At 64.5% G+C, this 56,760-nt stretch carries 53 protein-coding genes (2 of these 53 cut by a window edge); 25 read left to right on the top strand and 28 right to left on the bottom strand.

The window, feature by feature from the left end:
* Both QA645_RS29710 and QA645_RS29705 read left to right on the top strand, forming a co-directional pair.
* Positions 1-191: the final stretch of a glycosyltransferase family 87 protein gene (locus QA645_RS29710; RefSeq protein WP_283044933.1), read on the top strand. 1,138 nt of this gene lie to the left of the window's left edge; the window shows 191 of its 1,329 coding nt (coding positions 1,139-1,329); its start codon lies beyond the left edge, outside the window; its stop codon occupies positions 189-191.
* Between the two features lie 25 nt (positions 192-216).
* Positions 217-1,611, top strand: a complete 1,395-nt coding sequence (locus tag QA645_RS29705) for a M20/M25/M40 family metallo-hydrolase (protein WP_283044932.1) — start codon at positions 217-219, stop codon at positions 1,609-1,611.
* A 221-nt stretch (positions 1,612-1,832) separates the two neighbouring features.
* Here QA645_RS29705 and QA645_RS29700 read toward each other — a convergent pair whose 3' ends face one another.
* Positions 1,833-2,612: a class II aldolase/adducin family protein gene (locus QA645_RS29700; protein ID WP_028153549.1), complete on the bottom strand. Its 780-nt coding sequence runs from the start codon at positions 2,610-2,612 to the stop codon at positions 1,833-1,835.
* Between the two features lie 157 nt (positions 2,613-2,769).
* The gene (locus QA645_RS29695) at positions 2,770-4,419 is read right to left on the bottom strand and encodes a glycosyltransferase family 39 protein (RefSeq protein WP_283044931.1); all 1,650 of its coding nucleotides are present in this window, start codon (positions 4,417-4,419) and stop codon (positions 2,770-2,772) included.
* Between the two features lie 312 nt (positions 4,420-4,731).
* Between QA645_RS29695 and QA645_RS29690 the strand changes: the two genes are divergently transcribed.
* Entirely contained in the window at positions 4,732-5,631 is a 900-nt protein-coding gene (locus QA645_RS29690; protein ID WP_283044930.1) for a DUF308 domain-containing protein, read from the top strand.
* A 162-nt stretch (positions 5,632-5,793) separates the two neighbouring features.
* Positions 5,794-6,210, top strand: coding sequence for a MucR family transcriptional regulator (locus QA645_RS29685; RefSeq protein WP_254130158.1), 417 nt, complete (start codon positions 5,794-5,796; stop codon positions 6,208-6,210).
* Between the two features lie 127 nt (positions 6,211-6,337).
* Here QA645_RS29685 and QA645_RS29680 read toward each other — a convergent pair whose 3' ends face one another.
* Both QA645_RS29680 and QA645_RS29675 read right to left on the bottom strand, forming a co-directional pair.
* The gene (locus tag QA645_RS29680) at positions 6,338-6,766 is read right to left on the bottom strand and encodes a SufE family protein (RefSeq protein ID WP_254130159.1); all 429 of its coding nucleotides are present in this window, start codon (positions 6,764-6,766) and stop codon (positions 6,338-6,340) included.
* Between the two features lie 70 nt (positions 6,767-6,836).
* The gene (locus tag QA645_RS29675; protein ID WP_254130160.1) at positions 6,837-7,265 is read right to left on the bottom strand and encodes a DUF5330 domain-containing protein; all 429 of its coding nucleotides are present in this window, start codon (positions 7,263-7,265) and stop codon (positions 6,837-6,839) included.
* Positions 7,266-7,675: 410 nt separating this feature from the next.
* Between QA645_RS29675 and QA645_RS29670 the strand changes: the two genes are divergently transcribed.
* The 3 genes from QA645_RS29670 to QA645_RS29660 all read left to right on the top strand — a co-directional run bounded on the left by QA645_RS29670 (position 7,676) and on the right by QA645_RS29660 (position 10,646).
* Positions 7,676-9,532: a PAS domain-containing sensor histidine kinase gene (locus QA645_RS29670; protein WP_283044929.1), complete on the top strand. Its 1,857-nt coding sequence runs from the start codon at positions 7,676-7,678 to the stop codon at positions 9,530-9,532.
* Positions 9,525-10,238 (top strand): peptidoglycan-binding protein, encoded by a 714-nt coding sequence (locus QA645_RS29665; RefSeq protein WP_283044928.1) that lies wholly within the window; start codon positions 9,525-9,527, stop codon positions 10,236-10,238. Before QA645_RS29670 ends, QA645_RS29665 begins: the two co-directional genes overlap by 8 nt.
* Positions 10,239-10,301: 63 nt before the next feature.
* Entirely contained in the window at positions 10,302-10,646 is a 345-nt protein-coding gene (locus QA645_RS29660) for a DUF1491 family protein (RefSeq protein WP_283053409.1), read from the top strand.
* A gap of 70 nt (positions 10,647-10,716) precedes the next feature.
* On the opposite strand, the gene QA645_RS29655 is transcribed toward QA645_RS29660, so the two are convergent.
* On the bottom strand, positions 10,717-11,694 hold the full coding sequence (locus tag QA645_RS29655) for a DUF2336 domain-containing protein (RefSeq protein ID WP_283044927.1): 978 nt from the start codon (positions 11,692-11,694) through the stop codon (positions 10,717-10,719).
* 251 nt (positions 11,695-11,945) lie between these two features.
* Between QA645_RS29655 and QA645_RS29650 the strand changes: the two genes are divergently transcribed.
* Together QA645_RS29650 and QA645_RS29645 are read left to right on the top strand one after the other, a co-directional pair.
* Positions 11,946-12,134: a hypothetical protein gene (locus QA645_RS29650; RefSeq protein ID WP_254130164.1), complete on the top strand. Its 189-nt coding sequence runs from the start codon at positions 11,946-11,948 to the stop codon at positions 12,132-12,134.
* A gap of 15 nt (positions 12,135-12,149) precedes the next feature.
* Complete coding sequence (locus QA645_RS29645; protein WP_254130165.1) at positions 12,150-12,911, top strand: hypothetical protein; 762 nt, start codon at positions 12,150-12,152, stop codon at positions 12,909-12,911.
* A gap of 16 nt (positions 12,912-12,927) precedes the next feature.
* Here QA645_RS29645 and QA645_RS29640 read toward each other — a convergent pair whose 3' ends face one another.
* A complete protein-coding gene (locus tag QA645_RS29640) occupies positions 12,928-14,235 on the bottom strand; it encodes an MFS transporter (RefSeq protein ID WP_283044926.1) in 1,308 nt (435 codons plus the stop codon).
* Positions 14,236-14,365: 130 nt separating this feature from the next.
* On the opposite strand from QA645_RS29640, the gene QA645_RS29635 reads away from it, so the two are divergent.
* Positions 14,366-15,364, top strand: coding sequence for a LysR family transcriptional regulator (locus tag QA645_RS29635; protein WP_254192762.1), 999 nt, complete (start codon positions 14,366-14,368; stop codon positions 15,362-15,364).
* On the opposite strand, the gene QA645_RS29630 is transcribed toward QA645_RS29635, so the two are convergent.
* Genes QA645_RS29630 through QA645_RS29615 form a run of 4 tightly spaced genes read right to left on the bottom strand, consistent with a single transcriptional unit; the run spans position 15,318 to position 19,981 of the window.
* Positions 15,318-16,367: an amidohydrolase family protein gene (locus QA645_RS29630; RefSeq protein ID WP_283044925.1), complete on the bottom strand. Its 1,050-nt coding sequence runs from the start codon at positions 16,365-16,367 to the stop codon at positions 15,318-15,320. The two genes, QA645_RS29635 and QA645_RS29630, sit on opposite strands and share 47 nt — an antisense overlap.
* Complete coding sequence (locus tag QA645_RS29625) at positions 16,364-17,197, bottom strand: citryl-CoA lyase (RefSeq protein ID WP_283044924.1); 834 nt, start codon at positions 17,195-17,197, stop codon at positions 16,364-16,366. The genes QA645_RS29630 and QA645_RS29625 overlap by 4 nt, the downstream gene beginning before the upstream one ends.
* A 13-nt stretch (positions 17,198-17,210) precedes the next feature.
* On the bottom strand, positions 17,211-18,488 hold the full coding sequence (locus tag QA645_RS29620; protein ID WP_283044923.1) for a CaiB/BaiF CoA-transferase family protein: 1,278 nt from the start codon (positions 18,486-18,488) through the stop codon (positions 17,211-17,213).
* A 35-nt stretch (positions 18,489-18,523) separates the two neighbouring features.
* Entirely contained in the window at positions 18,524-19,981 is a 1,458-nt protein-coding gene (locus QA645_RS29615) for a DASS family sodium-coupled anion symporter (RefSeq protein ID WP_283044922.1), read from the bottom strand.
* 436 nt (positions 19,982-20,417) lie between these two features.
* Between QA645_RS29615 and QA645_RS29610 the strand changes: the two genes are divergently transcribed.
* From QA645_RS29610 to QA645_RS29595, 4 genes are read left to right on the top strand one after another with little or no spacing between them, the layout of a single operon-like run.
* Entirely contained in the window at positions 20,418-23,837 is a 3,420-nt protein-coding gene (locus QA645_RS29610) for a CHAT domain-containing protein (protein WP_283044921.1), read from the top strand.
* Between the two features lie 20 nt (positions 23,838-23,857).
* Entirely contained in the window at positions 23,858-24,316 is a 459-nt protein-coding gene (locus tag QA645_RS29605) for a hypothetical protein (RefSeq protein ID WP_254130173.1), read from the top strand.
* Positions 24,316-24,510 carry a hypothetical protein gene (locus QA645_RS29600; RefSeq protein WP_283053407.1) on the top strand — a complete coding sequence of 65 codons (195 nt, stop codon included), beginning with the start codon at positions 24,316-24,318 and terminating at the stop codon, positions 24,508-24,510. Before QA645_RS29605 ends, QA645_RS29600 begins: the two co-directional genes overlap by 1 nt.
* Position 24,511: 1 nt before the next feature.
* Positions 24,512-25,276: a hypothetical protein gene (locus tag QA645_RS29595; protein WP_254192768.1), complete on the top strand. Its 765-nt coding sequence runs from the start codon at positions 24,512-24,514 to the stop codon at positions 25,274-25,276.
* A gap of 4 nt (positions 25,277-25,280) precedes the next feature.
* On the opposite strand, the gene QA645_RS29590 is transcribed toward QA645_RS29595, so the two are convergent.
* Positions 25,281-26,156, bottom strand: a complete 876-nt coding sequence (locus tag QA645_RS29590) for a LysR family transcriptional regulator (RefSeq protein ID WP_283044920.1) — start codon at positions 26,154-26,156, stop codon at positions 25,281-25,283.
* A gap of 94 nt (positions 26,157-26,250) precedes the next feature.
* Here QA645_RS29590 and QA645_RS29585 point away from each other — a divergent pair, with 94 nt between their 5' ends.
* Positions 26,251-27,078: an MBL fold metallo-hydrolase gene (locus QA645_RS29585; RefSeq protein WP_283044919.1), complete on the top strand. Its 828-nt coding sequence runs from the start codon at positions 26,251-26,253 to the stop codon at positions 27,076-27,078.
* A gap of 7 nt (positions 27,079-27,085) precedes the next feature.
* Here QA645_RS29585 and QA645_RS29580 read toward each other — a convergent pair whose 3' ends face one another.
* The 3 genes from QA645_RS29580 to QA645_RS29570 are packed head-to-tail and all read right to left on the bottom strand — an operon-like array spanning position 27,086 to position 28,689.
* Entirely contained in the window at positions 27,086-27,511 is a 426-nt protein-coding gene (locus QA645_RS29580; RefSeq protein ID WP_283044918.1) for a GFA family protein, read from the bottom strand.
* 60 nt (positions 27,512-27,571) lie between these two features.
* On the bottom strand, positions 27,572-28,264 hold the full coding sequence (locus tag QA645_RS29575; RefSeq protein WP_283044917.1) for an L-2-amino-thiazoline-4-carboxylic acid hydrolase: 693 nt from the start codon (positions 28,262-28,264) through the stop codon (positions 27,572-27,574).
* Positions 28,265-28,296: 32 nt separating this feature from the next.
* Entirely contained in the window at positions 28,297-28,689 is a 393-nt protein-coding gene (locus QA645_RS29570; protein ID WP_283044916.1) for a RidA family protein, read from the bottom strand.
* A 128-nt stretch (positions 28,690-28,817) separates the two neighbouring features.
* Here QA645_RS29570 and QA645_RS29565 point away from each other — a divergent pair, with 128 nt between their 5' ends.
* Positions 28,818-29,444 (top strand): LysR family transcriptional regulator, encoded by a 627-nt coding sequence (locus QA645_RS29565; RefSeq protein ID WP_283053405.1) that lies wholly within the window; start codon positions 28,818-28,820, stop codon positions 29,442-29,444.
* A gap of 31 nt (positions 29,445-29,475) precedes the next feature.
* Here QA645_RS29565 and QA645_RS29560 read toward each other — a convergent pair whose 3' ends face one another.
* From QA645_RS29560 to QA645_RS29540, 5 genes are all read right to left on the bottom strand, one after another.
* Positions 29,476-30,246: an SDR family oxidoreductase gene (locus QA645_RS29560; protein WP_283044915.1), complete on the bottom strand. Its 771-nt coding sequence runs from the start codon at positions 30,244-30,246 to the stop codon at positions 29,476-29,478.
* A 69-nt stretch (positions 30,247-30,315) separates the two neighbouring features.
* A complete protein-coding gene (locus tag QA645_RS29555; RefSeq protein WP_283044914.1) occupies positions 30,316-31,134 on the bottom strand; it encodes an alpha/beta hydrolase in 819 nt (272 codons plus the stop codon).
* A 36-nt stretch (positions 31,135-31,170) separates the two neighbouring features.
* Complete coding sequence (locus QA645_RS29550; RefSeq protein WP_283044913.1) at positions 31,171-31,869, bottom strand: alpha/beta hydrolase; 699 nt, start codon at positions 31,867-31,869, stop codon at positions 31,171-31,173.
* A 29-nt stretch (positions 31,870-31,898) separates the two neighbouring features.
* Positions 31,899-32,495: a TMEM175 family protein gene (locus QA645_RS29545; RefSeq protein WP_283044912.1), complete on the bottom strand. Its 597-nt coding sequence runs from the start codon at positions 32,493-32,495 to the stop codon at positions 31,899-31,901.
* Positions 32,496-32,539: 44 nt separating this feature from the next.
* On the bottom strand, positions 32,540-33,427 hold the full coding sequence (locus QA645_RS29540; RefSeq protein ID WP_283044911.1) for a haloalkane dehalogenase: 888 nt from the start codon (positions 33,425-33,427) through the stop codon (positions 32,540-32,542).
* 174 nt (positions 33,428-33,601) lie between these two features.
* Between QA645_RS29540 and QA645_RS29535 the strand changes: the two genes are divergently transcribed.
* The 5 genes from QA645_RS29535 (at position 33,602) to QA645_RS29515 (ending at position 41,196) form a co-directional block, all read left to right on the top strand.
* Entirely contained in the window at positions 33,602-35,581 is a 1,980-nt protein-coding gene (locus tag QA645_RS29535) for a tetratricopeptide repeat protein (RefSeq protein WP_283044910.1), read from the top strand.
* 130 nt (positions 35,582-35,711) lie between these two features.
* Complete coding sequence (locus QA645_RS29530) at positions 35,712-36,077, top strand: hypothetical protein (protein ID WP_283044909.1); 366 nt, start codon at positions 35,712-35,714, stop codon at positions 36,075-36,077.
* Positions 36,078-36,180: 103 nt separating this feature from the next.
* On the top strand, positions 36,181-36,573 hold the full coding sequence (locus tag QA645_RS29525; protein ID WP_254192772.1) for a FixH family protein: 393 nt from the start codon (positions 36,181-36,183) through the stop codon (positions 36,571-36,573).
* A gap of 82 nt (positions 36,574-36,655) precedes the next feature.
* Positions 36,656-38,029, top strand: coding sequence for an efflux RND transporter periplasmic adaptor subunit (locus tag QA645_RS29520; protein ID WP_283044908.1), 1,374 nt, complete (start codon positions 36,656-36,658; stop codon positions 38,027-38,029).
* The gene (locus QA645_RS29515) at positions 38,026-41,196 is read left to right on the top strand and encodes an efflux RND transporter permease subunit (protein ID WP_283044907.1); all 3,171 of its coding nucleotides are present in this window, start codon (positions 38,026-38,028) and stop codon (positions 41,194-41,196) included. Before QA645_RS29520 ends, QA645_RS29515 begins: the two co-directional genes overlap by 4 nt.
* A gap of 89 nt (positions 41,197-41,285) precedes the next feature.
* Here QA645_RS29515 and QA645_RS29510 read toward each other — a convergent pair whose 3' ends face one another.
* The gene (locus tag QA645_RS29510) at positions 41,286-42,176 is read right to left on the bottom strand and encodes a transglutaminase family protein (RefSeq protein WP_283044906.1); all 891 of its coding nucleotides are present in this window, start codon (positions 42,174-42,176) and stop codon (positions 41,286-41,288) included.
* 178 nt (positions 42,177-42,354) lie between these two features.
* Here QA645_RS29510 and QA645_RS29505 point away from each other — a divergent pair, with 178 nt between their 5' ends.
* Positions 42,355-43,239, top strand: coding sequence for a transglutaminase family protein (locus QA645_RS29505; RefSeq protein ID WP_283053403.1), 885 nt, complete (start codon positions 42,355-42,357; stop codon positions 43,237-43,239).
* 158 nt (positions 43,240-43,397) lie between these two features.
* Positions 43,398-43,823: a hypothetical protein gene (locus QA645_RS29500; RefSeq protein ID WP_283044905.1), complete on the top strand. Its 426-nt coding sequence runs from the start codon at positions 43,398-43,400 to the stop codon at positions 43,821-43,823.
* An 84-nt stretch (positions 43,824-43,907) separates the two neighbouring features.
* On the opposite strand, the gene QA645_RS29495 is transcribed toward QA645_RS29500, so the two are convergent.
* The 6 genes from QA645_RS29495 to QA645_RS29470 form a co-directional block, all read right to left on the bottom strand.
* A complete protein-coding gene (locus QA645_RS29495) occupies positions 43,908-44,915 on the bottom strand; it encodes a c-type cytochrome (protein ID WP_283044904.1) in 1,008 nt (335 codons plus the stop codon).
* Between the two features lie 144 nt (positions 44,916-45,059).
* Positions 45,060-45,230 (bottom strand): hypothetical protein, encoded by a 171-nt coding sequence (locus QA645_RS29490; RefSeq protein ID WP_254192777.1) that lies wholly within the window; start codon positions 45,228-45,230, stop codon positions 45,060-45,062.
* Between the two features lie 185 nt (positions 45,231-45,415).
* On the bottom strand, positions 45,416-46,342 hold the full coding sequence (locus tag QA645_RS29485; protein WP_254192778.1) for a hypothetical protein: 927 nt from the start codon (positions 46,340-46,342) through the stop codon (positions 45,416-45,418).
* A gap of 378 nt (positions 46,343-46,720) precedes the next feature.
* Positions 46,721-47,305 (bottom strand): DUF1254 domain-containing protein, encoded by a 585-nt coding sequence (locus QA645_RS29480; protein ID WP_283044903.1) that lies wholly within the window; start codon positions 47,303-47,305, stop codon positions 46,721-46,723.
* A complete protein-coding gene (locus tag QA645_RS29475) occupies positions 47,302-47,880 on the bottom strand; it encodes a DUF1214 domain-containing protein (RefSeq protein WP_254130199.1) in 579 nt (192 codons plus the stop codon). The genes QA645_RS29480 and QA645_RS29475 overlap by 4 nt, the downstream gene beginning before the upstream one ends.
* 9 nt (positions 47,881-47,889) lie before the next feature.
* The gene (locus tag QA645_RS29470; protein WP_283044902.1) at positions 47,890-50,181 is read right to left on the bottom strand and encodes a PBP1A family penicillin-binding protein; all 2,292 of its coding nucleotides are present in this window, start codon (positions 50,179-50,181) and stop codon (positions 47,890-47,892) included.
* A gap of 292 nt (positions 50,182-50,473) precedes the next feature.
* Between QA645_RS29470 and QA645_RS29465 the strand changes: the two genes are divergently transcribed.
* Positions 50,474-50,989 (top strand): YcgN family cysteine cluster protein, encoded by a 516-nt coding sequence (locus tag QA645_RS29465; protein ID WP_283053401.1) that lies wholly within the window; start codon positions 50,474-50,476, stop codon positions 50,987-50,989.
* Positions 50,990-51,150: 161 nt separating this feature from the next.
* Entirely contained in the window at positions 51,151-52,740 is a 1,590-nt protein-coding gene (locus tag QA645_RS29460; protein WP_254130202.1) for an MDR family MFS transporter, read from the top strand.
* A gap of 6 nt (positions 52,741-52,746) precedes the next feature.
* Here QA645_RS29460 and QA645_RS29455 read toward each other — a convergent pair whose 3' ends face one another.
* Together QA645_RS29455 and QA645_RS29450 are read right to left on the bottom strand one after the other, a co-directional pair.
* Positions 52,747-54,378: an alpha/beta-hydrolase family protein gene (locus QA645_RS29455; protein WP_283053399.1), complete on the bottom strand. Its 1,632-nt coding sequence runs from the start codon at positions 54,376-54,378 to the stop codon at positions 52,747-52,749.
* 78 nt (positions 54,379-54,456) lie between these two features.
* Positions 54,457-56,760: the 3' portion of a GAF domain-containing protein gene (locus QA645_RS29450; protein ID WP_283044901.1), read on the bottom strand. It continues 1,266 nt past the right edge of the window; only the last 2,304 of its 3,570 coding nucleotides appear in the window; its start codon lies off the right edge, out of view; it ends in the stop codon at positions 54,457-54,459.

Here is a 56,760-nt window from a genome sequence, read left to right as displayed (position 1 = left end):
GGCTCGCGCTTCTGGCTACCGGCATCCTCATGCTGCTGTCGCTGCCGCTGTTCCCCAACACCATCCAGGCCTGGGGCAACAACCTCGTCGCCACGGCGGTCCTCGCCGTGACGCTCGCCTGGCACATCCGGCATCCGCCGGTTGCGGCTAGCTCCGAGGCCGCGGCAGGGTTAAAACCACAACCATCCTGAGGTTAGAAAAGTGGGACATCCGGCCATGGCCAATGCGCAGCTTCAATCCGTGCTCGACCACATCGACAAGGACTTCGATAACAGCCTCGAGCGGCTGTTCTCGCTGTTGCGGATCAAGTCGATTTCCGCGGATCCGGCCTATGCGGGGGATTGCAAGGCGGCAGCCGAGCATCTGGCCAAGGACATCGCGAGCCTCGGCGTCGCGGCCGAGGTGAGGCCGACTGCCGGCCATCCCGCCGTCGTCGGCAAGGCCAAAGCGGGCGGACGGCCGCATGTGATCTTCTATGGCCATTACGACGTGCAGCCGGTCGATCCGCTCGAGCTGTGGCACCGTCCGCCGTTCGAGCCCGCCGTCGTCGATCATGCCGACGGCCGCAAGATCATCGTCGCGCGCGGCGCCGAGGACGACAAGGGTCAGGTGATGACCTTCGTCGAAGCCTGCCGCGCCTGGAAGAAGGTCACGGGCTCGCTGCCGATCGACATCACCTTCCTGATCGAAGGCGAGGAGGAGGTCGGCTCCAAGAACTTCGTGCCGTTCGTCGAAGCCAACAAGGACGAGTTCAAAGCCGATTACGTGCTGGTCTGCGACACCGGCATGTGGGATCCGGAGACGCCGGCGATCACGACGGCGCTGCGTGGCCTGCTCTATGAAGAGGTGAAGATCACCGCCGCCAGCCGCGATCTGCATTCCGGCGTGTACGGCGGCACGGCGATGAACCCGATCCGGGTGCTGACCAAAATCCTCGGCGGACTGTTCGACGACGACAACCACATCACCATTCCGGGCTTCTATGACGGCGTGAAGGACACGCCGCCGGAGATCCTGGAGCAGTGGAAGAAGCTCAACTTCACGCCGGACTCGTTTCTCAAGCCGGTCGGTCTGTCGATCCCAGCCGGCGAGAAGGGCCGGTTGATGGTGGAACAGGCCTCCACGCGTCCGACCTGCGACGTCAACGGCATCTGGGGCGGCTATATCGGCGAGGGCTCCAAGACGGTGATCCCGTCGCATGCCTCGGCAAAAGTCTCGTTCCGGCTGGTCCAGGGCCAGGACCCCCAGAAGATCCGCAAGGCCTTCCGCGACTACGTGACCGCTCGGATTCCCGGCGACTGCAAGGTCGAGTTCGGCGACCATTCCGCCGCACCCGCCGTGGCGCTCGACTGGAACATGAAGCCGCTTGCGGCGGCCAGGAAGGCGCTGACCGAGGAATGGGGCAAGGAAACCGTGCTGATGGGCTCCGGCGCCTCGATCCCGATCGTCGCCGATTTCAAGCGCGCGCTCGGGCTGGATTCGCTGCTCGTCGGCTTTGGCCTGGACGACGACAACATCCATTCGCCGAACGAGAAGTACGATCTGCGCAGCTTCCAGAAGGGCATCCGCTCCTGGGCGCGGATCCTCGCGGCTCTGGCCGAGGTGAAGTAGGCACAGTGCCATAGGGTGGGCAAAGGCGCGAAGCGCCGTGCCCACCACCTCTCAGTGATGACCAAAGAAGAAGACGTGGGCACGCTTCGCTTTGCCCACCCTACGGCTCTGTTTCCGTAACGAGACCATGCAAATAAAAACGCCGCCCGGAATTGGGCGGCGTTTCATTCCAAAACGTGTAGAGGGTGTTGGCGGTTACCCTACACGAAATCCGCAGAATCTCAAGACCGGTAGCCCGGCAGCTCACGGTCGAGCTTGCGCAGCAGCGGCGGCCACACCAGGTTCGTCGCGCGCAGCTCGGCGCGGTCGCGGTTGGCGAGCAGCTCGGTGTTCTTCTCGATCGCGATCTCCTCGACCGGATAGACCGGCGTGCCCAGCGCGCGCGTGCGCACCTGCATCGAGCAGGCGCGCTCGAGGTGATACATGCGCTCGAAGGCGGAAGCGACCGAGCGGCCGACGGTCAGGGTGCCGTGGTTGCGCAGGAGCATGTGGTTGTGGTCGCCGAGGTCCTTCTGCAGCCGCGGCCGCTCGTCGTGATCGAGCGCGATGCCTTCATAGTCGTGATAGGCGAGGTCATGGGTGACGAGCTGCGCGGTCTGGTTCAGCGGCAGCAGGCCTTCGGCGCTGCTCGACACCGCGGTGCCGTCCAGCGTGTGGAGATGCAGCACGCAGATCGCGTCCTCGCGCACCTCGTGGATCGCCGAATGGATGGTGAAGCCGGCCGGGTTGATGCTGTATTCGCTCTCGCTGAGCTGGTTGCCGTGCAGATCGACCTTGACCAGGCTCGAGGCCGTGATCTCGTCGAACATCAGCCCGTAGGGATTGATCAGGAAGTGGTGGTCGGGGCCGGGCACGCGCGCGGAGATGTGGGTGTCGACCAGATCGTCCCAGCCGTACAGCGAGACGAGACGATAGCAGGCGGCGAGATTGACCCGTTGCTGCCACTCGGCCTCCGTCATGTTCGACGGTACTTCCTTCAGGCGCGCTTCCGCTGGTGACATGGCAAATCTCTCCGAACCTCGTTGTTGCGGGGAGAGAGCCTAGTCGCGGGTGAGGCCCGCAGCAAGGCGGTCAAATCGCGGCAGCCAAGCGTAGCCCGCATGCTTGTCCGCCGTAGATCGAAGAGCGAAGGCGGAGAGCAAGGCTTGGAGAAGAATATTACGGCGCCGGGATCGACAGCAGGCTGGAAATGCTGCGGCCGCGGATGTCGTAGACGCGGGCGAACACCACGTCGTCGCGCTTGATCTCGACCAGCACCGGGGCGGTCAGGCCCTTGCAGTAGAATTCGCCGAGCGTCATGGCGAAATCAGCCGCGTTGGAGTCCCAGCCGATGGTGAAGTCGGGGCCGAGCGCGACCTGCGCCGGGCGCTGCGGACCGCACACCGCGACCTTCCATTTGCGATTGCGCGGCGGCACTTCCTGGCGCTCGATCAGCTGCTCGCGCAGCTCGTCGGAGGCCTGCTTCAGCGCGAGGCCCCAATAGTCCAGCATGAAGCGGTCGTCGGCGGCGCGCACCGTGCCGGCGATGTGGTTGAAGTGGGTGTATTGATAGGGATGCAGCCGGATCATCTCGGCGAGCGGCAGCGCGAGGCCGAAGCAGAACACGGCGAGCACGGCCGGCTGCCAGGCGCGGTGGTTGGCGCGCAGGCGCTCCATGGTCCAGGCGAAGGCGACGCCTCCGAGCACCGCCATCGGCGGGATCACGAACACGAAATGGCGGATGCCGTTGTAGAGCGCCGGACGCTTCACCATCGCGATCGCGAGCGGCAGGGTGGCCGCCAGGGTCAGCATCAGCATGATGGTCTTGCGGCGCGCCGGAACCTCGCGACGTGTCAGCATCGCGAAGGTGCTGAACACGGCGCCGGCCATGAACACCAGCATCACTTCGGGCAGCTGCAGCGCGAACAGCGTCGGCAGGTACGACCAGGGCATGTCGGGAACCGACACGATCGCGCCGTCGAACATCTCCTTCCAGGGCTTCTCGAAGAAATGCGAGAAATAGGTCAGCGCCTCGAAGGGATTGGCGGGCTCCATGATCGACCACGGCCAGATCAGGCCCATCACGAGATAGCCGAACGCCAGCCCAGGCAGCAGCACGTAGACGACATGGGCGAAACGCCTGATAGCCTCGCGCGCGCCCTCGGTGCGCAGCTCTTCCAGCAACAGCGGCATGAAGCCGGCCATCGCGTAGACCAGTGCGAGGCCGCCGAGGATGCGGCAGCCGATCGACAGGCCGGCACCCAGGCCGACGATCAGGATCGTGCGTGGCGAAGGGTTTGGATATTCCTCGGCGAGCCGAACCAGGCCGAGCATCAGGATGATCATGGCCACCGCGAAGGGCGCATCCTTCGGGTTCATGAACATGTGGCCGTAGAAGATCGGGCAGAGCGCCAGCAGCAAGAGTGCGGCAAGGCCCGCTAGCGGTCCGGCGACGCGGCGGCCGAGCCGCCAGGTGACCGCAAGACCGATCACGCCGACGATCGCGCCGACCAGGCGTCGCGTCTCGAACAGCTCGAGCGGGAGAATCTTGTGCAGCAGGGCCGCGACCATGTCGAAGCCGCCGCCATACATATAGAGGTTGGCGAAGGAGAGTGCGGACGTGTCCCGGAAGCCGGAACCGTACATGCGCAGCAGCAGGTCGGCATACTCGGCATGGGTGTAATCGTCCCAGCCGAGCCCGTAGTCGCGGAAGGTCAGGCCTGCGATGACGGCGACGGCAGCCAGCACCAGCATGGCGAGATCGTCGCAAGTCCGTTCAACCGAGCGCCCGAGGGGCGTGTCGATCGCCGAAGTCGTGATGGATGTCATGGCTATTGGTGACCCGGAATCCCCTCTTGGCCCTGCTGGTGCGCGCGGGCCTGCTCCCCGGAATCCCTATAGCGCAGTTCCATTACCAAGTAATTGGGCATTATGGCTAAATTCCTGATGCGACGCAGCAATTTCCAGAAACTCGGAGCACATCACAGCTAGCGGACCGTTGCTGAAGGGAATGTGAATAAGTCCCTGATATCCTTCCCTTTAGGAACGGTGCGGGCAATTGGTCGTTGGCGAGGAACGCAGTATGACGGTATCGTGGCGTAACGGGTGTCGTGCGTGGGTGCACGGCCGGGGGTGTGTTCGATGAGCTTGGCTTTGTTGATTGCAGGGATTTTCGCCGTGGTGGCGGGCCTCCTTGCGATCGCTTTTGGCTATTCGATCAGGGATTTCAGCCTCGGCAGCACGCTCATAACGAGCGGCGTGATCGGCGTCTGCTCCGGAATGTTACTGGTCGGCCTCTACATCGTGCTGCTGGAGCTGCAAGGCATTGCCCGCCGGCTGGCCGGAACGGCTGCGGCGTCGGAGGTTCGCGTGAGGCCGGTGCTGCCGCCGGGCCTCGCTGCGCCCACTGCACCGGTTGCGTCTGCGCTGGAACTGCCGCCGGCGCGCGTCGAACCGCAGCCATCGCCCGCTGCGCCGCCTTGGCAGGCCGAAGCGCCAGTGCGCGAGCGACCGCGGGTCGAGGCACCGGCCGAGCCGGAAGCGCCGCCACCGCCCCCGCCCGCCGCTCCGGAGGCACCACGTCGCCGCAACCTGATGTTCGCCTCGAGCTCGCGCAAGGAGCGTGAGCGTGCCGAGGCCAAGGCCGCGGACGGTCTGCCGCCGCAACCACATGCCGAGCCCGCGGAGCCGGCCGCATCAGAAGCTCCGCCCGCGAGCTTCGACGATGCCTGGCCGAAGGCTGACCGTGCACGGCCGCCGGAGCCACCCGCGGCGCGTCGCCCGCCGCCGCCGCGGCCGGCGTCGACCTTCGAGCCCGCTGCACCTCAGCCTGCTGCGCCTCAGCCCGCCGCACCTCCGCCTGCACCCGAGCCGCCGCCGGTCGAACAGTCGCCGGTGACGGTGCTCAAATCCGGCATCGTCGACGGCATGGCCTATTCGCTTTATTCCGACGGCTCGATCGAGGCGCAAATGCCGGAGGGCATGATGCGCTTTGCCTCGATCGACGAACTGCGCGCCCATCTCGACCAGCGCGGCGGCTGAAGCCCCGCTGGATCCAAGTAGAGTCTCGCAGTTTTTGTCGCGAGATCAGTAATCGGTTCATATTTTCCAGTCGTCCTATTTCGGCCAAACGTATTGTTGACAGAGAATACTTCACCGCCGCCAATGCAGTCGCGACGGAGTCATTGGAGAGAGGTCGAGCCCATGTCCGATGCCGGGGCCAAAAATTTCATCGAGCTGACGGCGAACATCGTTTCGGCCTATGTCAGCAACAACCCGACGCCGGCCGCCGAGATTCCGAACCTGATCAGCCAGGTGCACGGCGCGTTGACGCGGGTGTCGTCGGGCCGCGTCGAAGCGCCGCTCGAACCGGCAAAGCCCGCGGTCTCGCTGAAGAAGTCGATCGCGCCCGACTATCTGGTGTGCCTGGAAGACGGCAAGCGCTTCAAGTCGCTGAAGCGCCATCTGCGCACGCAGTACAGCATGACGCCCGAGCAATATCGCGAGAAATGGGGCCTGCCGGCCGACTATCCCATGGTCGCGCCCAACTACGCGGTGGCGCGTTCGCAACTGGCGAAGAAGATGGGCCTGGGACAGCAGCAGCGGAAGAAGGGGAAGTAGCGTAGCGCGCTCGTTCCCGTAGGGTGGGCAAAGGCGCAAAGCGCCGTGCCCACGAATTCTCATCAATCACACTCAGAACGTGGGCACGCTTCGCTTCGCCCACCCTACGGCAGCTCATCATGCGGAGCTACGACGCTTCCGCGAGCGCCTCTTTCGCGTCGGTCTTGATCCGCTCGACCATCGAACGCAGGCCGTTGGAGCGCTGCGGCGTCAGATGGTCGCGGAAGCCGAACTCGTTGAACACGGAAATCGCATCGGTATCGAGGATCTCCTGCGGCGTGCGGCCGGAATAGAGCGAGAGCACGATCGCGACCAGCCCGCGCACGATATGCGCGTCGCTGTCGCCGCGATACTTCAGGATCGGCGCGCCATTGCCGCGATCGACCAGCTTCTGGAGCCAGACCTGGCTGACGCAGCCATTGACCTTGTTCTCGGCCGAGTGCTCCGCCTCGGGCATCGGTTCCAGGGTGCGGCCGAGCTCGATGACGTACCGGTAACGGTCGTCCCAGTCGTCCAGAAGCTCGAAATTGTCCCTGATCTCGTCAATCGTCGTCATTGATGGCCCGTGGTTCCCGCGTTTTCCCTATATAGGCACGCGAGACGCCGAAATCGATAGGATTTGGGGCCTAATTCGCGGCTTCCGGACCGCGCCATTCCAGCGCGAGATCGTCCTGGGTCAGCGTGTCGCGCGGCGCTTCGGTCGCGGCTGCGTCGCCTTCACCGGCGACCGTGATCGAGCCGGTGTGGTCGGGCGCCTTCTTGTCGGTCTTTTCGTTCTTCTCGATCTGCTCTTTTTTGTCGTTGATGATCTGGTAGATCTTCTTCGCGCCGTCCTGGGCTCGCTGGCCGATGATGGTGGCGGCCTGTCCGCCGACCTCGCAGGCTGCCGGCTGGCGTTTGCAGAACTGGCTCATGTCGGAGACGGCCGCGGTCGCAGCCTGCACCGCGTCGGCAGCGCCGATCTGCGGCAGCTTGTCCGATTCGTGCGTCTTGTCCCGCGGCAGGAGCACCAGCACCAGCCCGAGCCAGAATGTGATGCGGAGCAGAAAGCGCATCTAATCGACCTGTATGTTAGATCCCGCCGCGGCGATCCCCGCGAGGTGTCGGACCTAGCAACTCTCGATAAATCGCAAGTGATTGCCTTCCGCTTAATTCGCGGAAAATTTACGCAAAAATCTTCCCGATTGGAGGTCTCGTAAATTTTCGATTGATGGCTGCGCCATTGCTGTTCCGGCCGCCCGCGCGTCCACCAATTCGAAACCATGAAAGGGACGGCGAAACCCTGTGTTCACCATCCGCGATGATGACATCGCCAAATCGCCTAAAAATCTCCGCGATGACGCGGTGTCGGGCCGCAGGCCGGATCGCCTTAGCACTCGTTTAAGGTCGCTCTGACACGTTGGCTCAACGACAAGGAGGCGTTCCGGCACGTCTTCAACGACGATTGAGCCGAAGCGCGAGACCCGTGACAGTTTTGAGTATCATCCGCGATTGTCTCGATGCGCTGCTGCATCCCTCCGCGCGTTACGATGCGCTGACGCGAGCGCGCCATCGGGCTTTCATGGCGCCGCGGCTTCTCGGAAGCCTGGCCGCCTTTGCCGCATTTCCTGTCTATCTGGTCCTGCGTGGCGCGCCGAGCGCGATCGAGGTCGCTGCCTTTGCCTGGCTGATCGCGCCGATCATGCTGTCCTGGTTCCTGTCGCGCACCGGCCGCTATGAAGGCGCCCATGTGCTGTCGTCGCTGGCGCTCGCCGGCCTGATCATGGCGATCGCCGCCACCACCGGCGGTATCGAATCATTTGCGGCGATCTGGCTGGTCGTGGTTCCCCTCGAAGCCGCGCTGTCGGCCTCGCGCCGCGTCGCAGCCTTTGCCTCGCTGCTCGCGTTGTCCTGCGCGGGCCTGTTGATCCTGGTCACCCAGCTCGGCTGGCTGCCGGCCGGTGACCTCAGCGCGCCCGAGCGCAGCGCTATGATGGCGTTCGGCGTCGCTTCCGCAACACTCTATGCCGCGGGCCTTGCCTTCGGCGCCGAGTCGCTCGCGCGTACCAGCGTCACGTTGCTGTCGCGCGAGGAGGAGCGCTATCGCCTGCTGGCGCGCAACATGAGCGACGTGATCTCGCGGCATCAGCGCAACGGCGCGGTGCAATTCATCTCGCCGGCCGCCGAAGCCATGCTCGGCATGCCGGTCGCGCAGCTGCTCGGCCATGGCCTGTTCGATCGCGTCCATGTCGCCGACCGCCCGGCCTATCTCACTGCGCTGTCCGATGCCGCGCGCGGCGACGTGCGCAGCGTCGAGTTCCGGCTGCGCCGGGAGCCCGATGGTTCCGAGCGCGGTCAGGTCGATTTCATCTGGGTCGAGATGCGCTGCCGGCCGCTCGATCAGCATCCGGGCCGCGATCTCGCGCGCGAGGCCGAAGTCGTCGGCGTCATGCGCGACGTGACCGATCGCAAGCTGTCCGAGCAGGCGCTCGATCAGGCGCGCAGCGCGGCGGAAGCCGCCGACGCCGCCAAGACGCGCTTCCTCGCCACCATGAGCCACGAGCTGCGCACGCCGCTCAACGCCATCATCGGCTTCTCCGAGATGATCGCGCAGGAGCAGACCCTGATGCTGGGCGCGCCCCAGCGCAAGGAATATGCCGAGCTGATCAACGCCTCCGGCCAGCACCTGCTGTCGGTCGTCAACGGCATCCTCGACATGTCGAAGATGGAGTCGGGCAATTTCGAGATTGCGTCGGAGCCGTTCGCGCCGCGCGCCTCGCTGATGCATTGCTGCAATCTGCTCGCGCTCAAGGCGCGCGAGAACGGCATCGATCTCATCACCGACGCGCCGCAGGATCTGCCCGTCATGACCGGCGATCCCAGAGCCTTCAAGCAGATCGTGCTCAACCTCGTCGCCAACGCCGTCAAGTTCACCGAGCGCGGCGGCCAGGTCACCGTGGCAGCCGCTGCATCCGCCTCGCAGCTCACGCTGCGCATCAGCGATACCGGCGTCGGGATTGCGCCTGAAGATCTCAAGCGCATCGGCGCGCCGTTCTTCCAATGCGGCAAGACCTATGAGCGCCGTCACGAGGGCACCGGCCTCGGCCTTTCCATCGTGAAGAGCCTCGTGGCGTTGCATCTCGGCGAATTGACGGTACAAAGCAAGCTCGGCGAGGGCACCGCAGTCACCGTCAAGCTGCCGCTGGTCTACACGCCGCCGCAAGCCAAGCCGGCGGAGAGCAAGATCGCGACGCTGACGCCGGCGCTGCGCCAAGAGACTCAAGACCGACAGATTCAAGACCGACCTCAGGACCAACCTGCTCTGGTGAAGAAAAGTGCCTAGAAAGCCTGCAAAGGACGAAGCCGCTCCGCGCCGCCGTGGTGCCAAGGCCGCGGTCGTGGATGTCGAGACCGAGCGCAACCTCGTGCTACGCGTGCTCTTGCACAGCCCTAAGGACACGCTGGCCGGCCTCGTTGCCGTCGCCGCGATCAGCGCCATCGTTGCCAATGCGCTGTTCCTCCAGACCGGCCGGCATCCGGCGCCGATGTTCGGCACTGTGATCAATCTTCCCGCGCCGTCGTCGGTGCCGCTCTCCAATCCCATGCCGCGTCCGCGTCCGGTCGGGGCCGATACGTCGCCGCTCGAGCCGAAAGCAACCGAGTTTCGCGTCGAGCCGAAGCCGGCCGAGAAGGCCCCGGAGAAGCTCGCCGAGACGACGGCCTCGACGCCGCCGCGCGCGGGCGATCCCATGACCAATCTGGTCATCAAGGCCACGACGCCCACGCCGGCACCGTCCGCGGTGGCCGTCGCACGTCCGCCGGCGCCGATCCCGACGCAGCAGAGCCCGGCGGCGCGTCGCCTCGCCGGCGTGCAGCGCGCGCTGTCCGAATACGGCTATGGGAATCTGAAGATCACGGGCACGATGAGCGGCGAGACCCAGTCGGCGATCCAGACCTTCGAGCGCCAGCACAAGATGCCCGTCACCGGCCAGGTGTCGGACCGCCTGCTGCGCGAGCTCGCCGCCGCGATCGGCCACCCCGTCGAATAATCGGCGTCGTGTCTTGAAGCCTGAAGGCTGGTGCTGCTTGCAGCGCTGGCCTATCGTGCACGCATGCGTTTGAAATCAAACATCTGGGTCTCAGCCTACTTGCGCCGGTGCCAGACCGAGGGCGTGTTCGGCGCCGTGCGCCGTCGCGGTGCGGAGGAGGCGGGGGCGGTGTTCGTGAAGGTGTCGCTGCTCGACGGCAACGCGATGCTGTACACGCCGGCGCCGCAGACCGTCTATGAAGAGGGACGGCCGGTCGATCGGCTCTTCGTACCGATTGCGCCGCAGCCGGTGCCTGAGCCTGCCGTGGAAGAGCGCCTGACCAAGGAGCTTCGCTTCGACCCGGATGCCTGGATCGTGGAAACCGAGGACCGCGCGGGACGGCATTTCCTCGAGCTGGCGAAGACGTAACTGCCGACCCACCGTCATAGCGAAGAGCTCGTGACAAAATTGCACAGCAATTTTGCACTGGAGGCGAGCGTTACCGCTCCGACGATCCGCCTGAGCCCGTCCGCACCGCTGGGCTCGACCCGGGCTGCACGCCCGGCCGCGACTGGCCGGCCGCGCCGCGGGCGCGCTGCCGCTCGCTGTCATGCAGCGACGGCTGATATTTGGCGCGCGTGACGGCGAGCGTCGAGCCGCGCCAGGCGGCGAGCATCACCAGCGCGGAGCGGTCGCTGAGGCGGTCGTAGAGCCGCGACAGCCGGTAGACTGAATCCACCGAATTGCCGATCTCCGGCTTGAAGAACAAGAGGATGCGCTGGAAGTTCGGGCTCGGCATGTCGAGTGCGCGGGCGGCCACTGCAAGCGCCTCGCCGCCGGCATCGTCGACGATCTGCGCCGCGACCCGCGAGGGCAGGATCAGGGTATCGCCGAGCTCGTAGGTGAAACTCTCGATATCGCCCGCGATCGCCGCCATCTCCAGGATCTGGATCGCGCGCCTGGTGTGCACGCTCGGAATCCGCGGCGCGGCCTTCAGCGGCGTCTGCGCCAGATTGTGCAGGATCAGCGCGCGCTGGCTCGCATCGGCGCCGAAGAACATGTCGTGGATCTCGGCCGCTTCCTTCGGCTGCATCGCCATGTTGGCGGCCATGCGCGCTTCCGCGTCGGTCGGTGTGCGGGCAGGCGAGGGGGCGATGGCGGCACGCGGGATCTCGCGTGCGAGCGGCACCCTGCGGCCTTCTTGCGCCGCGACCAGCCCGAGCTTCTGCAGCACCGGGACCGGCGTCTGCGGATAGATCGCAAGCTTCGCCTTGACGGAGGCGCGCGTCGCATCGTCGACCTGGTCGATCAGCCGCGTGGCGAGCTCGATGAACTGCCGCTGCTCGTCCTCGCTGTGGGTGGGCGCCTGGACATAGAGGTCGGTCAGCACCCGCAGCAGCGTCGGGCGAACGTCGACGCCCTCGCGGCGGGAGAGTGTCATCAGCCCGTCGAATCCGGGAAACAGCGACTTGGTCATGGAGGCGTACGCAACTTGGAAAAGACTGTTGCCTCAGCCTATCAGGGGTTCCTTTAAAGGCTCCTTAAGGAAAACGAAGTGTGAAGCAAACCCGCTCATTTCAACCGTTTCGTGTCGCCGCGGGACGCACGGGCCGGCCCGTGCGGTTACGGTCCGAAACCTTTGTTTACATCCCGTTAACCATAAACTGATCCTAATGACCCCCATGTTGCAGGGGCGCATTTTGTCGCGCGGCAATTGAGAGAGCTGACATGGGGACCATCATCGAATTTCCGGCCGGTCGCCGGGTGGGCTCGTCGGGGGATGTCACACCGCGCGCGGACATGGGGACGATTTTGATCCTTCCCGTCATCCGCATCGAGCGCGACGCGGACGAAACCAGCGGCGATCGCGGACCGGAAGCGGGCACAGCGCCGGGGCGCCGTCGTCGTCGCCGCTAGGTTCCGGCTTTTGCAATGCCGGAATTCATCCGCCAGATTCGCACGATCGTATCGGCCATCCTGTTCGCAGCGGTGGGCGCGACGCTTGCCGGCTGCAGCGGCGGCGATTTCGGACGGACCCGTGCCGACATGCGCAGCGACGACATGCATCGCTGGCTCGGCCTCGAGGCCACGGGTAGCCTCGGCCTGAAGGCTTCGCAATTCCAATTGACCGACGAGGAGCGCCAGCTTCGCGACCTCGCCTATCCCATGATCGAACCGCCGCTGTCCCGGCCGGCCTGGAAGAGCGTGTTCGGCGACTACAAGGCACTGCCGTCGCCGTGGCGCCAGAAGATCGTGTTCGACCGCACCATGTACGGGCGCACGCTGATCGACGAACCGCATCGCTCGCATTCTTCACGCTATGCGCAGCTGATCGAGGACGTGCGCAACGACATCACGCGTTTTGAACCGTTCTTTGCCTCGGCCATCCGCGTCATCGATCTCGACAAGAAGCGCGAGGCCAGCATGGCGCGCGTCTCGGCGCTGTCGCCGCAGGAAAAGGACGATGCCGTCGCACGCATGCAGGAGAACTCGCTGATCATCCAGTGGGTGCAGCTGTCGCTGGAGCAGCGCGTCTCGTCCTATCGCTTTGCGCTGGAGCGTCTGGTGATCCAGGCGCCCGACGCCATGGCCGCGGATGCCGATCGGCTGATCGGCGAACTCGCAGCGCAAACCGCCAATCCCCCGGTTCAGTCGCAGCCGGCCTATGGCCGCGCGGTGGTGTCGAAGGGCTGACGGCGCATCGCCACGCTCATATCCTGTGGGTCACCAGCTTGAGGGCGCCGGCAATGCCGGTCGCGACCAGCAGGATCGCGGCCATCCCGATCATGCCGGCGTTGAAGGAGCCTGTCGTATCCTTGAGCAAGCCGACCATGTAGGGACCGACGAAGCCGCCGAATGCACCGACGGAGTTGATGAATGCGATGCCGCCGGCCGCGGCCGCGCCCGTCAGGAAGCCCTGCGGGATGGTGTAGAACACCGTCCGCGCGGAGATCGTGCCGACCAGCGCCAGCGTCAGGCAGGCGAGCGCCGGAATGAGCGAGGTAAAGACGACGGACAGCGCAAGGCCGAGGGCACCGAGGATCAGCGCGGCCATGAGGTTGTAGATCTTCTGCCCTTTCCGATCGACCAGGCGCGCCCAGAGCAGCATGCCGATCGTCGCGAACAGGTAGGGAATGGCTGAGAGCCAGCCAATTTCCATGTTGCTGAGGCCGTGGCCTTTCAGGATCAGCGGCAGCCAGATGCCGATGCCGTAGGAGCCGATCGTGAAGGCGAAGGTGATCGCGGTGAGCATCAGCACCCGCGTGTCTTTCATCGCGGCCCACAGATCCTTCTTGGGCTTGTCGTGCTTGTCGCCGGCAAGCGCGGACAGGAGCGCGTGTCGCTCGGCTGGCGTTAGCCACCTGGCCTGCTCGGGCGTATCGGCAAGCAGAACCAGGCAGAGAACACCGAGCGCGCAGGCCGGAAGTCCCTCGACCAGAAACATCCATTGCCAGCCGGCAAAGCCCCAGAAACCATCCATGCCGAGCAGGGCCGCCGAGATCGGACTGCCGAGCAGCGAGGAGAGCGGCGTTGCCGCCATGAACAGGGCCAGCACGCTGGTGCGGTTCTTTTCTGGAAACCAGATCGAGATGTACCAGATCACACCTGGAAAGAAGCCGGCCTCGAACACGCCGAGGAGGAAGCGGATCACATAGAAGCTGTAGGGGCCTGTCGCAAACGCGGTCGCAGCAGCGGCGAGGCCCCAGGTGATCATGATGCGTGCCAGCCAGCGCCGCGCGCCGAACCGGTACATCATCATGTTGCTGGGGACTTCCAGCAGGCAGTAGCTGAAGAACAGGATGCCGGCGCCCCAGCCGAATTGCGTGGCGCTCAGCCCGATATCCTTGTTCATTTGCAGCGCAGCAAAACCGACGCTGGTGCGGTCGAGATAGTTGAAGAGATAGGCGAGGCCCAGCAGCGGGACCAGCCGCCAGGTGTTTTTGGAAATGGCGCTTGCGAGCAGTGCTGCATCCGGACTGCCGTCCGTGAACGATCCGTTGGCCGTGATCTCGGTCATGCGCCAAACCTCCCATGCATCCAGGCCGGTTACCCCTGGGGAGCCCGGCTGTGTTAGGTTCAGGCATGCCAGACCGAGCGGACGACGGTCCAATCGCTAATGTTTTGGAATCGATAACCGGGAGGAAGAGGTGGACCTTCGCGACCTCACTTATTTCGAGGTGATCGCTGATCTCGGCCATATGGGCCGGGCCGCCGACAAGCTCGGACGCACCCAGCCCGCTCTGACCAAATGCATCCAGCGTCTTGAGGATGCAGTCGGGGCCGATCTGTTCGAGCGGACCGGACGCGGCATCACCCTCACGCGCGTCGGCGAGGTGCTGCTCGCACGCGCGCGCCGCATGCGCGAGGCCATGGAGGAGTCGCTGCGTGAGGTGACTGATTTTGCCGCCGGCACCGCCGGACGCGTCGGGATTGGCTGCGGCGCGACGATGGGCGAGTACCTGCTGCCGCAGATCTGCCGCGCGATCATTGCGGATGCGCCTGGGCTTGCGATCGAGGTGCAGATCGGCATGAGCGGCGTGGTCAGGGCGGCGCTTCGCGAACGAGTCCTCGACGTTGCCATCGGTCCGATCCTTCCCTCCGACGAGCAGGAATTCGCACACGAAGCCTTCGGCATGGACGACGTTGTCGTCGTCGCGGCAAAGGACCATCCGCTATGTGGCCAACGGCTCGCGATCGAGGATCTCGTCGCCGCGAAATGGGTGCTGCCGGCCCGCACCGTGGCGATGCGGCAATGGCTCGACAACGTGTTCGAGGCGCATGGCCTGCCGCCGCCCAATGTCCAGATCGAGACCAACTCGATCACGACACTGCCGAAGCTGATCGCCGATACGGCGCTGCTCAGCTTCACGTCGACGCGAAACCTGCATCCGCTTCGATTGGGCACCCAGCTCGACCGGTTGATGATCGACACCACGACAATGCGTCGGCCGCTCGGCTTCGTCACCCGCCGCGACGGTTATCTCTCTCCCGCTGCGCAGCGCGTCGTCGGCCTGCTCAAATCCAAGGGGCGCGACTTCCTCGAACAGGTCACGTTGCCTGGCATGACGGATGGCGCGGCAGCCAAGCCGACCATCGTGGTCAACCGGACGGAGCGAGTCCATAAACGCGCGCGGCAGTCGCGCTGAACAGGTTCATGCGATCGCTCTGGCTGGCGTGACGCGTCAGGCGTTTGAACGCATTCCACACGGTGCCATATCCATAGGAGCCCTTGTCGACCGGAAAATTGCTTTCGAACATGCATCGCTGCGCGCCGAACGCCTCGATGCAAGTCTCGATGTAAGGCCGCCAGGCTGAGGCGAGCGTTTCCGAGGACGGCGGGACGTCATGGGTCTCGAAACCGAATCCGTTGATGCGCATGCCGAGACCGCCGAGCTTGACGCAGACATTGTCGCAAGCTGCGAGCTCGCGGATGGCACGCGACCATGCGACGAAAATGTCCTCGCGCTGGTCCCTGTAGGCGCCGATCCCCACGATGCCGCCGAGATGATCGAGCACGATCGTCGTCCGCGGAAAGGCACGCGCAAGTGCGGTCAGCTCGTCGATCTGCGGATGGAACAGCCATGCGTCGAACACGAGCCCCAGGGATGCCAGTCGCGCAAAGCCGGCGCGGAATGTGCTGTCGCCGAGCAGGCCGGGCGGGCCGGCGCTCAGCGGGTTCATCAGGCTTCGGTCGGCATCCCACACCGTGATGTGCCGGATGCCGCGAAATCGTCCGGGCGCCGCGGCGACGTGAGCCTCCAGCACACAAGCGACTTCATCGCCGAGACACAGATCGGCATGGCCGACGATCCCGGCACAAAGCTGCCGCGGGCCGTATTGGCCGCTCGCGCTCATGGCCGCGACACCGTTGACGAATTCGGTCTCGCCGACGACGCGCATCGCGGCGGGGGCATCGGCGCGGTACATCGCCTGGCATTGCATGAAAACGCTGGCCGTGATGCTGTGGCCGCTTGCCGCGATATCGGCGCGATATTCGTCGAACAGATATCTCCAGTTCGGCCGGTCCCAGAGATGATGATGGGCGTCGATGATCGGCAGCTCGGGTTCGAGCGCCTCCTCGACGCCGCGCGCCAGCCAATCCGGCCGCACGGCGAGATAGTTGCCGCCTGCTGCCTGGGATGACGTCACTTGGCGAAATCCCGCGGAGCAGGGCCGGTGTAGCGATAGGGGATGCCCGGCGGCATCGGGCCCTTGATGCGGCCGCCCTGCTGCGATTGCTCCCACGCATGGGCAAGGATACCGACCGAGCGCGAGAGAATGAACAGGCCGCGCCCCAGCGCAGGTGCAAAGCCCAGCTCCGAATAGATCACGGCGGTAGCGCCGTCGATGTTCATTGGAATCGTCCGGCCCTTGCGCTGCTGCATCACCGCTTCGACGCCGCGGCCGATCTCGGCGAAGCGGCCGGACACGACCCCGTTCGTGCGCGCGGTGTCGACCAGTGCGAGCAGCCGCGGCGAGCGGGGATCGATCGGATGAAAGCGATGTCCGAACCCCGGCACGATCTTTCCGTTCGCCGCGATGAAGGCGTCGAGACCCTGTTCGACAGCGGTCGTCAGTTCGACGCCCGCGTCCTGGCGCTTCGCGATGTCGGCGTACAGCTCCATGCATTGTTCGCCGGCGCCACCATGAATGTCGTCGAGCACGTTGATGGCCGAGGCCATCGCGCCATTGAGGGGAAGGCCGCATGTCACGGCCATCCGGCCGATCGCAATCGACGGCGCCTGCGGACCGTGGTCCACGGCGGCGACCAGTGCTGCTTCCAGCAGTGCGCCTTGCTCGGGCGAGGGCAGATCGCCCTTCAGCATCAGCCACATCATCTGCGGAAACGACACCCGGCCGATCAACTGCTCGATCGGAAAGCCGCGGAAGCGGATCACGCCGGGCTTCATGTCGATGATGTCGGTCGACCACCATTGGGTGGCCTTTTGCAGCAGGTCTGCGGAGCCTTGATCGGTCATGGAATCTGTCCTCTTACGTGCTTGAAGTTTCGGCGCGCGCCTTCAGGTCCGGCATCTTGACGGTCTCTTTCACCGTCGGCCGGTTGTCGAAGGCGACGACGCCGCGTTGGCCGAGTGCTGCGATCTCGCCGTCCGCGAAGCCGAGCTGCCTGAGCCATCTCTCGGTGTCCTGGCCGAGGCTCGGTGGCGGCGACGGCTCCGGATAGTCGGTCTCGAGCCGGAAGCCGGGTCGGGTGACCCGCATCGTCTGTCCGCCGGTCACCGTCGCATTCAGATGCTCCACGAATTTGCGGCCGACGATCTGCTCTTCCTTCAGCACCTCCGGCACGCTCAGGACACAGCCCGCCGGAACGCCCTTGGCGTTGAACAGCGTCTCCCATTCGGCGGCGGATTTGGCGGCGAGGGCGGCTTCGAGCTCGCGCTTCAGGGCAACGCGATAGTCCTTGCGCGACTGCCGTTCGCTGAACCGCGGATCGGACTTCAACTCGGGCTTTCCGACGATGTCGCAGAGCGCCTCATACTGCTTCTGCTCGTTGGCCGCGATGTTGAGCGGCCCGGAGCCGGTCGCAAACGTGCCAGACGGAGCCGCCGTGAAATTCTCGTTGCCGATCGGCTGCGGATCGACATTGCCGTTGAGGTGATTGGAAACCACCCAGCCCATGGCGGCCAGGGTCGATTCGAGCAGCGAAACGTCGATCTTCCGCCCGCGCCCGCTCTGGCGCTGCTCGACCAGCGCCGCCGTGATCGCAAACGATGCGGTGAGGCCCGCAATGGTGTCGGCGATCGGAAAGCCGGTGCGCAAGGGCGCGGTCTCGGCGTCGCCCGTGACGCTCATGACGCCGGACAATCCCTGGACGATCTGATCGTAAGCGGGCCGGCCGGCCCAGGGGCCGTCCTGTCCAAAGCCCGAGATGGCGCAATAGACGATGCGAGGATTGCGCTTCGCGAGCACCTCGTAGCCGAGCCCCAGCCGCTCCATCACCTTCGGGCGGAAATTCTCCAGCACGACGTCCGCCGTCTCGACGAGACGCAGGAAAATCTCCTTGCCTTCGTCGGCCTTGAAATCGATCGCGACGGATTGCTTGTCCGCGTTCACCGCGACGAAGGACAGCCCCATCAGGTTCTTCGCCATGGCCGGATCAGCGCCAAGCCGGCGCGCCAGATCGCCGCCCTTCGGATTCTCGATCTTGATGACCTCGGCGCCGAGACGCGCAAGCTGATAGCCGCAGAACGGACCGGCCAGCACGTTGGAGAGATCGAGGATGCGAATGCCGGCGAGGGGCAATGTCATGTGGGGTCCTCCGGATGACGAAACTGTTCGAGAGATCAGACGAGTCCGAGCCAGTGCCACCAGGTCGCGGCGCACAGCGCATAGAGCAGGCAGGCGACGATGCAGACGATCACGCCGACTTTCGGGAAGTCCTCGACGCGAAGCCGGCCGGTGCCGTAGACGAGGATGTTCGGCAGCGTGTTGTAGAACATCAGCAGCGGGTAGCCGCCGATGATCATGCCGGCCGGCAGCGCCAGCGCGACCGGGTTGACGCCCGCAGTCGTCGCCATTGCCAGGATGATCGGCAGCAGGGCGGTCGCCATGGCGGTCGTGCCGACGAACATCACGTGCATGAACTGCACGATGAACATCACGACCACGATGACGACCAGCGCCGAGGCGCCGGCAAGGCCGAGCGCGTGGAAGATCGAATTCGCCAGCCAGTTGGCGGCGCCGGTCTTCAGCAGAATGTCGCCGAGCGAGACGCCGCCGCCCGCAATCAGCAGCACCTGCCAGGAGACGCCCTTGTTGGCATCGTTCCAGTCCATCACGCCGAAGCGCGGCAGGAACAGGAGGCAGGCCCCCATCAGGCAGACGACGGTCGTGTCCAGTCCGGTCAGACCCTGCGTCGCCCAGAGGCAGGTCACAAGGACGAACACGGTCAGCGCGCGCCATTCGGCGGATGTCATCCGGCCCATCGCGGCGAGATTCTGCGTTATCCGTGCGTCGGCCTGCTCGTGACCGGCTTTGAATTCCGGCGGAAACACCCGCTGGATCACCCACCAGGTGAACAGGGTCATCGCCAGCGCCGGCGGGAATCCATAGAGCAGCCATTCGGCATAGGTGATGGTGTGGCCGCTCGTCTTGGCGACGAACTCGACCGTGACAGGATTGGGCACCGTGGCCGTCAGCACGCCGGCGCCGATCGTCGCGTTCGTCATCGTCAAGGTGAGGAGCAGGTTGATCGCAAATGGCGAGCGCGCGCTGGCTCCGAAGATCGTCAGGATGCTGAGGCATTCCGGCAGCAGGATTGCCGTGCGGGCTGTCGACGACGGGACGAGGAAGGCGAGGGCGATATTGACCAGCGTCACGCCGAGCGTGATCCGCGTCGGCTCGCTGCCGAAGCGCGCCAGGATGACGTAGGTGATCCGCTCGGCAAGGCGCGTCTTCACCATTGCGGTCGCGAGGATGAAGGCGCCGACGATCAGATACACCGGCGAGGCGGAGAAGCCGTCGAGCGCAGTCCGCAGCGGGGCCGTTCCGGTCAGCACCGCAAGCGGAACGACCATCAGGCTCGCGATCGCGAGCGGTATCGCTTCGGTCAGATAGAGCACGAAAATGCCCCCGAACAACGCCAGCGCCTTGTGGCCCTGCAAGGACAGCGTCTCCGGGGTGGGGCTGAGCCAGATGGCGGCCGCGACGACGACGGCGAGGGGAACGCCGATCGCCCTCAGCATCGCCTCCAGCGATCGGGGCGCGTGCGCGCCGGCCTCCGCGTGAGCGTGAGATGACACGAGTTTTCTCCCTGTCGAAGCATGCGGCGATGGATCGGTGCCATCACGGTTTTGCAGCCGTGCTTCGGGGATGCGGTAGCTTGGCCGCCGGACCTGCGTCCAATTGCAAGTTTTCAGGAGACCATAACCGGCAGGAATGTGCGGCGTTCGCGCGTGAGAACTTGCGCGCTCCACTCCGTCGGGCTTGCGGAGCCGACGCATCCGGTTGCGGCCGTCTCGGCGTCGGCACGAGCGGCCGTGATCGCGGACGTGCCAACAACCTTGGCGAGGATGACGTTAATGCACTACCGGGGCGGGCGCTCCGGGAGCCTGTGTCGGCCGCGGCCCGCGCGGTTCAGCAAATGGTCGAACCGGCCCGAATGGTGCTTGTCCTCCCAAGCCATCGCGATAGGATTGTGCCGTTATACCAAGTCAATTTGCGCGAAGGTCTTTTGAGATGAGCATCAATTCCGCGATGCCGCTTGACGCCCGTCGAAATTCCACGTCCCTGCGAAAGCTGCTCGCCCTTGCCATCCTGCTCGGATCGAGCGGATCCGCCGCCGCACTGACCAAGGAGGCGGCGATCGAGAACTGCCGGATGACCGTCGGCAAGCCGATCGTGCAGGCCTGCATGCAGGCCCAGGGAGGCCGCAGGGCTGGTGCCGATATCGAGGGCTGTCGCGCCAAGGCCAAACCGCAGGTCCACGCCTGCGTGCTCGCCGCGCTCAATGCCGCGAACGGACGCGCCAATGTCGCCGTCGAGGCGCCGAAGGAGGAGGCGCCCAAGCTGGCGCCGGGGACCGCGCTGCCGAAGGATTTCATCGCGCCGCCGCGCACCATCTCCGACATCACCGCGATCCTCGACAGCGAAAAGCCGAACGAAAAGCTGATCGCTGAGCTGAAGCAGGACGCGGATTCGGCGCCCACCGGCAAGGAGTCCCGCGAGGATCTCGCCCAGTTCTATTTCGATCGCGCCAATGCGCGGTCCCAGCTCGGGCGGCTTGCCGAGTCCATCGCTGACGCCAACAAGGCCGTCGAGGTGGGACGCGGCGCGATCAGCGCAGCCATGATGGGCCGGCTGACCCAGCTCGCCGCCATCCAATATTCGGCCAATGGCGATCCAAAGCGCGCACTCGAGATCATGCAAAGGCAGTTGCGCGAGGTCGCCACCATGCCGGGCGCGAAGGGGTATCTGTTCAACGCCAATCGCTCGATCGCCGGCATTCTCATTCAGATGGGTGATGTGCCGCAAGCCGAGGGCTATCTGCGCCGCAGCTTGGCCGGCATCCAGGAGGCTCGCACGAGTGGCCTTCCCGGGTGGCGCACCTCCTACGCGCGGATGGGGCAGAACTGGGAGGCGGAAATCGAGGGCACCCGCGCCATGATCTTCGAGGCGCGCGGACAGTTCAAGGAAGCCGAAGCCTCCTATCGCCTGGCCGAGCAGCGCAAGCGCGCCGGCATGAAGGCCGTGATGGAGTCGGAAAATCCGCCCGCCGAAACCGTTGTCTTGCAGTCGATCGACTACATGGTCTTGAGCGAGGCCCGCATGAAGGCCCGGCAGGGCAGGCTCGCCGAAGCCGAGGTCGATGCGCGCCGGGCGCTGCTGTCGCGTCTGAAGGACACCGGCAAATACAATCCGGTCATGCCGCGCTACGTGATGGGATTGGCCGGAATCCTGGTCGACGAGGGCCGTTACGACGAAGCCGAGCAGCTCGGCCGCGTCGCGCTCGAGATCAACAAGACGGTCGGCGTGCCGGACGACTCGCAATCGACCGTGCAGCTGCTCTCGCAGCTCGCCGGCATCCTGAACATCCAGCGCAAGAATGCCGAAGCCAGCGACATGTTTGCGCGGATCGACAAGGCGGTCGCCAATTGGGATCCGCAACGCCGCCAGGTCATCGAGCTCAATCCGGCGCGCATTCTCGCGCTCTACAATTCCGGCCAGCTCGACGCCGGCATCGCCGCCGCAGAGCAACTGGTCAAGAAGCAGATCGGGCGGGTCGGCGAGAACCATTTCGATGCGGCGTCGGCGCGCGGTACGCTTGCAATCGGCTTGATGCGCGCACGGCGCGATGCCGACGCGATCCGGGAGTTCAAGGCTGCCATCCCGATCATGATGGCGAACGCAAACGAGAACGCCGACGACGAGAACACCACCGTCGTGGCCGCGCGCAGCCAGCGGCTCCAGAACATCGTCGAGAGCTACCTCCTGCTGCTGGCGCGGGCCGAAGGCACCGGCAGCGGCATCGGTGAGGAGACGTTCGGCCTGGCTGACGCGATCCGCGGCCGCTCGGTGCAGCAGGCGCTGGCCGCCTCCAGCGCGCGTGCGGCGGCGAAGGATCCCGCGCTGGCCGAGCTCGTGCGCAAGGAGCAGGATCTCACCAAGCAGGTCAACGCCCAGCTCGGCACGCTCACCAACGTTCTCGCCATTCCCTCGGCGGAGCGCGACGAGAAGGGCGCGCAGCAGATCCAGGCCTCGATCGTCGCCTTGCGTGGCGAGCGCGACAAGGCGCGCCAGGAGATCAAGCAGAAGTTTCCGGTTTACGCCGATCTGGTCTCGCCGAAGCCGCCGGCCGTCGCCGAAATCCGTGCGACGCTGGCCGAGAACGAGGCCATGCTGTCGTTCTATTTCGGGCAGTATGGCAGCTTCGTCTGGGCCGTGCCGAAATCGGGGCCGGTGGCGTTCGCGGCCGTCAAGGCCAGCATCGGCGACGTCGAGACCAAGATCCGCAAGCTGCGCGAGGCGCTCGAACCGCAGGCTGCGATGATCTCGGACATTCCGCCGTTTGATCTCAAGCTCGGCTACGAGCTCTACGAGCTGTTGCTGAAGCCGGTCGAGAGCGGATGGAAGCCGGCCAGGAATTTGATCGTGGTCACGAATGGCGCGCTCGGCCTGCTGCCGCTGTCGCTGTTGCCGACGGCGCCGGCCGAGGTGGCCGCGGACGAGGATCCGCTCTTCGTCGGCTATCGGAACGTGCCATGGCTTGCGCGAACCCATGCCGTCTCGACGGTCCCCTCGGCCGCCGCCTTGCGCACGCTGCGGCAGTTGCCGCCCGGCAAGCCCGGCCGCGGCGATCTCGTGGCGTTTGGCGATCCCTATTTCAACACGGATCAGCAGGCCGAGGCGGAAGGCGCCGGCGAAAAGGTGCAGGTCGCCGATGTCGGCGGCAACGTCACGCGCGGCATGCCGCTGAAGCGCCGCAACAGCCCGAAGCTCGACGGCGTCGACAGCGCCGAACTCGGTCTCTTGCCCCGCCTTCCCGACACGGCCGACGAACTCAAATCGATCGCGCTGGCGCTGCAGGCTGATCCTTCCAAGGTGCTGTTCCTCGGCAAGAACGCGACCGAGAGCGCGGTCAAGACGATGAACCTCTCCGGCTTCAAGATCCTCGCATTTGCCACCCACGGCCTCGTGCCGGGCGAGCTCAACGGTTTGACCCAGCCGGCGCTCGCACTGTCATCGCCAACGGTGACGGGTGAAGGCGGCGACGGCCTCCTGACCATGGAGGAGATTCTCGGCCTCAAGCTCGACGCCGACTGGGTCATCCTGTCGGCTTGCAACACCGGTGCCGGCGCAGGCGCAGGCGCGGAGGCCGCATCCGGACTTGGTCGCGCCTTCTTCTACGCGGGGACGCGCGCGCTGCTGGTGACGAACTGGTCGGTGCATTCGCAATCCGCGCGACAGCTGGTGACCGATCTGTTCAAGCGGCAGGCGGACGATCCAAAACTGTCGCGGAGCGAAGCGCTGCGGCAGGCGATGATGGCCCTGGTCGACGGCCCCGGTTACCTGAACGGCGAGGGCAAGACCGAGTTTGCCTATGCGCATCCGCTGTTCTGGGCGCCGTATACCATCATCGGCGATGGCGGCGTGCGATGATTGAGAAGATGGGAAGGACGATGACGCGGAATATCCTGTTCGGGCTCGTTGCGGCAAATCTTCTGGCGGCAGGTCTCCTGTTTTCGGGAACGTCGCGGGCAACCCAATTGATCACCGAAGACGAGGCCAAGCTGCCGCCCCCGAAGGGGGCGGTCACGACCGACCGGCGCGGTATCCTGCGCGGTCCGAAGGTGGAGTTCGTGTCGCCCGGTGATTCCGTTGCGTCTCCCTTGAAACTCCAATTGAAGTTCGAGTCGTTCGGGGGCGCCAAGATCGATCCGGACTCCGTCAAGGTGATCTTCCTGCGCTCGCCGAACGTCGATCTGACGGCCCGGGTCAAGCCGTTCGTGCAGGCTGATGGGATCAACATGCAGGATGCGGAATTGCCGCCGGGCGACTACACCGTGCGGGTCGACATCAAGGACAGTGACGGACGGCCGGGCACGGCCATTTTTACCCTCAAGGTCGCACCCAAGTGATGTGCCCCTACTGCCAGGCGGAGAATGCGGAGAGCGCCCTGGTTTGTGCGTCCTGTGCGCGAGACATCGCCGTCCCTGCGACGCTGATTGCGGAGCGCGACGATCTCCTGCGCAAGCGGGACCAGCTGCGCGATGAGCTGACGCGGGCCAGAGACGAGGTCGAGGCCATCATGCGGCGCAGGAAGTCGCGCTGACATGGAGTGTCCGTTCTGCGCCGAGACGATCAAGGACGAGGCCATAGCCTGCAAACACTGCTCGCGCGATTTGCGCGTCGTGCGACCGACGCTTCTGGAGATCGAGGATATCGTTGCCGAGCTCGACCGGCTCAGGCGCGACCTCGATCGGGTCAATGTCCGGCTCGAGCGGTACAAGAATCCGCTGCGCTATTTCGGGACGCATGCCCTTCTCTACGTCGTCGTTCCAGCCATCCTGCTGACGATCACGCATTTTCTGATCACCATCACCTTCAACCTCTCTCCGATCCCGCTCCGGATCGCGTCGATCATGGTCCCACTGCTGTTCGGGTTCGCAGCCTATCCCCTGCACAGGGTCTCGGCGCTGGGAGCGTTCGTGCTGGCGTTGCTGCTGGCCAGCGTCAGCATCCAGGCGATGCTGACTGTGACGGGACTGCACGACGGCGTTCCGATCCTGCCGACGGTGTGGGTCGAATGGCGGGAGGTGTTCGAATACGGCGCGAGCATCCTGCTCGCCTTCATTTCGGGAAATATCCTGGGAGTCGTGATCTTCCAGGTCCTGCCGCGCGTGCTCAGCCAGGGAGGCAAGCCGAACGCATTTGCCTTCAGGATGGCGCGTCTGCTCGGACAGCATGTCGGAGAGGAACAGCTCCGCCGCCGCGCCCGCCTGATTCAGGACCTGATGCAGACCGTGGGGCCGCTGGCCGGTGTCGCGGTAACGGCCGTTGGTTCGATTTATGCGGGCCTGAAGGGCTTGCTCGGATGATCGATCAGCGTTCGCGGCTGGCGGGCTTGCGCACGCCGGGGCGGCGCTCGCTCTGCCCGCGTTGGGATCTCTGCTTCCGCAGCTTCCCGACCAAATCCTTCAACGCGTCCGCCAGCGGCACTGACGCGCGATAGGCGAGCCCGACCTCGCGTTTGACCTTCACCTCGATCTCCCGGATCGCGACATCCGGATGGTTCTTGGCCACGCCCTCGGGGACGATGGCGATGCCGATTCCGGCCGCGACCAGCGCCATCGCCCAATCCTCTGATTGCGCGATCGCTGCGGAGGGACGCCGTTGCACGGTGCGACCGAAGAACGCGCTCTGCTCGCAATGGCAGCGATCGATCATGGGGAATTCGGCGAGGTCGGCGGCCCGAAGCCGCTCCTTGAGCGTCAGCGGATGCGACGGCGGCAGCGCTGCGACATAGCGCTCGCTCCAGAGCGGGACGAAATGCTCGTCATCCCCAACCATGCTCTTCGAGATGATCCTGGCATCCGCGCGTTCGTCATGGCCGACGAGCCGGAGCGCGATGTCGCTGCGTGACGTCAGCGGCTTCAACAGCGCGATGGTCCGGGGCACGTCGAGCGTCCGCATCAGGCCGAGCGTGACCGTGGTCTTGGTGCTCGGTTTGCGGAACAGCTTTCGCGCCGCATCGGCCTCGTCGATGATGCGGCGGGCGACGGTGTGAAACTGTTCGGCCGATGCGGTCGGCGCGACGCCCTTCTTGTGCCGGATGAACAGCGTGGTGCCGAGCTCAGCCTCCAGATTGGTGATCGCGGTCGAGATCGACGGCTGCGAAACGAAGCAGCTGCGCGCCGCAGCCGTCAGGTTGCGTTCGCGGTAGACGGCGGCGAAGTAGCGAAGCTCGCGGATATCCATAGGGTGCGCCTAGAGATAGTATCAATATTCGATATTTTACCTATGGATCGGAAAATGACAAGAACGGCCCGTTCACAACAGGCGAGCGTCATCCATGAAGATCCATCATCTCAACACCGGAACGATGTGCCCGATGGGCCGGCGGCTGGTGAACGGCACCGGCGGCCTGTTCCAGCGCGCCCGCATGGTCTGCCATTGCCTGCTGATCGAGACCGGTGACGGCCTTGCTCTGGTCGACACCGGCATCGGCCTCGGCGATATCGCCACGCCCGACCGGCTCGGGAAACGTTGGCTGCGGCAGACTGCGCCAAAGCTCGATCCCGCGGAGACGGCCGTGCAGCAGGTGAAGGCGCTCGGCTACTCGCCCAATGACGTACGCCACGTGCTGCTGACGCATCTCGACCGCGATCACGCCGGCGGCGTGCCCGACTTTCCCCAGGCCGCGATCCACGTCCATCGCACCGAATACGACATGGCGGTGTTGCGCAAGCCCGCGCCGCCCGAGGGACGCTATGTCGGGGGACAGTGGAGCCATGGGCCGAGCTGGAGTTTCTACGGTGAGGCCGGCGAGGACTGGTTCGGCTTCAAGGGCGTCCGTGCGCTCGGCGACCGCGAAGGGGACATCCTGATGATCCCGCTCGCCGGCCACACGCTCGGCCATTGCGGCATCGCGGTCCGCTCCGGCGACAAATGGCTGCTGCATGCCGGCGACAGCTATTTCCATCACGCCCAGCTCGACGCCTCACCGCGTGCGCCGCTGGTGCTCCGCTATTTCCAGCGCCGCGTCGACATGGACCGCGCCGCCCGTGTCGCCAACCAGGCGCGCCTGCGCGAGCTGAAATTGAGCCATGGCGACCGCGTGACGATTTTCAACAGCCATGATCCCGTCGATTACGAGAACTGCCGGTGCGGCGGGCATTAGGCGCCGGCTAATCAGCCGGGGTGAAGCGGAGCGTGCCGGCCTGGCGCGTCGGCTTGCCGGTGTCGTTGGTGTGGTTGACACCATCCATGACGGGCACCTCGGCGAAATCGAACGGGCTGACCCCGTCGAGGCACGCGACGTTGACGGCATAGAGCGTCGTGTCGGATCGGCGCTGGTGATGGGTGTAGATTCCACACGTCGAGCAGAAGAAGTGCTGCGCCGTTCCGGTGTGGAAGCGGTAGCTGGTCAGCGCATCTTCTCCTTGCAGGAACTTGATCCCGCCCATCTTCGCCATGACCATGACGGCGCCGCGCATCCGGCAGTAGGAACAGGTGCAGCGGCGGATCGAATTGAAGCCGTCGCTGAGCGTCACCTCGAAACGCACGGCACCACAATGGCACTGGCCAGTCCGAATGTTCGTATCGTCCACCAAATTGCCTCGCGCTTCCGTTCACTTCGCGTCTCGCTTTGGTGAACGCGCGGCAGCACGAAGTCAACCGTCACGATGCAGCCGCGAGAAGCGGAAATTGCAATGGCTCGCACCGCCCGCCAGCGTCTGCGTCCGTTCCAGATGGATGCCGCGCGTTGCATAGGCGTCGAAATCGAGCCCGCAGATGTTGGGCAGGATCTCCTTGTCGCCATGGCGGCCCGCGAATTTGCAGAAGCCGCAGGCCCGGTAGTTGATGCCGAATTCAAAACCGTCGTTCGGCCCCGGCTCGACGAAATCGTAGACGAAGTCCTCCGGAAATTCGGCCTGGTGGCTTGCCGTGACGCTCTTCGCCGCCTGCTCGCGCAGAAAGGCCTGGTTTTCCGGCGACATGAATTGATCTCCCGCGTCGAGACGTTCCGTCTCAGGCATGGTGAGCAATTGCGCCTTGTGGGTTTCCCGCTCGATGTCGCGGATCACCGGCAGCGGCACGCCATGTCGCTGCAGCACGCGGCTGGTTGCCATGAATCCGGTGAGGCGGATGAAGACTTCACTCATGCGGCTCGCGGTGCCGCCGACATAGGGCATCTGGGTGAGCACGACGGCGAGTTCGTCCATCACCTCCTGCTTGATTGTGTCGATATCGGTGAGCTGCGCGCGCTCGCGCAGCATCGTCTCGGCAAGATCGAGCCGTTGGTGCATCGCGGCCTCCATGGCGTCGCGATGCTGCGCGTAGAAGGGATGGATCATCTTATTCATCGGACCCTCGCATCGTGGGTTTGGAAAGGCTGTCATTCCGCGGCGATCGCCTCGATCTCCAGCAGCCATTTGCTGTCGACCGTCTCGGCGACGATGACCGTCAGCGCAGGCTGATGGTCCCCGAGCATCGCGCGGCGAATGATACGGTTGGTCACGAGTTGAGCCCGGTCGGTCAGGACGGTGTTGACCTTGACCAGGTGCTCGACGCCAAGACCGGCGGCCGCGAGCACCTCCTTGACGTTGCGCCAGGCCTGCTCGCACTGCGCCTCAAAACCTTCGGGTACGGTACCGTCGAGTCTCTCGGGCACCTGGCCGCTGATGAACAGCAGCCGGCGATGCTGCTTCAGTTCAAGTCCCATGCAGTAGCCGCCGGCGGGCGGGTGGACCGTTGCGGGATTGTGGCTGACGATGTGGGCTGGGGCCATGGGGTTTCTCCGGATTGCGGCTGGACCGTATCCGGCGACATCACCGCGGCGCAAAGCATCATTCCTGCGGTTCAGCGCAAGAAAATCTATTGCAAGACCGGCTGCCAACAGTGTCAAACTCCGCCGCGATGACCTACGCCCTTCCGCCACTCAATGCGCTCCGCGCCTTCGAAGCCGCCGCGCGCCATCTCAGCTTCAAGCTGGCCGCGCACGAGCTGCACGTCACGCCCGCAGCCGTTGGGCAGCAGGTGAAAGCGTTGGAGGCGCGCCTCGGCGTGCAGCTGTTCGAACGGCTGCACAAGCAGCTCATCCTGACTGCGGCAGGCCAGGCCTATCTGCCCGGGGTGTCCGAGGGGTTTCGCCACATTGCGGAGGCGACCTCGCAATTGAAACCGTCAGGTGCGGTGCTGCTGCAATTGGGCGTGCATGCCAGCTTCGATTTGCGCCGCCTCGATCTGGCGGCGTTTCGCGAGACACATGCCGAGATCGGCTTGCGCGTGCTGCAGCCCGCCGGCCTGCACGAGCTGATCGAAGGCAAGGTCGACCTCTTGATCACACGTAGCCTCGGCCATCATCCCGGCTATCGCTGCGACCGCATCAATGAGGGATCAGGTCTCGGCGATTGGCTGATCGCGCCCGAGGGCACGGCGGATTGCCCCGAGATCGTCAGCTTTCGCGCATGGCTGCGCGCTGTGGCGGATGAGAAGGCGGGCGCAAACCGCCGTCCGCGGCTGGTCGGCGGCATCGGAGGTTGAGCGGCCGCCCACGGCGCACCCCTTCAGCAACTCAGACCGATTTCACTTCGCCGCCGTCCATGCGCAGCGTCGAGCCGGTCATCCAGCGGGCGCCGGGCGACACAAGGAACGCCATCAACTCGGCGATTTCCTCGGGCTCGCCATAGCGTGCGATGCCGGCTTCCTTTGGAAAGTTTGTCGTCGCCTGCTCGACCGTCATGTTGTGTAGCGGGGCCCAATGCTCGAGATAGGAGCGGCGGCGTCCCGTCATCACCGGTCCCGGCAGTACGCTGTTGACCTGCACGCCATCTGCGATGCCGCGGTCCGAGAATGCCTTTGCCAGCGCGACAACGGCGGCGTTGATCGTGCCAACTGCCGCATAGGGTGCCTTCGGAAACAGCGCGGAGTTGCCGGACATCAGCACGACCGAGCCCTGCGTCGCCTTCAATGCCGACCAGGCGGCGATCGTGAGGCGGCGTGCTCCGTGCAGCTTCAGCGCAAGGCCGCCCTCCCATTGCGCGTCGGTCATCTCGAACAGGTCGATCTGCGGGACTGCGCCTGCGATGTTGAGCAGAGCATCGATCCGACCGAAAGCCGCGAGCGCCTGATCGACCACCGCCCGCGCTACGGCGGGATCTGCGAGGTCCGCATCGATAACCAGCGGCTTTGCGCCGGCTTCCTTCACGGCCTCCGCCGTCTCGTCCAGATTGGCGCGATTGCGCGCGACCAGCACGAGCTCCGAGAAATCGCGGGCAAGGCGTATTGCGGTCGCGCGGCCGATGCCTTGGCTCGCGCCGGTGATAATGGCCACAGATTTCGTCATGTGAGCTATCCCCAACTGTTGTTAATTGCGCGCCTGCTTGTCGATGAAATCGCTGATGACCTCCGCAATCTAGGCGCAGTGCGTCTCCAGCGCGAAATGACCGGTATCGAAGAAGTGGATGTTTGCCTCCGGAATGTCGCGCTTGAACGCTTCGGCGCCCGGCGGAAGGAAGAACGGATCGTTCTTGCCCCAGACTGCCAGGAACGGCGGCTTGTGCGTGCGGAAGTAGCCCTGGAAGGTGGGGTAGAGCGCGACGTTGCTCTTGTAGTCGCCGAAGAGGTCGAGCTGAATCTCATCGGCACCGGGCCGGGCCAGATAGTAATTGTCGAGGTTCTGACCGTCCGGTGACACGCTCGTCGGATCGGGTGCGCCGTGCGTGTATTGCCAGCCTGTCGTTTCGGGCGTGAGGAAAGCGCGAAGCGTTTTCCGGTTGGCCTCGGACGCGTCTTCCCAATAGGCCCGGATCGGGGTCCAGCCCTCGCTGAGGCCCTCTTCGTAGGCGTTCCCGTTCTGCGATATGATCGCAGTGATGCGCTCGGGATGGCGTACGGCCATTCGAAAGCCCGTCGGCGCGCCGTAGTCGAAAACGTAGAGCGCGAAGCGATCGAATCCGATGACCTCGGTGAAGCGATCGATCACGCGCGCGATGTTGTCGAACGTATAGGCGAAATTGTCCCGCGGCGGCATCTCGGTGAGGCCGAAGCCGGGAAGGTCCGGCGCGACGAGATGGAATTTGTCGGAGAGCCGCGGCATCAGGTCACGGAACATGTGGCCTGACGTGGGAAAGCCGTGCAGGAGAAGCAGTTTCGGCGCACCGGCGTTCGGCGCCTCACGATAAAAAACCTTGAGGCCGTCGACCTCGACTGTGCGGTACTTGATTGGACTCATCGGATTGCTCCTTACGTTCGCGTGCGATCGATCAAATCAGGCCGAGACGGCTTTGCCGGCTTCGAGCAGCAATTCGACCACATGCGCGTGTGCGGTCGCGATCGGCGTATGATCGACATCCAGCCGCCGGATCGTGGCCTTCATCCGCTGCGCCATGAAGGCCTGCGTCTCCGGGTTGATCATGCGATCCTGCTCCGCCAGCAGGTACCAGGACGGCAAGGTCTTCCAGAGCGGCTTTGCGGCCTTCTCCTGCAGACAGGCGCCATGGATCGGTCGCTGCACGGCGGCGAACAGGGCGTTCTCCGTCGCGCTGGCGTTCTGTGCGAAGGCACTCGCAAACGCGCTGTCCGGCAACCAGATGAAGCCGTCACCGTCCAGTGCCAATTGCGGCGCGTTCGGATGCGGCTTGCCTCGGCCGAACACGTCGCCGACGGTCTCACCCTCGTCGGGCGCCAGTGCGGCGACGAAGACCAGGCCCTTGATGCGCGCGTTCTTCGAACCCGAGATCACGGCGCCGGCATAGGCGTGCGCGACCAGCACGACCGGCCCCTCGATCTTTGCGAGGCGGCGATCCAGGGCGCGAATGTCGTCGGACACGCTCGTGAGCGGAAGAGGGGCGGCCGCCGCCTTCGCGCCGCGGGCCTCGAGTGCTTCGATCACCTTGCGCCAGCTCGAGCCGTCCGCCCAGGCTCCGTGAACGAGTACGAACGTCGGCGCAGTTTTCGATTCCACCATGGAAACATTCCTCTTCAGAAGACGCAGGGTTACGTGAGTTGACGCGCGGTGCCCGGCGCCCCCGGGCTCAGGTAAACGGCAAGGCAAAGGCAGATCATCGCCATGCCGCCGATCGGGTAACGAAGTGCGACGACGCCCGCGGCGGCAAAGACCGCCAGTGTTGCCAGCGAGCGCATGCGCATCATCGCGCGCGCTCGCGGATCGACCTTATGTGGCGCGGACCTGTCCACGGCCTCGATGCACAGCAGCAGATAGGTCGCATTGACCAGAAAGAAGTCGCCTGCATAGAAGGCGACCGGAACGGCGCCCAACTCCGTGCTGGCGATCCATGCCGTTGCGAACGGCATCAGCGACACCGCGAACAGATGCGCAAAGTTTCCCCAGATCAGGCGGTGCGTCGCCACGTCCGGAAACCGCAGGAGGTGATGATGGTTCACCCAGACGATCGCGATGAAGAGGTAGCTGATGGCGTAGCTGATCGCAGTCGGCCACAGCGCCAGCAGCGCTGAGAAGCTCGCCTCCTTGGGAGGGCGCAGCTCCAGCACGAGGATCGTGATGATCACCGCGAACACGCCGTCGGAGAAGGCGTTCATCCTGTCGGGCGTCACTGTTTCTTCGCTCGTCATCACCGCGCGCCGTCGGCTCTGTCATCGATAAGGGCGGCCGCCGGTCAGCGCAGCGTTTTCATCCAGGCCGCGATGGCGCTGCCGATCTCGTCCGGCGAATCCTCCTGGACGAAATGGACGCCTTTGACCGTGACTTCGGTCTGCGCCGGAAAGCTTCGGGCCTGTTCGAGAACCTTGCCTTCCGCGAGGATGCCGCCGGGCTCCGCCTTCAGGAACAGTTTTGGCACATGGCTGCTCTTGAGCCAGTCCGCATAGGCATCCACGGCCGCCGTGACGTCGGCGGGATCGCCTTCGATCGGGATTTCCCGAGGGAACGTCAGCGTCGGCCGCCGGCCTTCGCCGGGTTCGGTGAAGGGCCGGCGATACTCCGCCATCTCGGCGTCCGTGAGCTTGCGCAGGATCGCACCCGGCAACACCTTCTCGACGAAGAAATTGTCTTGCAGCACCATCTGCTCGCCGGCCTCGGAGCGAAGCGCCTCCAGGACGGGCCGCATTCCGAACTTGTCCCAATGGTCCCAATATTGCCGGCCCACCATCGCTTCCATATAGGCGATGCCCTTCACGGCTTCGCGATGATGGTTGGCCCAGTCGAAGCCGAGGGTGGAACCCCAGTCGTGGATCACCAAGGTCACGCGTTCGTGCACGTTCAGCGCCGCGAGCAGGGCGCCGAGGTAACGGCGGTGCTCCACGAAGCGGTAGGAGCCGGGCCCGCTGTCGGGCAGCTTGTCGGAGTCGCCCATGCCGATCAGGTCGGGCGCAATGCAGCGGCCGAGCGGTTCCAGATGCGGCAACACGTTGCGCCACAGATAGGACGAGGTTGGATTGCCGTGCAGCAGGACGATGGGGTCGCCTTGGCCCACCTCCACATACGCCATCTCACGACCAAGAACCTTGCACCGCTGTTTTTTGTAAGGGAATGCCGCGGATGTCATGATTGCTTCTCCCGAGATCGCACGACTGTTATCAAAATCGCCGCTAAATGGCTGATGAGGCTGGGGGTTTCTCTTTCGCGTGAAACGCGGGCCATGCTAACTTCGCTGATGTCACACGATGTCCAAGACCTCCTGCTGTAGGCCGCCATCGTTGGAGCGAGCGTTGGAGCGATCATGGAAATGGCGAGCCCGTCGGCGGACCGCGTGCTTTTGCTGGGCCCGTTGCAAGTCATCCGGAATGGAAGCCCGCTGCCCCAGCCGCCTTCGCGCAAGGTCCGCGCGCTCCTGGCCTACCTTGCGGTAACGGGGCGACCTGTCTCCCGCGAAAAGCTGTGCGAGCTGCTTTGGGATGTCGCCGATGACCCGCGCGGCGAGTTGCGATGGTGCCTGACCAAGCTGCGGTCCTTGGTCGACTGCCCGGTGACGACACGACTGATCGCTGATCGCAAGCAGGTTCAGATCGAAGCCGATGCGCTCGACGTCGATGCTCTCAGGGTTGTGCGAGAGACCCAGGCGACGCTGAGCAGTGGGTCGACAAGCGATCTTCGGTCGCTGCTCGCTCTGTTTCGCGGCGACTTTCTCGAAGGTCTCTCGGTCGAAAGGGCTCCATCGTTCGAAAACTGGCTCGCGGGCCAGCGCCACCGCTTTGGTCAATTGCGCCAGCAACTGCTGGAACGCCTTGGCGCGCTATTGCCGCCTGAGGATCGCATTGACGTGTTGCGGGAGCTCATCGAGGTCGCGCCGTTCGATGAATCGGCACATGTCGCGCTTGTTCGCGCCTTGACGACCAGTGCGCTCCATGCCGAGGCCAGGCAACAGATCGACGCGTCCGTCAAACGCTTTCAGAGCGAGGGCATCGACTCCGCATCGCTCAGGTCGGCCTTTGCGACGGCGCAACAGCAGCGTGCCAAGCCCGTCCAGGCGATCCGTCAGGGCGCCCCCATCGATGCGGCGAGCCACCAGCAGCCGGCGCGTACGCGCAGGCCGACCCTCCTCGTGATGCCGTTCGCGGGCGCGACGCCCGAGGAGGCCGCCGACGCCCGCCGCGTGACCAGCGACGTCATTTTCGGCATCGCCAAGCTGCGCAGTGTCAGCACGATTGCCTGGAGCACGGCCTCCGCATTGAGCGATCAATCGCCGGCCGTGGCCGCCACCCGCGTCAACGCGCAATACGTTGCGAGCGGCCGCCTGCAGCGCCACGGAACGGAGTATCTCGCATCAATCGAGCTGATTGAGCCTGCGAGCGGCCGGATCTTCTGGGCCAATGAATTTTCCTGCAATATCGGCGACGCCTTCTCCGCGGCAAACCCATTGGCCTCGCAGATCGTGGCAGGTCTCGATGCGGAGATTCACATCATTGAACGCAACCGCGCGCTCCTGATGCCTCCGACCTCGCTCGATGCATGGCAGGCGTATCATCGCGGCCTCGCCAACATGTACCGGTTCACGAGCGAGAGTAATCGCGAGGCGCAAACGTTCTTCCATCAGGCCATCACGCTCGACCCGACTTTTTCGCGAAGCTATGCCGGCTTGTCCTTCACGCACTTCCAGAATGCCTTCGTGCTGAAAACGCGCGAACGCGAGCAGGAGATCGCGTTGGCTCTGAGCACGGCTGGACGGGGACTGGAGGTGGACCCTGGCGACCCGGCGGCGCACTGGGCGATGGGGCGGGCGCTGTGGCTTCGACGAGACCACGAGAGTGCAATTACCGCGCTTGAGCAGGCCACGCGTCTCAGCCCGAGCTACGCTTCGGCTCATTATTCCTTGGCCATGGTGCATTGTCAGACCGGCGATCCCGAGCGCGCCGTGGAGGCGGCGGACACTGCGGCCCTTCTCAGCCCGCTGGATCCGATGCTGTTTGCGATCTTCGGTGCACGGACCTTCGGCTTGCTGCGGCTGGGAAAAACCGAGGAAGCGGCCGTCTTTGCCCTTCGTGGCGCCGAGCAACCCAACGCGCACATCCACGCGCGCGCGATCGCCGTCCTGACGCTTGCGACGGTCGGACGAATGGACGAAGCCGACGCCGAATGGACGCGTCTCAGACATCTGCAGCCCGCCTACAATTTCAGGCAGTTCGAAGATGCATTCCACCTGGTGGATGACCTCAGGCGCATCTATCAAAAGGCGGCGAAGGTGATGCATATCCCTCAGTAGCTCGCTCGCGAGGTGCGTGCGGGATGGGCGAGGGGGCGGTCACGAACCCTTGACCATAATCAATGACTGTTTTCCGTGCCCGAATATGCTACTGAGGCCGTGTTCCGGCCCGAGAGGTAAGTCGTTTTCGATGCGGTTCGTCCGTACCATGCTGGCATTCGCCATCGCCATATCCCTGGCGATGCTGCCGGTTGGCGCGTCCGTGGCGAGCCCCGCGATGTCCTCGCATGACATGCAGATGTCGATGCACATGGATGGCGACGCCGACATGTCGATGGACGATTGCTGTCCCGACATGAAGGGGACGGGCTCCCACTCCGTTGGCTACAAATGCGGGATGGGTTTCTGCTGCGTCGGCGGGATCATCGCGCTTGCTGACATCTGTCCGGTCGCTTTCGAATTTCTCGCCGTTGCCGCCGGCAAGATGACCCTCCCCGAGGATCAGGTCGTCTCTCATCGCGGCGGTAGTCCTCCCTTCCGGCCTCCTCGAGTCTGATCTCCCGAAGCCAAAAGACGCGCGCGGCACGGCTGCGCGCGACGATGACTGACGTGCGCGCACCATGCGCCACGGCGGAAGATCAATTCATGAGGACTGGACAATGCCTTCCAAATTCAAGACCGCGGCTCTTGCCGCCACCCTTTCGCTTGCCACGTCGGCTGCCATCGCGGGTGCCGGCGACTACGCTTTCGAGCCGGTCAAGCCAGAGATGAAGAAGGGCGAGAACGTCATGCTCGCCGTTCGCCTGACCAACAAGCAGACCGGCAAGCCGGTGTCGGACGCGGTGATCTTCAAGACCCGCGTCGACATGGCGCCGGACGGCATGGCCGAGATGGAGTCGGCCGTTGCGCCGCTGCCATCCAGGGAGCCTGGCGTGTACGCCTTCAAGACCGACCTGCCGATGGCAGGCCGCTACCAGATGACGCTGTCGGTGAAGGTCCAGGGCGAACCGGAGACGGTCACCGGCAAGGTGATCGTGACGGCGACCAAGTGAGCGTTCGGGCGCCGCGAAGGCGGCGCCCGAAGTCCCTTTTCCCTTCATCTGGACGCGCGCCTCGGGTGCGCGGGTAAACGACATGAAAACGCTGCGTCTTCTGACGATGCTTGTGCTTGGCGGCACGCTGTCTCTCGACGCCGGGATCGCACCCGCCTGGGCCGCCGACCCAACGCCGCTCTACTATCGTGATCCCGGTGGCGCACCGCTGTGGTCCGCAGGGCCCAGGAAGGACGATCGCGGGCGGGACTATGTGGCCGTCTATGATGATGCGGCAGTACCGGCCGGACCGAAGCCTCAGCAGCCGGCGGCCTCACGAAAAATCCTCTACTACCGCAATCCCATGGGCCTGCCCGACACGTCGCCTATGCCGAAGAAGGATTCGATGGGGATGGACTACATCCCCGTCTACGAAGGCGAGGATACCGACGACGGCACGGTCAGGCTTTCGCCGGGCAAGATCCAGCGCACGGGCGTGAAGTCCGAGGCTGTCGAGCGACGTGCAATCCGCGTCGCGGTGAAGGCGCCCGGTACGATCCAGCTGGATGAGCGCCGCGTCTCGGTCATCGCGATGCGCGCCGAAAGCTTTGTGCAGAAGGTCGCCGATGTGACCACCGGCACCCGCGTGAAAGCCGGCCAGCCGCTGATGGACATCTACAGCTCGGCAGTCGCGTCCGCTGCGGCGGAATATCTGGCGACGATCACCTCCAAAGTGGTTGGCGGCGTCGAGATGTACGGCCGCGGTTCGCGCCAGCGCCTGGTCAATCTCGATGTGCCGGACCCCGTCATCGCGGAGATGGAGAAGACGCGCGTCGCGCCCGTGACCATAAACTGGTCGGCGCCACGCGACGGGATCGTCCTGGAGCGCAACGCGATCGAAGGCATGCGAGCCAATCCCGGCGATGTGCTGTTCCGGATTGCGGACACTTCGGTCGTTTGGGCGCTGGTCGACGTCGCCGAACGCGATCTCGGCAATATCGCGGTTGGGCAGTTCGTGGTCGTTCGTGCGCGCAGCTTCCCCGGCCGAAGCTTCACCGGGAAGATCGCCGTGATCTATCCGCAGGTGAATCGCGACACCCGCACCGTCCGTGTCCGGATCGAGCTCGCCAATCCCGATGCGATGCTGCTGCCGGACATGTATGTCGATGCCGACATCGACACGGCCGATGCCACGCCCGTCCTGGCGGTGCCCGACAGTTCAGTGCTCGACACCGGCAGCCGGCAGGCCGTTCTCGTCGACAGAGGGGAAGGGCGCTTCGAACCGCGGGAGGTCAAGCTTGGCCGTCGCGGCGGCGGCTACATCGAGGTGCGGGAAGGACTTGGCGCCGGCGAGGCGGTGGTCATTTCCGCCAACTTCCTGATCGACGCGGAAAGCAATTTGAAGGCGGCGCTGAAGGGCTTTGCCGAAGCGGCGCCGAGGGCCACCGAGGCCGGCGCGATGGGAGATCGCAAATGATCGCCCGGATCATCGCCTGGTCGGCGCGCAATCTGCTGCTGGTCCTGTTCGGCACCGGCTTTGCCGCCGCCGCCGGCCTCTATGCGCTGGTTCACCTTCCGCTGGATGCGATCCCTGATCTCTCGGACACGCAGGTCATCGTCTACACCGAGTATCCCGGCCAGGCGCCGCAGGTGATCGAGGATCAGGTCACCTACCCGCTGACGACGGCGATGCTGACGGTGCCGAAATCGAAGGTGGTGCGCGGCTTCTCGTTCTTCGGCGTGTCGTTCGTCTACGTGATCTTCGAGGACGGCACCGACATCTATTGGGCGCGCTCGCGCGTCCTCGAATTCCTGAACGGCGCGTCGTCCAGGCTTCCGGCCGGTGTCACCCCGACCATAGGGCCCGACGCGACCGGCGTCGGCTGGGTCTACCAATACGCGGTGATGTCCAGGGAATTGAACCTCGCCGACACCCGGACTATTCAGGACTGGAATCTGAAATTCGCGTTGGCCAAGGCCGAAGGCGTCGCCGAGGTCGCCAGCATCGGCGGCTTCGTCAAGCAGTACAACGTGATCCTCGACCCGCAGCGGATGCGGGACCGCGGCATCAGCATGCAGAAGATCCGGGATGCGATCCGTGCCAGCAATGCCGATGTCGGCGGCCGCACCGTCGAGCTCTCCGAATTCGAATACGTCATCCGGGGCAGGGGCTACATCAAGAGCATCAACGATCTCGGCAACATCGTGCTGAAGACGAGCAACGGCACACCCGTGCTGTTGCGGGATGTCGCGAACGTCGAACTCGGTCCCGACGAGCGGCGGGGCATCGCCGAACTGAACGGCGAGGGCGAGGTCGCCAGCGGCATCGTGCTCCAGCGGTTCGGCGTCAACGCCCTCGACGTGATCGAGAACGTCAAGAAGCGCTTCAGGGAGATCGCGACCAGCCTGCCGAAATCGGTCGAGATCGTCCCGGTCTACGACCGGTCCAATCTGATCTACGCGGCCATCGATACGCTCAAGCATACCTTGCTCGAGGAAAGCATCGTCGTCGCATTCGTGTGCATCGTGTTCCTGCTGCATGTCCGCAGCGCGCTCGTTGCGATCCTGATGTTGCCGGTGGGCGTGCTGATGGCATTCGGCGCCATGAAGCTGCTGGGGTTGGGATCGAACATCATGAGCCTCGGTGGCATCGCGATTGCGATCGGCGCCATGGTGGACGCCGCCATCGTCATGATCGAGAACGCGCACAAGCACCTGGAGCGTGCCAGGCCGGATCAATCGCGCGTCCAGATCCTGATCGATGCCGCATCCGAGGTCGGGCCTGCGCTGTTCTTCAGCCTGCTGATCATCACGGTGTCGTTCATGCCGATCTTCACGCTGGAATCGCAGGAAGGGAGGCTCTTCAGCCCGCTGGCGTTCACCAAAACCTTCTCGATGGCTGCGGCGGCCCTCCTGTCGGTGACGCTCGTACCGGCGTTGATGGTGATCTTCGTCCGCGGACGGATTGTTCCGGAGAGCAAGAACGTCATCAACCGTTTCCTGATCTGGATCTACCGTCCCGTGATCAGGGGCGTGCTGGGCGCCAAGACGCTGGTGATCTTGGCGTCTGTCGCCGTTCTTGCCGTCACGATATGGCCCGCGCGCCAGCTCGGCACCGAATTCATGCCGAGCCTGAACGAGGGAACACTGCTCTACATGCCGACAACACTGCCCGGCATTTCGGTCACCAAGGCGACCGAACTGATGCAGACGCAGGACCGCATCATCAAGTCGTTCCCGGAGGTCGCCTCGGTCTATGGCAAGGCGGGACGAGCCGCCACCGCGACGGACCCGGCGCCGACCGAGATGTTCGAAACTATTGTCAATCTGAAGCCGAAGGAGCAGTGGCGCGCCGGCGTCACCGTCGACAGCCTCATCGCCGAGATGGACAAGGCGCTGCAGTTTCCAGGCGTCTCGAACGCCTGGACCATGCCGATCAAGGCGCGCATCGACATGCTCTCCACCGGTATCCGCACCCCGGTCGGGGTCAAGGTCATCGGCACGGACCTCGTCGAGATCGACCGGCTCGCAAAGCAGGTGGAGCGGGTCATCAAGGCGGTCCCCGGCACGTCGTCGGCCTACGCCGAGCGCGGCATCGGCGGCTATTATCTCGAGATCGTGCCGGATCGTGAGGCGCTTGCCCGCTACGGCATCCTGATCCAGGACGTTCAGGACACCATCGCGGCCGCGCTCGGCGGCCAGACCGTCACGACGACCGTGGAGGGGCGGCAGCGCTTTACGGTGAACATGCGCTACCCGCGCGACCTCAGGGACAATCCCAAGGCGATCGCCAGCGACATCCTGGTGCCGATGCCGTCGGGGGGCGCCGTGCCGCTCGGCGAAGTCGCGAAGGTCGAGCCTGCGCGCGGGCCGACGTCGATCCGAACCGAGAATGGCCAGCTTGCAACCTATGTCTACGTCGACATCAGGGATCGCGACATCGGAAGTTATGTTGCCGACGCGCAACGCGCCGTGACGGAAAGCATCCAGTTTCCGCCCGGCACCTACGTGGTCTGGAGCGGCCAGTACGAATATCTCCAGCGCGCCGCCGCCCGGCTGAAGATCGTGGTGCCGGTGACGCTGACGATCATCTTCCTGCTGCTGTATCTGAACTTCCGTGCCTTGACCGAGACCCTGATCGTGATGCTGTCGCTGCCGTTCGCTCTGGTCGGCGGCATCTGGATGATGTGGTGGCTCGGCTTCAATCTATCTGTCGCCGTGGCCGTCGGCTTCATCGCACTCGCCGGCGTTGCCGCCGAGACCGGTGTGGTGATGCTGATCTACCTCGATCATGCACTGGACGAGATGAGAGCAAGACGCCTCGCCGAAGGGAAACGCCTCACGCGCCACGATCTCCACGAGGCCATCATGGTGGGCGCGGTCGAGCGCGTGCGTCCCAAGATGATGACCGTGGTCGCCATCATGGCCGGACTGCTGCCGATCATGTGGAGTACCGGAACGGGATCGGAGATCATGCAGCGCATTGCGGTGCCGATGATCGGCGGCATGATGTCATCGACGTTGCTGACGCTCGTCGTGATCCCCGCGATTTTCGGCTTGGTGAAGGGGCGGGGACTTCCGCCCGTTGAACGACATGCTCTTGACGATGAATCTCTCCTGCGGACCCCGCAAGCCGCTGAATAAGGATCCTCTCATCATGGCAAGCTCCGTACGGGCATGAAAAGAAACGCGACGGGTGGCGAGTATCGAATGTGGAGTGGCTTGATAGTCACTCAGGGAGGGGCTTGCCCGACAGGTTCTGATTTCACATTGACCGTGACTTCCATCCCGGCTTCGTCATCGGGATCGCCCCAAAAACTGCCCGAGAGCGGGATGGCTTGCGCCGGGTTTCGGGCGACACCAACCCTGATCAGCTCTCTGTTTCCCACGATGCCGTTGGTTGGATCGAATTCGACCCAGCCAGAACCCGGGACGTAGATCGAACACCAGGCATGGGTCGAGCCACCACCAAGCCTGACCGGTCCGTCGCGATCAGGGACGTAGATATACCCGGTCATGAAGCGCGCAGCGAAGCCAAGCGAGCGTGCCGCTTCCATCATCAGCAGTGCGAAGTCGCGGCACGTCCCCTGTTGAAGACCCAGAGTTTCGGCGGGCGTCTGCGTCCCCCGCGCTGTTCGACGACGATATGAGAAGCCCTCGGAAATGGCTTCGTTCAGTGTCATCAGCAGTCGGCCGGTGGGCTGGCTTTGGCCGGGCACGATGAACTTTGACAGCCAATTGTCGACCGTTCGGTCGTCTTGAAAATGGCGACGGATGTACGGCTCCAGATCCGGCAGTTCGCTGCGGTCGTAGGTGAAGGGATGCTCCCTGGCATACTCTTCGATCCGGAAGTCGGGCGTGTTCTCCGGCGTATGGTCGAGATGAATTGTCGTTTCGAACTCCAGCGCCTCAGCCGAGATGTCGAAGTCGACCAGGGTGAGGCAGTTGCCGAACACGTCGTGGATCCAGCGAACTTCGGCGGGCTCAGGGGTCACTTCGAGGTGACAGGCGAGCAAGCGCTGATCAAAGCTGTCGCGCGGCCGGAACAGCATCTGGTGCTGACCGAGCCTCACGGGCCGGCGGTAGCGATATGCCGTGGTATGATGGACGGTATAGAGGGGCATGACTTTGCGCTCTGGGCCATGGATATTGCCACGACTGGCTGGCGCTTCCAGACCTAAGTCGATTGTGCATGCCGCACAACTGCCTCTCATTTCAGCAGTTTTGCTTGCGCCTTGTTGGAACAAGTGGAAGGTGAGCGCGCTTTCTGTCACGGTCAACGATGACACGGTGGAGACGGCTTTGAGAATCCGGGCAGGCTACGATATCGCGTTCAAGTGCCTTCAGGACGTTCCCATGGTGCTCATGCTGACCGTCCATCCGTCCCGGCACAAGGATCTCGTGGCGGGTCATGCCATCCGCGTATCACCGAATGTTCGGACCAGGGATTACACCGACGTTTTCGGCAATGTTTGCACGCGTCTGGTTGCACCCGCAGGTCTGATCGAGCTGCGCACCGAATTCGTGATCGAGGACAACGGTGTGCCGGATGCAGTCATGCCGCAAGCCGCCCGGGTGCCGTTGAACGAAGTTCCGGACGATGCCTTGATGTATGTGTTGGGCAGCCGCTATTGCGACACGCAAAAGCTGACAGAGCTGGCGTGGTCGAAGTTCGGCCAGATCGACGGCGGCTGGCAGCTTGTGCAGTCCATTTGCGATTACGTTCACGATCGCATTCAGTTCGGGTATCAATTTGCCAGGGGTGATCGCACTGCCTCGGAATGTCACCACGAGCGCGTCGGCGTCTGTCGGGATTTCGCGCATCTGGCGATTGCGCTGTGTCGATGCATGAACATTCCCGCGCGATATTGCACGGGCTATCTGGGTGATATCGGCGTTCCCATCGATCCGGCGCCTATGGATTTCAGCGCCTGGTTCGAGGCCTATGTCGGCGGGCAGTGGTACGCCTTCGACGCACGGCACAACCATCCCCGTATCGGCCGAATTGTCATCGCCCGCGGTCGCGACGCAGCCGACGTCGCGATCTCGACGACGTTCGGGCCGACGGAGCTCGCGCGTTTCAAGGTGCTGACGGAAGAAGTGCGTGCTGGTGAAGTCTTACCGCTCCAGCCGTATATCGATGCGAAACAGAACCGCACATCGCGTTCCGTACCGGCTGCGATTTAGGTCGCTGTCGCTTCCATCGGGGGCGCGGATGCGGCGCGAAGGAATTTAATTCGCGACGCCGGTTGTCCACACCCACGACCCGCAGTGTCGAATTGCGGATCCGACCCACTAGCCATCGATCATTTGCCAACGCGCTTCCGCTTCGCTTTGGTGGCGGCATGGGCACCAAATCACGCGAGGTCATCTGGAGCGGCCGCATCATGGGCGCGGAAATTTCCGCCAAGCATGCCCGCGAGGAAGCGCGCAAGGCGGTGCGCGAGGCCGATCGTGCCGAGGCCGAAGCCTGGTCGGTGCGCATGGAAGGTTACGGCGGTCCGGCGCAGCCGTCGCCAACCATCGCGCAGTGTCTCAACGGTGGCATGGGCTGGCTCGAGGTCGAGTGCGTCAGGTGCAAGACGCGCGCGAGCCTGCCGCTCGATGCGATCCGCCGTCCCCGCGATACGCCGATCTGGAAGCTTGAGGCGTCGCTGAAGTGCCGGTCCTGCCGCAAGGGACGCTCCGCGCCGCCGGTCCACATGATCAAGCTGACGGAAACGCGCAGCATCACGCCGTATAAATGGGTGCATCCGACGGAGGAGCGGTAGGGCGCGTCAAACCCAGCCAAGGCCTGCGTGGTCATTTCGACTTCTGACTGGCAAGAGCGACGGACGCGCTCGCGTCCACCGCGTTCATGGCTCGAGCGAGCTGACGTAAGCGGCGAGGGCGATCATGTCGTCCTGCGACAGCTTTTCGACAGTCTGCTTCATCGGGGCGCTTGCGGCTCCTGAGCGGCTGCCGTGCTGGAATTCGTAGAGCTGGCGTATGATGTACGTTGGCGATCTCCCTGCGATCGCTGGAACGTTGTCGACGCCCTTCAAGTCCGGTCCGTGACAGAGGCTACAGGCGGCAGTCAATCCCGATCCGCCAGTCTTCGCGAGTACTTCTCCCTTCGCCAGGCTCCCGACTGGGGCATAAGCCGTGAATGTTGCTCGAGAGTCGCGAAGCTCGAATTGATTGACATTGTCGGGCATCTCGACGATGCGCTGGCCGAGCGGCTCGGACCCTCCATCCGGGCTCCTGACGTAAAACATGCGCGACGGTCCCGTTTTCGGAATCGTGTCCGTCTCGACGACCTTGATGAGTGGCTTGCGCTTGAGCGCGGCGAAATATTCCGCAGCGGCACGAATGTCGGCGTCCGTCATGCTCTTGACCGATGCCAACATCACTTGTGTGCCCAGCCTCTGTGGGCCGGACATCATTCTCGCACCGCTTTTGAAGTCGGCAATCTGCTGAACGAAATAAGCAACAGGAAGACCGGCCAGGCTTGCATTCTCGGGGCCGCCGGTGCCCTCGACGCGGTGGCACGCTCCGCATGCGCGAACTTCGGGTTTGCGGCCGTTCGCGACAATGTCCGGCATTGCCGGATGGTCGTCCGGATGCCAGTCGAGCGCGGCGAAAAGATCGCGCGCCTGTTTCCAACTGAACGTGGCGTTACTGCCTGGAAGCGCATTGGGCGTGTCGGTAGGCGGGGGCACCTGGACGGTCGGGTCCCACAAGAAGGCCCACGCGGGAAGCCCATCAGACGCAGGAGCCGTGGATGAGCCGACGCCACCTTGTGCGAAACCGTGATCACCGGCGGCAATCGCGATGGCCAACAGGAGCAATGCGCACAACGAAATTCGTTTCGAGAAGATCAAAATCGCCTCCTAAAAAAACAACGTGGCCGGCTGATAGGTCGGAAAATTTGAGTAAGGCGCGACAGGCGGCATTTCGCGGCGCCGCCGCTAGGATGCCCGTTCCAGCCGCGCATCCGCGCGCCGTGATATGCACGATGGAGGTTCTCATCTGCCCGCGTTCTGATGCCGGTCGGGCGGTGCCTGCCGAAGCTTGCCGGGTCTTCCGCGGACGAGACGCAACAGCTTCTTCACGCCCTGGCCGACCATCGCGAAGAACATCATGAGCCACGTCGCGAGCGCAGCACACCACAGCAAGACGTCTATCGTCTCCGACATGCAATTCCTCCAAAATGACTACTTCAAATGCGCGTAGGGTTGCCGATCAAAATTCGGATCAGAATCATTCTCATGAAAACTGTCCAGGCACCGGCAACCTATCTGCCCCCGGCCCGATGTGTCCGGAAAACTTTGCGCCTATTCCGGGAAGCCGAAAAGAATAGCCACGACAGGCCGATCCGCAATCACAGGGCGGCAAGCTGCCGGGCTGCGTCCTCGCCTGGCCGCTTCGTCCACTCGTCCATCACGACGAGATTGACGATATCGTGCAGATACATTCCGACGGCGAGGCCCCGGTCGTAGCTTGCCCAATGGCGCGGAAGGATCTCGATGCTCCGGCCGCCACGTCCAACGATCCTGACGAGACCGGCCGCTTCCGCGGAGTCCATCAGATTGCGGACATGGGTTCGGGACACGCCGAACCGATCGGCGACGTCGATGTAAGGGACCGCAGCGGTCAGATCGCCCGCATCCATAGCGGCCTTCAGCAGCGCATTCTGGATCAGGGGTCCCGCCGCATGAGCAAAGAACAGCATCGTATCGGGGAGGGTCATCATCAGGCGCGCGCTGGGAGCGGTGAACGGCAGGCAGGCGCGGCAATGCAGCGTATGAAAGCTGCGGTTTCGCGACAGCACCGGGCCGTAATCATGATCGGGGTACGCCTCCGCGAGCGGCACGTAATGGGCGGCGAGCCACGCGGTGTGATGCGCGCGAAGCTTGTCCGTGGTCGCCAGCAGCCATACGCGCCGGTCATCCGGGGCCCGGCTTTGCTCGATAAAGCCGACCTCGCGGAGCCGCGCCAGGAGATGGTCCACTTGCCGCGGACTGGCAAAGCCGAACATGGCCAATTGCTGCTTCAGGGCGGCGACCGTGAACCAGGTCTCGCGCCGCGACAGATCCTGCGCGGCTTCGAGCACGGCGGCGCTGTGAAAGACGAGAAATCGACCAGCCTCAAGCAGCAGGCGAACCAGAAACGGATCGCCGCCGTAGACTTCAGTGAAGCTGTTGATATAGGCCCGCCTGGCTTCGGGCAGCCGAGGATGGCTCAGGATGTCCTCGAAGCCCAGCCGCAACGGGCGGCCCGCAAGGCGCTCAAGCTCGTCTCTTTCCAAGGCTGCCCCCAGTCTTGATGTCCGGGAACTTTATGAGGGCGCGGCGATCTGCGCAATGTTTTCCAAGGGGAGCCGAGGCGTCGCGCTCTACCGGCACTTTTGGCAATGACTGCACGGTCGGTTGGTGTAAGGCCAAGCATGAAAACACCCGCAGCGGATTCTTCCGCGCGGGTGCTTGCGAACTTTCGATGATGCCATTCTGCCAGTGTTTTGCCCGACGTGTCAAAGTCATCCGGAAGCGGCCGATAGGACCGCGGGAACGATGGTTGCTTGGTTGACTCGACGTCGGCGTTCTCGCCCAACGATTTCAACGACCCCGCTACTGTGCATGGGGTTGTTTTCAGCTCTTGGCTGGGAGGGCGCCTCAACGCCCGCGCGTCAGCGCCGGCCGCGTGGCGCCTCGGCCTTGGCGGGCGCATCGGTCTGCGGTCCGCAGGTTGCGGCCTGAAGCGTGGCCTGCGCCTGCGGCATCAGGCCGGGCTCGGCGGCCAGCGCCTTCATCACGATCAGGCCGGTGGTGCTCGGGGAATCGATGATCAGGCGGTCGGCCGCGGTGACCTCTTCGTCTTCGGGCAGGGCGTCGTGCTGTGCCTGCGTCATCAGGTCGAGCTCGATCACCTTCTTGCCGGCCGAGCGGTCGTTGATGGCGTAATAGGCGATTTCGTTGCGGGTGTAGAACGACACCGAGGTGTAGGCCTGGCTCACCGGCACGGTGAGCTTGATCGCGCCGCCCGAGAGGTCATAGCGGCAGATCGCCAGCGCAAAGGCCGGGTCCATGAACGGCATCGGCGAGGTGTTGGGATCGGCGAGCGGAAGCTGCGTGACGCTGTTGAGCTTGGTCATCGGCGTCAGCCGCGAATAGGCGTCTTGCGTTGCGATGCGCGGCAGGGCCAGCACGCTGACGAGATGGACCACGAGGCCCAGCACCACGCCTGCGAGAATCGTGAACGCGAGGCGGATCATGAGCAGCCCACCGTTGCGATCGTCGGCATCGGTGCGTCGCGCTGGGTGCGGGTCGCAACGCCGACCGGCGTATCGTAGAGGCGGAACATCAGCGCGTAGCGCTCGATGCCGCCGGTGGGCAGCCAGTTGCCGGCGCGCGAGCGCGCGGCGATGTGGATCTGGAACGAGCCGTCGGACTGGCGCACGATCTCCTGGCTGGTGAAGCCGTAGCGCTGCAGCGAGTTGGCGACGAGATGGCCCTTGCGGTCATACAGCGTCAGCGTCCAGAACCGCGCCGGCGGCGTCACGCCCGAGACGACGACGTCGCAGCGGCCGTCGAGCGCCTTCTTCTTGTCGTCTGCGGTCGCGGTGAAGGCGACGCCGTCGCCGGTGCCGATCGGCAGCTCGCCGTTGCGCACGATGGTGGCGCGCGAATAGGGATCGACGTCGGCGGTGCCGGTGCGGGGGCGGGCGGTCCAGGGGCCGATGGTCAGCGCGCCGATCTCGGTGCCGCGCGTCGTCGTCATCCAGGTCGCACCCAGGCCGACCACGGTCGCGAGCAGGAGGGCCGTCAATGTGATCAAAATCAGCCGCACGGGATCAGATCAGTTCTTGCGCGGGGTGGATGCGTTCGCGTTCTCCTCCGCCGCATAATTCTGCGGGAAGGCGAGCGCGCTCGTCGACGCAGCCGGCTTGGCCGGCTGGCTGTCGTTGGCCGTCGATTTGGTCGCGGTCTTGGCGGCGTCGTCGAGCATCTTCTCGACGCGCACCAGGATGTCGGCGCCGCGCTTGGTCAGCACCGGCGGCGGACCGGGCTTGGTCTCCAGCACTTTCGGCGCCGCATTGGCCTGCGCGTTCGCAACCGGCTGCGGCGGCAGCTTCTGGCCCATGCCGATGCCGGGAATTTCGCGGACCTCGACGCCCTGATGGGCTGCGACCATGATGTCGTGCCAGGTCTGCGCCGGCAGCGAGCCGCCGGTCATACGGTTGGTCGGCGAATAGTCGTCATTGCCGTACCAGACCGCGCAGGTGAAATTGCCGGTGTAGCCGACGAACCAGGCGTCGCGATACGCATTCGTCGTGCCGGTCTTGCCGGCGGTCGGAATGCCGTCGAGCGCTGCGCGGCGCGCGGTGCCTTCGCTGACGACGTGGCTCATCATGCCGGCCATGTCGGCGGCGATGTTCGGCGGAATCGCCTGCTTCGGCTTCGGGCCGTCGCGGTCCCAGCGCCAGACCAGATCGCCGGCGCCGGTGCGCACCTCGAGCACCGAATGCGGCGTCACCGATCTGCCCTTGTTGGGGAAGGTCGCGTAGGCGACCGCGTGCTCGAGCACGGTGACTTCGTCCGAGCCGATCGGCAGCGACGGCGTATCGGGCAGCGGCGCCTTGAGGCCGAAGCGACGCGCGACCTCGACGATCTTGGCGCGGCCGATCTTGGCCGGGTTCGGCGCCTTCGGCTGCTCCTTCTGGCCGATCGCGATCGACAGCTTGACCGGCACGACGTTGATCGAGCGCGTGATCGCCTGCGTCAGCGTCACCGCGCCGGAATAGGAATGGCCATAGTTCTGCGGACACCAATTGCCGATGCAGACCGGGCCGTCGACCACGATCGAGTTCGGCGTAAAGCCGTTCAGGAGCGCCGTGGTGTAGACGTAGGGCTTGAACGACGAGCCGGGCTGGCGATAGGCGTCGGTGGCGCGGTTGAACTGGCTCGCGCCGTAATCGCGGCCGCCGACCATGGCGCGGATGCCGCCATCGAGATCCGACACGACGGTCGCGGCCTGCGTCGCGTGATAGTCGCGGCCAAACTGGCGCAGCTGGTTCTCGATCGCGTCTTCCGCCGCCTTCTGCACGTTGGTGTCGATCGCGAGGCGTACCACGAAGACGCGCTCGGTGTAGGACTTCGGGAAGGTATCGACCAGCTTGCGCATCTCGTCGAAGGCGTAATCGAGATAGTAGTTGGGTGAGGCCTCGTCGCGGCGGTCGACCGCGAAGGCCGGGTTGCGGCGGGCACCGAACACCTGGCCCTCGGTCATGAAGCCGGCGTCGACGAGGTTGTCGAGCACGACGTTGGCGCGGGCACGCGCGGCGGGCAGGTTGATGTGCGGCGCGTATTTCGTCGGCGCCTTGAACAGGCCGGCGAGCATCGCGGCCTCCGCAAGCGTCACGTCACGCGCGGACTTGTTGAAGTAGAAATGCGCAGCACCATCGACGCCGAAGGTGCCGCCGCCCATATAGGCGCGATCGAGATAGAGCTTGAGGATCTCGTTCTTGGTCAGGCGCCATTCCAGCCAGACCGCGAGGAATGCCTCGTTGATCTTGCGCTCGATGGTGCGCTCGTTGCTCAGGAACAGGTTTTTCGCGAGCTGCTGCGTGATCGAGGAGCCGCCCTGGCGGACGCCGCCGGCTTGCGCGTTGGTGACGAGCGCACGTGCGGTGCCGGCGATGTCGATGCCGAAATGCTCGTAGAAGCGGCGGTCTTCGGTCGCGAGCGTCGCCTTGATCAGCACATCCGGAAAATCCTCAAGCGGGATCGAGTCGTTGTGCTTGATGCCGCGGCTGCCGATCGGGTTGCCGTAGCGGTCGAGGAACGTCACCGCGAGGTCGGACTTCTTCAGCCAGTCCTCATCCGCTGTCTCGCGGAAAGCGGGGATGGCGAGGATCAGCATCAGCACCATGCCGCCGAGGCCGAGCGTTGCGGCTTCCGAGAGCGGCTCGATGAACACCCAGCGCTTCCACCGCCCGACATAGAAGCGGTCCATGAAGGTCGAGTAGCGCTCGTAGAGCTCGCGGATGCCCTTGGCCGAGGAGAACAGCGAGGAGTCGATGCGCGCATCGAGGTCCAGGAAGAAGTTCCTGATACGACTCTTCCAGTTGGATGGTGTGTTCTGGACCACCTAGAACCCTTGAGGCTCGCTTCGAAAGCGTTCAAGCACCCGGCCGGGGCGGCATCGAGACGTCTTGCGGGATTGTTGCGGCAAACCCAAGGCGCCCGTTTCGCGTCCGTGGGGACTTGCTGTTCTTCTAGCCGAGCGGGGCCTATAAACCAATGGTCAGGCTCGCAATTTTGAACAACAGGCCTAATTGAACCCCGGTTCATTACGGGCCTTGCGGGGGCATTGCTTGCAGCTTTCCGGCCGGGCGCCCTAGATGGCGCTGGCCGCATCTCTTGGGACTCGTATCAGGCGCATGACCGCAGCTCGCAAACGACCTTCAGACCAGGATGGATTCTTCTGGAAAACCAAGAAGATGGAGGACATGTCGCCGGCCGAATGGGAGAGCCTGTGCGACGGCTGCGGCCGCTGCTGCCTGAGCAAGCTCGAAGATGAGGATACCGGCGAGATCTATTTCACCGATGTCAGCTGCAAGATGCTCGATTCCTGCACCAGCGGCTGCAAGGACTACGCGAATCGCTTCGACTTCGTCCCGGACTGCGTTGTCATGACCCCCGAGAAGGTCCGCACCCTGCCGTGGTTGCCGCCGAGCTGCGGCTACAGGCTGGTCGCGCAAGGGCGCGATCTCTTTTGGTGGCACCCGCTGATCTCGGGCGATCCCAATACGGTGCACGAGGCCGGCGTCTCCGTGCGCGGCCGGGTCGCGGGCACCGAGGAAGAGATCCCGGACGACCAACTCGAGAACTATCTCGTGCAGTGGCCGGGGCAGATCCCGAAACGGGCACGCCTGAGGCGACGCCCCAAGGACTGATCGACCCGCAGCTTCAGATCAATTGTTCGGGATGACCGCGGTGCGGGATGCACCCATGCGCCGCGGTGCCTGCCTGAGAAGAACTTTGCTGTCTACATTGGCTTCATAGAACGAATCCTTCGCGGCTTTGCACCGCAACACGCTCGATCCGACAGCCCGAGATGAACCAGTTCGCACGGCAGAGCAGCCAGTCTGCCGACATCCAGACATTGCCCGACGATATCGCCGAGGAACTGACCCGCCTTCCGGGCGAGGTCATCAGCGTCAGTGACGCGCCTTCCCTCGCACCCCCGGTCCCGCTGTCGCAGGACGAGGTCAGGACCATCGTCCTCAGCCTGATGCTGACGATGTTTTTGGCCGCGCTCGACCAGACCATCGTCGCCACTGCGCTGCCGACCATCGGGCGCCAGTTCCGCGATGTCTCGAACCTGTCCTGGGTCATCACCGCCTATCTGCTCGCCTCGACCGCGGTTGCACCGGTGTTCGGGACGCTGAGCGACATCTACGGCCGCAAGGCCATGATCATCGTGTCGTTGAGCCTCTTCATTGCGGGCTCGGTGCTATGCGCGATCGCGCCGAGCATGCCGATGCTGATCCTGGCGCGCGGCCTGCAGGGACTCGGCGGCGGCGGCATCATGCCTGTCGTGCAGACCGTGATCTCCGACGTGGTGTCGCCGCGCGAGCGCGGCCAGTACCAGGCTTATTTCTCCAGCGTCTGGATGGTCGGCGGCATTTTGGGCCCCGTCATCGGCGGCGTGTTCGCCGAGCATCTGCACTGGTCGATGATCTTCTGGATCAATCTGCCGCTCGCAGCCGCAGCGCTCGCGTTGCTGCTGCCGAAGATGAAGAAGATCCCGGTGTTCCACCGCAAGCGCAAGGTCGACTGGCTCGGCGGCGTGCTGCTGATGGCCTCCGCCGTCGTCTTCATGCTGGTGCTGACCTGGGGCGGCACGCGCTATCCTTGGCTCTCGCCGACCGTGTTGTCGATGGTGGGCGGCGCCGTTGCGCTCGCGGTCACCTTCGTCTGGCACGCGCGCCGCTCGGACGAGCCGTTCCTGCCGTTGAAGTTGCTGACGGGATCCGTCGCACCGTTCGCACTGACCGCCGGCGGTTGCGGCCTCGGGGCCATCACCGGCCTCACCGTCCAGCTGCCGCTCTACTACGAGTCGGTCTATCATCTCAGCGCCAGCGAGGCTGGCCTTGCGCTGATCCCGCTCGCTGCGGTTTCTACCTGTGGCGCGGCGATCGCCGGCCGCACCATGGCGCGCGCCAAGCACTACAAGCGCGTCGCCATCATCGGCACCTCCTGGGCTGCGATCTGCGCGCTCGGCCTCACGGTCACCACGCTGCCGCTGTGGGGACTGCTGACGCTGATGGCCGCGTTTGCGCTCGGTCTCGGCACGACCTTCCCGGTCTGTGTGGTCTCGCTGCAGAATTCGGTGGCCCGTCCGCAGGTCGGCACCATCACCGGCGCGATGAACTTCTTCCGCTCGCTGATGTCCTCGTTCACGGTCGCCGCGTTTGCCGCGATCCTCTTGATCGCGCTCGGCGCCGACATTCCGCTTGCCGGCGAGCATCACGCCGCAGGCAGCATCCCCGCGATCCCCAGCGAAGACATGCGGCACGCGTTCCGTTACGTCTTTGCGGCCGCGACCGCGTTGATGACGACCGCCGCGCTCTGCCTGATCATGATGGAGGAGCGGCCGCTGGCCGGGCCCTCGACGGCGCAACCCGTCGAGATGGCGGAGTAGGGCGCTTTATCCGCCGCGGTCGGTATCGTCGTCAGGTGCCCGTCGTGCTCGCGCAGCAAGATGGCTCTTGAGCTGCGCCAGCGCCTCGGCCGACCAATCATTGACATCGGTGACCGCGACCCAGGCGTCGATGTAATGCTCGGGCGCATAGACATGGCCAAAGCCCATCGGCGCGTTGGTCGCGACCGCCATGTCGAGCGCGAGCTGCAGCATCGTGACGATGGGATACCATCGCAGCTCCGGTGACACGTCGGGCCCGCGCGGCGCACTCATCCAGGCCGGGGCCTGATAGGCGTCGCGATAGGCGAAGAACGTGATCGCGTCGCTGGCATATTGCAGATAGACGACCCGCATCGGTCCCCACGGTGTGTCCGGAGGTACCGTCGGCCCGTTCTGGTTCATGAAGCGCACGAAGCGGCTGTCGCGGAATTCCGGCAGCCACGCCGGCGAGCCCGGATTGCGGTTGTCGGTGATCGAGCGCCAGATGCGGCTTTCGAACGGCGCACCGCTCCACAGCGCGCCGGCAATGGGATCGCCGATGGTCTCGAACAACTCGGCGGATTTCTCCGAGTTGAGCGCGCCAAGGCTCAGCCCATGCAAATACAGCTTCGGCCGCTTGTCCCTCGGCAGCGTCGTCCAGTAGCCGTAGATCTCCGCAAACAGGGCGCGCGCGGCTTCCGCGCCGTATTCGGGCTGAAACAGCAGCGACAGCGGGCTGTTGAGATAGGAATACTGCATCGCGACGCTGGCGACGTCGCCGTGATGGAGATATTCCACCGTATCCATCGCGGCCGGATCGATCCAGCCCGTGCCGGTCGGCGTGATGACGACCAGGAGTTTGCGCTCGAAACCGTGCTGGCGTTTGAGCTCGTCGAGTGCAAGCCTGGCGCGCGCCTGCGCCGTTTCGCGGGCTGCGAGGCCCACATAGACGCGCACGGGCTCCTGCGCGGCGCGTCCGGTGATGGCGCTGACCTCGGCTGCGGTCGGGCCTGAGGCAATGAAGCGGCGCCCCATGCGCCCGAGCTCCTTCCACTTCACCAGCGATGCCGGGCTTCCGGTCCGATCGGATGCCGTCGGTTGCGGGCGTTCGGGCTCGAACAGAATATCGAGCTCGCGGAACGAAGAATCGAGCACGTTGAACGCCGTACGGATCAGGACATTGCTGGCGATCGACCAGAACAGCAGGCCTGCGACGAGCACGCCAATGACATTCGCGACTTTCCGCGGAATGACGCGCCGCGTGCCCGCAGCAAGGAGGCGGGCGACCAGTGCAAACAGCCGCCCCAGCACCAGCAGCACCACGAACGTGATCAGGGCGACGATGCAGACCTTGAGCGGATGCGCGGTCTCGACCGGCTCCATCTTCATGACAGTGCGGATCGCGTTCTGCCATGCGGTTGTGCGCCAGAGTGCTGCGATCACGATGAGCAGGCAGCCGGCCGCGACAAGTGCATTCGCAGCAGATCTTGCGCGCGGCGAGGGCTCGGGCAGCTCGAGATAGTGCCACAGCCGGCGCCACAGCACGCCGGCGAGATAGCCGATCGCAAAACAGCCTCCGGCCAGCGCCCCCTGCGTGAGATAGCTGCGCGGGATCAGCGTCGGGGTCAGCGCGGCCGCGAAGAACACCGCGCCCAGCATGAGGCCGATGCCGGACAGCGAAAGCAATTGCCGCTGAATGAACCGCGCGAGACCAGTCAAGTTATCTCCCGAACGATGCTATCCCTTGTTGTCCGCAAAACCGCTGTTCCGCGGCAGCAAGATCGTGAACTCCGTGAACTGGCCCGGCTCCGTCGCGACGTCGATCGTGCCGCCGTGCTGCTTCACCACGATGTCGTGGCTCATCGACAGTCCGAGGCCGGTGCCTTCGCCGGCCGGCTTTGTGGTGAAGAACGGATTGAACATCTTTGCCTTCACGTCGTCGGGAATGCCGATGCCGTTGTCGCGGATGCGGATCTCGACGGCGTCGCCGCGGTCGCGGGTCGTGGCGGTCACGACCGGCTCGAAAGTGCCTGCTCCGCTCCCTGCCTGGCGCTTTGCCACCGCGTAGAACCCGTTCGAGATCAAGTTCAGCAGCACCCGTGAGATCTCCTGCGGAAACAGATTTGCGGAGCCTGCCGCCGGATCGAGCTCGCGCCTCAGCGTCACGTCGAACTGCGGCTTCTCGGCGCGCGCGCCGTGATAGGCGAGGTTGAGGGTCTCCTCGACCAGCGCGTTGATATCACTCAAGCCGTACTCGCCGCCGCCTTCGCGCGAATGCAGCAGCATGTTCTTGACGATGGAATCGGCGCGCTTGCCGTGCTGCACGACCTTCTGCAGATTGTCCTTCAGCATCGACGTCAGCTCGTCGACCTCGTTGCGGACATCGTCGCCGAGCGAAGCGGGTGTCAGCACCTCGTTCAGCTCCTCGGTCAGTTCGGCCGAGAGCGCGGCGAAATTGTTGACGAAGTTGAGTGGGTTCTTGATCTCGTGCGCGATTCCGGCGGTGAGCTGGCCGAGCGAGGCGAGCTTCTCGGTCTGGATCAACCGGTCTTGCGCCGCGCGCAAATCGTCGAGCGATTTCGCAAGGTCGCGCGTGCGGTCCTGCACCTCGTCGAAGAGGCGCACATTCTCGATCGCGATGACGGCTTGGTCGGCGAAGCTTGTAACGAGTTCGATCTGCTTTTCGCTGAACGGCCGGATTGCGCGACGTGCGAGAACAATTGCGCCTACCGTGCTGCCTTCGCGCAGCAAGGGCACACCGAGGAAGCTACGCGGATTGCCGCTCAGTTCCTGGCCTTCAAAGAAGTAGTCGGGATCTTCCAGCACGTCGGTGACATGGACCACTTTGTCGCCGAGCAAAGTCCGGCCCGTGATGGTGCGCCTATCTGGCCGGACCGGGAGATCCCTTACATATTCGACGAACTTGGCTGGGAAGCCGTAGGAGCCTGCCCGGAAATAGGTACTGCCGGACTTGCGGGTAATCGCCGCCACATCGGCTTCGCATAGGCGCGCCGCCGATTCGACCAGCGTATCGAGCACGGCCTGCAAGTCGAACGCCGAGCGGCTGATGACCTTGAGCACGTCGGCAGTCGCCGTCTGCTGTTGCAGCGACTCGGTCAAATTCTCGGTGCGCTGACGCAATTCGCTGAGCAGCCGTGCGTTCTCGATGGCGATCACGGCCTGCGCCGCGAACTGGCTTAGCAAGGCGATCTGCTTCCGCGAGAAGGGCCGGTTCTCCTGCCTGAAGATCATGACGTTGCCGACCACGCGCTCGTCCTGAAGCAACGGCACCGCGAGCAGGCAGCGCGCGCCGCCGAGATCGACCAACGCCCGGCGGTTCGGTTCTCCGCTGCGATAGGCGTCCGACTCCACAAGGTCGACCATTTCGACGAACGGTTCGCCCCTCAATAGGCGCGCGGGCGCGGTGGCCGGACCATAGTTGAGGGGCGCCTTGCGCCGGAATTCATCATAGGCGGGGGGCAAGCCGTAAGTGGCGGCTGTGTGGAACTGCGTGCCATCGTAGGTATTGAGCACACCGAAATTGGCACCGCAGAGCTGCATTGCCTTGCCGAGCATCGCCTCGAATACCGGCGCGAGATTGCCATTCGATCGGCTGATGACGCTGAGCACCTCCGATGTCGCGGTCTGCTGCTCCAGGGATTCGGTGAGCTCGCGCGTGCGGTCCTGCACCTCGTTGAACAACCGTGTGTTCTCGATCGCGATCACGGCCTGGTCGGCAAAGGTCTTGAGCAGGCTGATTGCCTTGTCGGGGAAATGACCGGCCTCGCGCCGCGTCACGCCGATGGTGCCGATCGCAACGCCGTCGCGCAGCATCGGAATCACGAGGATGCTGCGATAGCCGCGCGTCCGCGCCAGCTCCCGCATCGCTTCCGTCAGGTCTTCCTCGTTCTGCATGTCGCTGCGGAACGCGTACGCGCCGCTGGTCGCCACGCGGCTGTGAATGCCCGACGATAACAGCGGCGCCGGGAACGTGCTGAGCAGCTCCGCATTGCCGGCTTCATTGTCTGTCGTGAACGCCGC

The organism is Bradyrhizobium sp. CIAT3101, assembly GCF_029714945.1.
Lineage (GTDB): Bacteria > Pseudomonadota > Alphaproteobacteria > Rhizobiales > Xanthobacteraceae > Bradyrhizobium.
This window is presented reverse-complemented; position numbering and strand designations above follow the sequence as displayed.

Excerpts from the sequence above, each read along its gene's own strand:
- QA645_RS29705 (WP_283044932.1), top strand. The coding sequence starts at position 217 with ATGGCCAATGCGCAGCTTCAATCCGTGCTCGACCACATCGACAAGGAC.
- QA645_RS29700 (WP_028153549.1), bottom strand. The coding sequence starts at position 2,612 with ATGTCACCAGCGGAAGCGCGCCTGAAGGAAGTACCGTCGAACATGACG.
- QA645_RS29695 (WP_283044931.1), bottom strand. The coding sequence starts at position 4,419 with ATGACATCCATCACGACTTCGGCGATCGACACGCCCCTCGGGCGCTCG.
- QA645_RS29690 (WP_283044930.1), top strand. The coding sequence starts at position 4,732 with ATGAGCTTGGCTTTGTTGATTGCAGGGATTTTCGCCGTGGTGGCGGGC.
- QA645_RS29685 (WP_254130158.1), top strand. The coding sequence starts at position 5,794 with ATGTCCGATGCCGGGGCCAAAAATTTCATCGAGCTGACGGCGAACATC.
- QA645_RS29680 (WP_254130159.1), bottom strand. The coding sequence starts at position 6,766 with ATGACGACGATTGACGAGATCAGGGACAATTTCGAGCTTCTGGACGAC.
- QA645_RS29675 (WP_254130160.1), bottom strand. The coding sequence starts at position 7,265 with ATGCGCTTTCTGCTCCGCATCACATTCTGGCTCGGGCTGGTGCTGGTG.
- QA645_RS29660 (WP_283053409.1), top strand. The coding sequence starts at position 10,302 with ATGCGTTTGAAATCAAACATCTGGGTCTCAGCCTACTTGCGCCGGTGC.
- QA645_RS29655 (WP_283044927.1), bottom strand. The coding sequence starts at position 11,694 with ATGACCAAGTCGCTGTTTCCCGGATTCGACGGGCTGATGACACTCTCC.
- QA645_RS29650 (WP_254130164.1), top strand. The coding sequence starts at position 11,946 with ATGGGGACCATCATCGAATTTCCGGCCGGTCGCCGGGTGGGCTCGTCG.
- QA645_RS29645 (WP_254130165.1), top strand. The coding sequence starts at position 12,150 with ATGCCGGAATTCATCCGCCAGATTCGCACGATCGTATCGGCCATCCTG.
- QA645_RS29640 (WP_283044926.1), bottom strand. The coding sequence starts at position 14,235 with ATGACCGAGATCACGGCCAACGGATCGTTCACGGACGGCAGTCCGGAT.
- QA645_RS29625 (WP_283044924.1), bottom strand. The coding sequence starts at position 17,197 with ATGACCGATCAAGGCTCCGCAGACCTGCTGCAAAAGGCCACCCAATGG.
- QA645_RS29620 (WP_283044923.1), bottom strand. The coding sequence starts at position 18,488 with ATGACATTGCCCCTCGCCGGCATTCGCATCCTCGATCTCTCCAACGTG.
- QA645_RS29610 (WP_283044921.1), top strand. The coding sequence starts at position 20,418 with ATGAGCATCAATTCCGCGATGCCGCTTGACGCCCGTCGAAATTCCACG.
- QA645_RS29605 (WP_254130173.1), top strand. The coding sequence starts at position 23,858 with ATGACGCGGAATATCCTGTTCGGGCTCGTTGCGGCAAATCTTCTGGCG.
- QA645_RS29600 (WP_283053407.1), top strand. The coding sequence starts at position 24,316 with ATGTGCCCCTACTGCCAGGCGGAGAATGCGGAGAGCGCCCTGGTTTGT.
- QA645_RS29595 (WP_254192768.1), top strand. The coding sequence starts at position 24,512 with ATGGAGTGTCCGTTCTGCGCCGAGACGATCAAGGACGAGGCCATAGCC.
- QA645_RS29590 (WP_283044920.1), bottom strand. The coding sequence starts at position 26,156 with ATGGATATCCGCGAGCTTCGCTACTTCGCCGCCGTCTACCGCGAACGC.
- QA645_RS29585 (WP_283044919.1), top strand. The coding sequence starts at position 26,251 with ATGAAGATCCATCATCTCAACACCGGAACGATGTGCCCGATGGGCCGG.
- QA645_RS29575 (WP_283044917.1), bottom strand. The coding sequence starts at position 28,264 with ATGAATAAGATGATCCATCCCTTCTACGCGCAGCATCGCGACGCCATG.
- QA645_RS29570 (WP_283044916.1), bottom strand. The coding sequence starts at position 28,689 with ATGGCCCCAGCCCACATCGTCAGCCACAATCCCGCAACGGTCCACCCG.
- QA645_RS29565 (WP_283053405.1), top strand. The coding sequence starts at position 28,818 with ATGACCTACGCCCTTCCGCCACTCAATGCGCTCCGCGCCTTCGAAGCC.
- QA645_RS29560 (WP_283044915.1), bottom strand. The coding sequence starts at position 30,246 with ATGACGAAATCTGTGGCCATTATCACCGGCGCGAGCCAAGGCATCGGC.
- QA645_RS29555 (WP_283044914.1), bottom strand. The coding sequence starts at position 31,134 with ATGAGTCCAATCAAGTACCGCACAGTCGAGGTCGACGGCCTCAAGGTT.
- QA645_RS29550 (WP_283044913.1), bottom strand. The coding sequence starts at position 31,869 with ATGGTGGAATCGAAAACTGCGCCGACGTTCGTACTCGTTCACGGAGCC.
- QA645_RS29545 (WP_283044912.1), bottom strand. The coding sequence starts at position 32,495 with ATGACGAGCGAAGAAACAGTGACGCCCGACAGGATGAACGCCTTCTCC.
- QA645_RS29540 (WP_283044911.1), bottom strand. The coding sequence starts at position 33,427 with ATGACATCCGCGGCATTCCCTTACAAAAAACAGCGGTGCAAGGTTCTT.
- QA645_RS29535 (WP_283044910.1), top strand. The coding sequence starts at position 33,602 with ATGGAAATGGCGAGCCCGTCGGCGGACCGCGTGCTTTTGCTGGGCCCG.
- QA645_RS29530 (WP_283044909.1), top strand. The coding sequence starts at position 35,712 with ATGCGGTTCGTCCGTACCATGCTGGCATTCGCCATCGCCATATCCCTG.
- QA645_RS29525 (WP_254192772.1), top strand. The coding sequence starts at position 36,181 with ATGCCTTCCAAATTCAAGACCGCGGCTCTTGCCGCCACCCTTTCGCTT.
- QA645_RS29520 (WP_283044908.1), top strand. The coding sequence starts at position 36,656 with ATGAAAACGCTGCGTCTTCTGACGATGCTTGTGCTTGGCGGCACGCTG.
- QA645_RS29515 (WP_283044907.1), top strand. The coding sequence starts at position 38,026 with ATGATCGCCCGGATCATCGCCTGGTCGGCGCGCAATCTGCTGCTGGTC.
- QA645_RS29510 (WP_283044906.1), bottom strand. The coding sequence starts at position 42,176 with ATGCCCCTCTATACCGTCCATCATACCACGGCATATCGCTACCGCCGG.
- QA645_RS29500 (WP_283044905.1), top strand. The coding sequence starts at position 43,398 with ATGGGCACCAAATCACGCGAGGTCATCTGGAGCGGCCGCATCATGGGC.
- QA645_RS29490 (WP_254192777.1), bottom strand. The coding sequence starts at position 45,230 with ATGTCGGAGACGATAGACGTCTTGCTGTGGTGTGCTGCGCTCGCGACG.
- QA645_RS29480 (WP_283044903.1), bottom strand. The coding sequence starts at position 47,305 with ATGATCCGCCTCGCGTTCACGATTCTCGCAGGCGTGGTGCTGGGCCTC.
- QA645_RS29465 (WP_283053401.1), top strand. The coding sequence starts at position 50,474 with ATGACCGCAGCTCGCAAACGACCTTCAGACCAGGATGGATTCTTCTGG.
- QA645_RS29460 (WP_254130202.1), top strand. The coding sequence starts at position 51,151 with ATGAACCAGTTCGCACGGCAGAGCAGCCAGTCTGCCGACATCCAGACA.
- QA645_RS29455 (WP_283053399.1), bottom strand. The coding sequence starts at position 54,378 with ATGCTGGGCGCGGTGTTCTTCGCGGCCGCGCTGACCCCGACGCTGATC.